Genomic DNA, 56445 nt, shown 5'->3' on the forward strand with positions numbered 1-56445 from the left:
GAGGCTGTCGGCGATGGCACGCATCGTCGGGTGCTTGCGGTCACCGCCCTTGTATGCGGTGAGCGCGGCCGAGATGTAGGTGGCGCTCTGGCCCGCGATCATCGGGACCTTGTGGATCTCGGGGAAGCTCGCCTGGTAGCCGATGATGCCGTGGCAACCCACGCACATCTGGACCTTCTTGGCTCCGTCCTGGGCCTTGCCAGTGACTTGTTGGGCTTGGGCCGAGACCGTCACGCAAGCGACAGCAAGGGCAAACATCGTGGTCAACAACTTGTTCATTTTGCGCGCACAATCTCGTGGAGATACAGTTTTTCGAATCAACATTCGATTATATGCAAGGGTCCCACGGGAACCTCGCGCGGGCTGCACATGAGACTGCGCAATGCAGATCGAGTGTGTTCTTTTCTCCACCCTGCCTCCGCTCCACTCATGAAATTCAAGGGCTCAGACAACTACGTCGCCACTCAGGACCTGATGCTGGCGGTCAATGCGGCCATCACACTCCAGCGCCCCCTGCTCGTCAAGGGCGAGCCCGGCACCGGCAAGACCATGCTGGCCGAGGAAGTGGCGCAAGCGCTCGACATGCCGCTGCTGCAGTGGCACATCAAGTCGACCACCAAGGCGCAACAGGGCCTGTATGAATACGACGCCGTGAGCCGCCTGCGCGACTCGCAACTCGCCGATGTGGACGGCGGCCAGCGCGTCAAGGACATCCAGAACTACATCGTCAAGGGCGTGCTGTGGCAGGCCTTCACGGCCGACAAGCCGGTCGCGCTGCTGATCGACGAGATCGACAAGGCCGACATCGAATTCCCGAACGACCTGCTGCGCGAAATCGACCGCATGGAGTTCTACTGCTACGAGACGCGCGAACTCATCCGCGCCAAGCACCGTCCGCTGGTGTTCATCACCTCGAACAACGAGAAGGAACTGCCCGACGCCTTCCTGCGCCGCTGCTTCTTCCACTACATCAAGTTCCCCGATGCCGAGACGATGAAGCACATCGTCGCCGTGCACTTCCCGGGCCTGAAGCAGGAGCTGCTCACGTCCGCGATGAAGACCTTCTACGACGTGCGCAACCTGCCCGGCCTGAAGAAGAAGCCCTCGACCTCCGAGCTGCTCGACTGGCTCAAGCTGCTGGTGGCCGAAGACATTCCTCTCGAAGCCCTGCAGAGCAAGGACGACAAGGTCGCCGTGCCGCCGCTGGTGGGCGCGCTGCTCAAGAACGAGCAGGACGTGACCCTGTTCGAGAAGCTCGTCTTCATGCAACGCAACAACCGCTAGGCCATGAGCCGGCAACCGCATTCCACCAGACAGCTGATGAAGCTGGGCATCGCCCAGGCGGTGCTGTTCGTGGTGGGCGCGCTGATCGGGCGCGGGATCGGGCTCTTGCTCGGGCTCGACGCCTTCGGCACCGACAGCAAGTACGGCACGCGCGAGATCGTCGGCATTGCGCTGATCGGCCTGGGCGGCGGCGCCGGTGCACAGGCCGCGCGTGCGTGGTACGTGCACAAGTACGGCGACCCGCGCGGCTGAGCCCCAGATCCACCGAGACCTGTACGGAGACACGGAGAGTTTGCACATGGCGTTCGTCGAACCCGTCACGCTGAAGGCCCGCGGCCTCGCGCTGGTGCCGCTGGCACTCACCCACGAAGACGGCCTGCGCGCCGCGGCCGCCGACGGCGCGCTGTGGAAGCTGCGCGTCACCTCCGTGCCCGAGCCGCAGGACACGCGCGCCTACATCGAGACCGCCCTCAAGACGGCCGACCGCTTCGCCTTCGCCGTCACCGACGAAGCCACCGGCACCGTGCTGGGCAGCACGAGCTTTCACGACATCCTTCCGGGCGTGAAGCGCGTCGAGATCGGCTACACCTGGTACGCCGAGCGCTGCCAGCGCACCCACGTCAACACCACCTGCAAGCTCTTGATGCTCACGCACGCGTTCGACACGCTGGGCTGCAACGTGGTGGGCTGGCGCACCGACAACTTCAACTTCGCCTCGCAGCGCGCCATCGAGCGCCTGGGTGCGAAGAAAGACGGCGTGATCCGCGGCCACGTGATGCGCCGCGACGGCACCATCCGCGACACCGTCATGTACAGCCTGCGCGCGGGCGAATGGCCCGAGGTGAAGGCCCAGCTGCAGTACCTGCTCGACAAGCCGCGCGGCTGAACGAAACACAAGGAGCGCTCCATGCTCATCGACTTCTTCTACACCCTGCGTTCGGCCAAGCTGCCGGTGTCGGTCAAGGAATACCTCACGCTGCTCGAGGCGCTCAAGTCCGACGTGGTGGGCCCGAACTCCGACGGTGCCTACGGCATCGACGACTTCTACTACCTCTCGCGCACCGCGCTCGTGAAGGACGAGAAGCACTACGACAAGTTCGACCGCGCCTTCGCCGCCTACTTCAAGGGCGTCGAGATGCTCACCGACTTCACCAAGGAAGTGCCGCTCGACTGGCTCAAGAAGACGCTCGAGCGCGAGTTCACCGCCGAAGAGAAAGCCAAGATCGAGAAGATGGGCTGGGACGAGCTCATGGAAACGCTCAAGAAGCGTTTCGAAGAGCAGAAAGAGCGCCACGAAGGCGGCAGCAAGTGGATCGGCACCGGCGGCACCTCGCCCTTCGGCAACGGCGGCTACAACCCGCAGGGCATCCGCATCGGCGGCGCCGGCAAGAACCGCAGCGCCGTGAAGGTGTGGGACCAGCGCGCCTACAAGGACTACGACGACACGCAGGAACTGGGCACGCGCAACATCAAGGTCGCGCTGCGCCGGCTGCGCAAGTTCGCGCGCGAAGGCCACGAGGAAGAGCTGGACCTGGACAACACCATCCACTCGACCGCCGCCAACGCCGGCTACCTCGACATCAAGATGCGGCCCGAGCGCCACAACAACGTCAAGGTGCTGCTGCTGATGGACGTGGGCGGCACGATGGACGAGCACATCCAGCGCGTCGAAGAACTGTTCTCGGCCGTGAAGACCGAGTTCAAGCACCTGGAGTTCTACTACTTCCACAACTGCGTCTACGACTTCATGTGGAAGAACAACAAGCGCCGCTTCTCCGAGAAGTTCGCGACCTGGGACATCCTGCGCAAGTACAACAAAGACTACAAGCTGATCTTCGTGGGCGACGCCACGATGAGTCCTTACGAAATCTTGCAACCTGGCGGCAGCGTCGAATACAACAACGAAGAAGCCGGCGCCGAGTGGATCCAGCGCCTCACGCACACCTTCCCCAAGTTCGCCTGGATCAACCCAGAGCCCCAGGGCGTGTGGCAGTACCGCCAGAGCATCGCGGTGATGCAGCAGCTCATGTCCAACCGCATGTACCCGCTCACGCTGCGCGGCCTCGAAGAGGCGATGCGCATGCTGTCCAAGTAACCCGCGGCCCCGCACAAGTGGGGGGCAGCCGCCACACGGGTGCTGTCAGAATGCCGCCATGGTCAGGGTGGCATCCGTTCTTTCGCCGGCGTTGTGGCCGGCTTTGCTTTTTTCCGGCGTCCTGCTTTTGCAAGGCTGCAGCCTGCTGCCTAAAAAAGAGGCGGCGGACACGGGCGCGTCCACCGCGGGCGTGGTGCGCAGCGGCGACAGCAACGGCGACACCGCCAAGGACGACGACAAGGCCAAGGCCGACGGCCGGCGCAACGCCTTCACGGTCGACGTGCGCGGCCCCGAAACCGAGCGCGACTACCTCGCGCGCCACCTCGAAATCCAGCGCTACCGCGAGCTCGACGACCTGGGCGTGACCGAGGTCTCGCGCCTCATGGTCGCGGCCGAGGCCAATGCGCGCGAGCTGCTGGGCACGCTGGGCTACTTCACGCCCACGCTCACGCTCGAACTCAACGAAACGCCCGACAGCACCGAGGCCCCGCGCGAGGTCGTCATCACCGTGGCGCCCGGCGAGCGAACGAAAGTGTCGACCGTGCAGATCCGCTACGCCGGCCAGATCGCCAACGACCCCAGCGCCGAAGCGCAGCGCGACGCCATCCGCACCGGCTGGGCGCTGCGCGCCGGCGAGCCCTTCACGCAAGGCGCCTGGGACGACGCCAAGACCACCGCGCTGCGCAGCCTCACGGCCAAGCGCTTTCCCACCGGCAGCGTGGAAATCAGCCGCGCCGAGATCGACGCCGACCGCCACGAGGCCCGCCTCGGCGTGACCTACCAGTCGGGCCCTGCCTACAAGTTCGGCCCGCTGGTGCTGCGCGGCGTGGAGCGCTACGACGCCGACGCCGCGCGCCGCATCGCGCGCCTGCCCACCGGCACCGACTACGACCAGCAGAAGCTGCTCGACGCCCAGCAGCGCCTGGCCAGCAGCGGCTACTACGACTCGGTGTTCCTCACGCTCGACACCGACAGCCACACGCCGCTGGCCGCGCCCGTGATCGCGCAGCTGCGCGAGGCGCCGCTGCAGAAGGTGGTGATGGGCGTGGGCTTCACCACCGACAACGGCCCGCGCCTGTCGATCGACCACACCCACAACCGCATGCCGCTGCTCGGCTGGCGCGCGGTGTCGCGGCTCTCGCTGGACAACGACATCCAGTCGCTGGGCACCGAGTGGAACGCCGTGCCCGACGACCGCGGTTGGCGCTGGTTCGCCGGCGGCGAACTCAAGAGCGAGCAGTCGGGCAGCTACGTGGTCGACAGCGGCCGGCTGCGCGGCGGGCGCAACAAGTCGAGCGACCACATCGACCGCAGCTACTTCCTGCAGTACGACTACGCCCACAACCGCGGCACCGACGCGCCGCCCTCGGCCTCGGCCGTCACCGCCAACTGGGGCTGGACCGGGCGCTACTTCGACGACAACTCGGCGCCCTCGCGCGGCTACGGCCTGGCGCTCGAAATGGCCGCGGGCTACACGCTCACCGGCCAGCAGGTGCCCTTCACGCGCACCTACGCGCGCTTTCTCGGCGTGCTGCCGCTGGGCGCGGCCGACGACAGGAACGCCCGCGCGCGCCGCAGCCGGCTGCAGATGCGCCTGGAGGTCGGTGCCGTCGCGGCCAAGGACAGCGCGCAGATCCCGTCCACGTTGATGTTCCTCACCGGCGGCGACACCACCGTGCGCGGCTACAGCTACAAGCAGATCGGCACCGTGCGCGCCGACGGCAAGACCGTGTCGGGCCGCTACCTCGGCGTGGCCAGCCTCGAATGGCAGCGCCCCTTCGTCTACAAGGACAAGCTCACCGAATGGGAGAGCGTGGTGTTCGTGGATGCCGGCGCCGTGGCCGACAAGCCCGGCGAGCTCAAGCCCAAGGTCGGCGTGGGCGTCGGCGCGCGCTGGCGCAGCCCGGTCGGCCCGGTGCAGGCCGACCTGGCCTACGGCGTCGACTCGAAGAAATTCCGCCTGCACTTCCGTCTCGGCTTCACCTTCTGACCCGCTTCATGCCGTCCACGCCCACCACAGCCACGCCCCGTCCCCGCTCGCGCACCCGCCGCGTGCTGCGCGCGCTGGGCTGGACGCTGACGGGCCTGTTGCTCGTCGTGCTGCTGCTCGCCGCAGGCACGTGGTGGTGGCTCGGCTCGAACAAATCATTGGCCTTCGCGCTCGCCCAGGCCGCACAGCGCCTGCCCGCGGGCCAGACGCTCGAGAGCCGCGACGTCACCGGCTCGCTGCGCACCGGCGGGCGCATCGGCTGGCTCAAGTGGCAAAGCGAGAGCCTCGCGGTCGAGGTGAACGACGCCACGCTCGACTGGCAGCTCGCCCCGCTGTTCCAGCGCAAGGTGCAGCTCGGCGAGATCCACGCGGCGAGCCTGTCGATCGAACGCCGCGGCCCGCCCAGCGACACGCCGACCGAGCCGCTCACGCAGGTCGCGCTGCCCGTCGAGGTGGCCGAGGTGCCCTTCCGCATCGACGAGGTGCGCTGGGCCGGACCGCCCGCGCTGGAAGCCAAAGGCCTCGCGGGCCGCTACAGCTACCTGGCCGCGCAGCACGCGCTGGACATCGAGGGCGTCGACATCGCCGACGGCCACTACAGCGCCCGCGTGCGACTGCAAGGCCCGGCACCGATGGCGCTCGACGCCACGCTCGACGGCCGCGTGAAAGCCCCGCTCGCCGAAGACCGCCACATCGAAGTGCAGGCCAAGGCCTCCGTGAAAGGCACGCTGGCCGGCCCCGAAGCGCGCCTGCAGGTCGCCGCCGACCTGCAGCCCACCGAGCCCGACGCCGAAGCGCCCATGGCCGCCCAGCTGCGCGCGCAGATCGCGCCCTGGCTGCCGCAGCCCGTGGTCGACGCCAAGGCCGACCTACGCAACGTCGACGCCGCCAGCCTCTGGCCCGGCGCGCCCCGAACCCGGCTCACCGGCACCGTCGAACTCGCGCCCGACGCGGCCACCGGCCCCGCCGCATGGAAGGCCTCGGCCGACATCCGCAACGCCGTCGCCGGCCCGTGGGACGAACAGAAACTGCCCCTCGAGCAGGTCCAGGCCCAGGTCGGCTTCGACGGCACGACCTGGACCGTGCCCGAAGCCACCGTGCGCGCGGGCGGCGGCCGCATCGACGCCGAAGGCAGCTGGAGCCCCGCGCCCTCGCCCTGGCAGGTGCGCGCCACCGTGCGCGGCGTGCGGCCCGGCGCGCTGTACAGCGAGCTGTCGGGCGCGCCCGTCGGCGGGCAGATCAGCGCGCGGCAGGCCGAAGATTCCGACACCCTCGTCTTCGACGTGGCCCTCCGCGCCGAAGGCAACGGCGGCGCCGGCAGCAAGGCGCTGCCCGGCTTCGGCCTGGACCGCGCACTGGCGCAGGGCCAGTGGAAAGACCAGGTGCTCGACCTGCGCACGCTGCGTGTCGAAGCGATGCGCGCCAGCATCGACGGCAAGCTGCAGGTGCGCGTGGCCGAGCAGGCCGCCAGCGGCAAGCTCGCCCTCTCGCTGCCGGGCGGCAGCGCGCAGCTCGACGGCCGCATCGCGCCCACCACCGGCGGCGGCGACCTCCAGGCACGCATCGACGATGCCGAAGCGATACAGCGCTGGGTGCAAGGCCTGCCGGGCCTGTCGAGCGTGTTCGCGAACGCCAGTGCCAAGGGCAGCGCCCGCCTCGACGCCAGCTGGCAAGGCGGCTGGCAGACCGTGCAACGCCGCATCGAGAACCCCGGCGCCCCCGCCGCGCGCGGCAACGCCGAGCCCAGCCTCAAGGCCGCGCTCGCCGTGCCGCGCCTCGACCTGAACCTGCCCGCCGCCCAGCCCGGCGGCACGGCCACCAATGTGCAATTGCGCGCACTGCAAGCCGACCTCGCCGGCAGCATCGCCCAGGCCACGCTGACGCTCAAGGGCGAAGCCACCACCGGCACGCAGAAGCTGGCGCTCGACACCCGCGCCAGCGGCGGCCTTGCCAGCACCAACCAGTGGCGCGCCACGCTCGCCAGCCTTCGCCTGCAAGCGCAGGACACCGTCACCGCGCGCCCCGGCCAAGGCCCCTGGGTGCTGGAGCTGGGCCGCGAAGTCACGGCCACCGTACGCGCCGCCGACAACCGCCTCGACGTCGAAGCCTCCGCCGCCGACGCCACCCTGCGCGGCCCGCTGCCGGGCACCGTGCGCATCGACTGGCAGCCACTGCGCTTCAACCAGAGCGGCGCCGCGCCCAACCGCGTGTTCCGCCTGCAGTCCAAGGGCCAGATGCAGGGCCTGCCGATGGCCTGGGCCGGCGCGTTCGGCGCCAACGCCACGCTGAGCGAACTCGGCATCAGCGGCGACCTGCTGTTCAACGGCGACTGGGACATCGACGCCGGCGACACCCTGCGCGCCAAGGCCCGCCTCGCGCGCCAGAGCGGCGACATCCGCGTGCAGGCCGGCGAGGCCGCGCTCGTCACCCGCATCACCAGCACCGGGACCGGCACCGCGAGCGAACGCACCATGAGCTCGGCCAGCGGCAAGAACGAGGTCAACGGCGTCGACGTCACCGCCACCCCGGCCGGCCTGCGCCGCGCCGAACTGCAGCTCGACGCGCAAGGCGACGCCGTGCGCGCCACCCTGGCCTGGGACAGCGAACGCGCCGGCCGCCTCGACGCCGAGCTCGGCACCCGCATGCAGCAGCGCAGCGGCGGCTGGCAGTGGGCGCCCGACGCGCCCCTGAACGGCACGCTGCGCGCCGCGCTGCCCAACCTGGGCGTGTGGTCCATGCTCGCGCCGCCCGGCTGGCGCATCGCCGGCACGCTCGACGCCAACGCCACCCTCTCGGGCAGCCGCACCGCGCCGCGCTGGAACGGCACGCTCGGCGCCGACCAGCTCGCGCTGCGCGCCCCGGTCGAAGGCCTCGACCTGCGCGACGGCCGCCTGCGCGCCTCGCTCACCGGCGACCGCCTGGAGATCACCGAGTTCACGCTCAAGGGCGGCGCCGGCAGCAACGCGCGCATCGGCGGCCAGAGCGGCAACCGCAGCACCGCCGCCAGCGAAGCGCGCACCGACGGCGGCTCGCTCACCGCGCGCGGCGACCTCAGCTGGGGCAGCAACAACAGCACGACCAGCACCGGCATCCGCATGGCCCTGCAGGCCGAGCTGCGCGCCCTGCGCGTGCTGGTGCGCACCGACCGCCAGGTGTCGCTGTCGGGCAACCTGCAGGCACGGCTGGACGACGGCCAGTTCAACGTGCGCGGCAAGCTCAAGACCGACCGCGCCGTCATCATCCTGCCCGACGAGACCGCGCCCAGCCTGGGCAGCGACGTCGTCGTGCGCTCGGCCGCCAAGGACAAGGCCGCCGCCGAGGCCGCGCAGCGCGAGTCCGCCAAGGCCGACGCCCAGGCGGCCAAGGCCGCCAAGCCCCAGACCGCCAAGCCGCCCGACATCGTCGTCACCTTCGACCTGGGCGACGACTTCGCCGTGCAGGGCCGTGGCATCACCACGCGGCTCGAGGGCGAACTGGAAATCCGCAGCACCCGCCTGGACGCCCCGCCGCGCATCACCGGCGAGGTGAAGACCGTCAAGGGCCAGTACCGCGCCTACGGCCAGCAGCTCGACGTCGAGACCGGCATCGCGCGCTTCAACGGCCCCTTCGACAACCCCGCGCTCGACATCCTGGCCATCCGCCCGAACATCGCGCAGCGCGCCGGCGTGCAGATCACCGGCTCCGCGCAGTCGCCGCGCGTGAAGCTCTACGCCGAGCCCGCGCTGTCCGACGCCGAGACGCTGTCATGGGTCATCCTGGGCCGCGCCTCGGCCACCAGCGGCGGCGAGTCGGCGCTCTTGCAGCAGGCCGCCCTGTCGCTGCTCGGCAAGATCGGCGGCACCACCACCGGCGGCAGCCTGGCCAGCCGTTTCGGCCTGGACGAACTCGGCTTCAAGGGCCCCGGCAACGGCGGCGACCTGCGCGAGTCGGCCGTCACGCTGGGCAAGCGGTTGTCCAAAGACTTCTACATCACCTACGAACGCAGCCTGGGCGGCACCTTCGGCACCCTCTTCATCTTCTACGACCTGACCAAGCGCCTCACGCTGCGGGGCCAGGCGGGGCAGACGAGCGGGGTGGACCTGATCTACACGGTGAAGTACGACTGAGGGCCGGGACGCCCCAAGCTGGTAAAGTGCGGGCCGCGCTGCAGCAGCGGCGCACACCGTCTTCGTAGTTCAATGGATAGAACGGGGTCCTCCTAAGACTCAGATACAGGTTCGATTCCTGTCGAAGGCACCATGAGGCCGCATCGCGCCGTCTCATGGACCGTCGAGGCGAGACGCCCGAAAGCCTCCCCCCACTCCTGCCCGCTCAAGAGGCCGCGAACTTCTTCAGGCACGCCGCCGAAGCGTCCACTTCCTTGCTGAAGGGGAGCATGTCGGAGTACTTGGAACGGCGCAGTTCGTACGTACCGTCGTCGTGAATGTCGGCCACGATGTACTGAAACGCCTGCGCGATCACGTCGACCCGGTACCCGAAAGCCCGCTTGGTCTGCCGGACATGCGTGGCGATCGCGGTGTTCTGCGCGCCCAGGAATCCATCGAAAACGCAATCCATGAACTCAGGCTGCTCGGCCTTGTTGTAGGTACCGTGATGCACGGTCCAGAACGTATCCGGCTTCGCCGCGGTCGTGGGGGCCGTCGTGCAAGCAGACAAAGCGCCAGCAGCCAGCGCAGCCAATACAACTCTCAACATTCCTCGTCCTCCAAGATTTTTGAGCCCCGATCGTAGTGGCTCGATCCGCATGGAGGAGACGTCACCCACCTATTTGAACGGCGGCGGCACCCGGATCTTCTGCCACTCCTCCGGCGTGATGAACTTCGCGCAGGTCGGCAGCGCGCTGATGACGCGGCGCTGCGGCTTCATCGGAACGAGTTGCGCGTTCTCCTCTTCCCGATAGAGGTTCACCCCGCAGGCTTCGTACGCGATGCCCTGCTTGCTCTCGATCTCGCGGCGCGCCTCGAAGCGTTCGCGCAGGTTCCGGAACGACTGCCCGACGATCCGGTAGCGCTTGCCTTCCTCGGGCAGGAACGAAAACGAAATCCGGCACGCGGCACGGCCGTGGTACTCGATGAGCGCCTCTTCCCCCGCGCGGATGAACATCGCTCCCTTGAGTTCGGTGCGCCCGCGGTAGCAGCCCTCTGCATTGAGGTTGTTGATGACCACGTCGTCCTTCGACTCGACGGTGACCTGTGCCCGGCTTTCCTGCTCGGTCGGCAAACGGTACGGTGTTTCACAGGCGCTCAGCCCTGCAGCGGCGGCGATGGCGAATGCGTACGAGCGAATCGCTCTGGGTGACATGGTGCGGCGCTCCCCTGGTCTTGCTGTGGTGCCGCGCGATGCTAAGGCAGCGACACCCCGCGTACGCCCCGCCCCGCGCAGCGACGAGATTTCAATCGACGACCCGACGGCGCGCCGGACTACTTTTGGATGCACCGCGTAACGGCATGCTGACCTTCGTAGCAAGAGACAAGCAACAGGGGGCAAGCGATGAACAAGACCGAGGCCTTGGCGGCCATGGTGGAAGTGGCACGGATCGGGCGCGGCATGACGCCCGCCGACGCACTCACGCAGCTGGGCGAGCTGATCGCACAGGAGTCGCCGGACGATCCGGCGCATGACGTGAAGGTCGAGAAGCTGCTGCGCCTCGGCGCCTGCATCTGGTCATTGCGGCGCGGGGTGTTCCTGCCCGAGCCGCCCGGGCGCAGCGACGAAGCGGAGGCTGCGCCGGTGCTGCGACCCCGCGAGATCGCGCCCATCGGCACGGTGCCCGCGCGCGCATCGCACCCTGTCTCGCACCACCCGGTGATCCCGGCCCTGAGCACGTCGGTGCACTACGGGCTCGCGTCGGCCTTCACACCACCCGAAACTCCTCCACCACAAAGGCCGTGATCTCCGCCAGGAAGGTCTTGGCGTGCGCCATGGTGCGCTGGCCTTCGGGCGAGGCGAACGCGGCGTTCAGCGTGTCGGGGTTCTCGAACCACAGCTCGACGATGCCGTCGATCGGCAGCTCGGCGTAGCCGCAGGGCGTGCCCTTCTCGAACTCGCGCGCGACGACCACGTTCTGGCGGTAGCCGGCCACGCCGGGCATGCGGCGCACGTGGTCGGCGTGCACCTTCCATTCGCGGCGGAAGTCTTCTTCCGACTGCGCGACCGGGCGGCGCAGGGTCGAGATGCGCTTGAGCATCGCCGACGATGCGGGCGACGGCGGCGCGATGACCTCGGTCTGCTCGACCGTCACGATGTGCAGCCCGCCCAGAAAGTGCCGCTCGTCGGCGCGAATCTCCGCCGCCAGCTCGCCGGTGTTGAATGCCGCATCGGCCTGCGCCGCCGCATCGAACTGCAGCTGCGAGAAACCATCGAAGTCCCACGGTCCGCGCGCGAAGTCGATGCCGCGCTGCAGCCGGTCGGTCACGCGGTTCTGGCGGTAGGCGCGCAGCGTGGGCAGTCGCGCGACGAGCGGGCCGTGGCGTTCGCGCCAGTGGCGGCTGAAGGCCTCGTCGGTCCAGCCGGGCTGCTTGCGGATCAGGCCCATGCGCAGGGTCGTGGTCGGTTCTGTCATCGGTCGGTCTCCTTGTGGGGTTGCGCGTTCTGCGCTTCGGCGCGCGCACGCGCCAGGCCGGGCGCACGCTTGGCGAGCCACACGCCGTGGCGCACAGGCCAGCGTTGGTACTGCGGATCGGCGCCGAGCGCGGCGGCCGCGTGGTGCGGCCAGTAGGGGTCGAACAGGGCTTCGCGGCCGAGCGCGACGAGGTCGGCCTGCCCCGCGGCGAGCACGGCCTCGGCCTGTTGCGCGTCGACGATCATTCCGACGGCCTGCGTGACCACGTCGGCCTCGCGCCGGATGCGTTCAGAGAACGGCACCTGGAAGCCCAGGCCACGCGGCACCGGCAGTGCGCGCGTCTCTTCGGTGAGGCCGCCGGACGAGCAGTCGATCACGTCGACGCCGCAGCGCTTCAGCTCGCGTGCGAGCACCACCGAGTCGTCGAGACTCCAGCCGTCGAGCGTGCCGTCCACGGCCGAGAGGCGGCAGAACAGCGGCTTGCCGGCGGGCCATGCGGCGCGCACGCGCTGCGCGATTTCCAGTGCGAGCGACATGCGGTTCTCGCGGCTACCGCCGAGCGCGTCGTCGCGGTGGTTGGCGTTGGGCGACAGGAAGCTCGCCACCAGGTAGCCGTGGCCGAAGTGCAGCTCGACCACGTCGAAGCCGGCCTGGTCGGCGCGCACGGTGGCATCGACAAAACGCTGCACGACCTCGGCCATGTCCTGCGCGTCGAGCGCGCGCGGCGCCGACCAGCCGGGGCCGGCCGCGAGCGCGCTGGGGCCCAGGCGCTCCCAGGGTTCTTCATCGGCCGCCATGCGCGCCGGGTCGATGGCCGCCCCACCCTCCCACAGCGGCTCGCTGCCGGCCTTGCGGCCCGCGTGCGCCAGCTGCACGCCGATGGCGCTGCCTTGCGCGTGGACGAAATCGACCACGGCCTTCAGCGGCGCGATCTGGCTGTCGTTCCACAGGCCGAGGTCGGCGGTGCCGATGCGCCCGCGCGGATCGACGGCGGTGCTCTCGGTGAGGATCAGGCCCGCGCCGCCGAGCGCGAACTTGCCCAAGTGCACCAGGTGCCACGGCGTGGCATGGCCACGCTCGGCGGCGTGCTGGCACATGGGCGAGATGACGATGCGGTTGGCCAGCGTGAGCTCGCGCAGCTGCAAGGGCTGGAACAGCAGGGGAAGAGAAGAATCAGGCATGTGAAGGAATCAAGGGGCCGGCGCAGCCACCGGCCGCGTGCCGAGCCAGGTGCCGCTCATCACCGCCGCAAAGCCGAACAGGTGCCACCACGTGAGCACTTCGCCCAGCAGCAGCGCCGCGAACAGCACGCCGAACACCGGCACCCAGTAGAGAAAGACGGCCGTGCGCGCCACGCCGATGACGGAGATCGCACGGTTCCAGATGAGGTTGCCCGCGGCGGTGGCCGCGATGCCCGAGAACAGCACCAGCGCCCACGGCCACGCGCCGGGAAAGAGCTGCGCCGTGCCCAGCCGCGACGGCCCGAGCACGGTGTGCACCACGAGCATGAGCGTGCCGATGAGGTAGATGACCCAGCTGATCGACAGCGGATCGATCTGCCGCGCCAGCCGCTGCACGCCCACGCCGCCGACCGCGAAGCTCACCACCGACAGCGCGAGCATCAGGTCGCCGATGCCGGCGCTCGACAGCCCCGCGCCCGGGTGGCTCAGCACCACCGCCGCCACGCCCGCGAAGCCCAGCGCCACGCCCACCATGCGGCGCGCCGTGAAGCGCTCGCCGAAGACCAGCGCGGCCATCAGCGCCGACACCAGCGGGCTCAGCGCCATGATGAGCGCGCCGTTGGTGGCGGTGGAACGCAGCAGCCCCTGCGCGAACAGGATCTGGTTGCCGTAGACCATGAGGAAGGCGCAGCCCGCCATCACCGCGAGCTGCCGCGCCGTGAGCCGGGGCACGCCGCCGCGCCGCCACAGCACGATGGCGCTGAGCGCGATGCACGCCACGCCCATGCGCAATGCCGCCAGCGGCAGCGTCTCGAAGGAGGCGGTGAGCGCCTTCACGGCCGAGACGTTCACGCCCCACACCAGCATCGCGAGCAGCATCCAGCCCTGCACGGACGCGGGCGTGGCGCCGTGCGAGGGCGCGGGTTGGTTCACCTCAGCTCTCGAGGGCGTTCCACATTTCGATGTCGCGCTCGGCCGTCCAGATGCGCGGGTGCACATGGCCGGTGGCCTCGTCGTAGGCACGGGTCACGTCGAAGGGCATGCAGTGGTCGAAGATCACCCAGTGGCCGTAGGTCGGGCGCAGCGCGGCCACGGTTTCCTTGTAGATCACGTTGAGCGACTTGCCTTCGGCCACGCCGTTGTTCACCAGCGTGTAGACGTCGGAGATGAAGGCGCGCGTGGAGGCAATCGCCTTGCGCACGTCGGCGGCGTTTTCCAGTGCGGCGCCACGGCCGGGCACCAGCTTCTCGAAGCCGAAGCCGGCCAGGCGGTCGAGCGTGGTGGGCCAGTCGCGGAAGTAGCAGTCGCCCGCGTAGGCCGTGCTCTGGTACTCGACGAGGTCGCCCGCGAAGCAGATCTTCTGGTCTTCGAGGTAGGCGATGGTGTCGCCCTTGGTGTGGCCGCGGCCGACCTGCGCGATCTTCACTTCGAGCTTCTTGCCCAGCCACACGCTCATGGTGCCGTCGAAGGTCATGGTGGGCCAGGTGAGGCCCGCGGGCACCGACTCGACGTTGCGGAACAGACGCGGGAAGCGACCGATCTCGCTGGCCTTGTCCTGCTCGCCGCGCTCGACGATCAGGTCGTAGGTGTCGCGGCTGGCCAGGATCTGCTCGGCGCCTTCCTTGAAGTACGCCGACGCGCCCAGCACGCGCACCGCGTGGTAGTGGCTCAGCAGCACGTACTTGATGGGCAGCGGCGTGACTTCGCGGATGCGGCGGATCACGTCCTGCGCCATCGCGGGCGTAGCCTGGGTGTCGACCACCATCACGGCCTCGTCGCCGATGAAGACGCCGGTGTTGGGGTCGCCCTCGGCGGTGTAGGCGTAGGCGTTCTCCGAGAGGCGGGTGAACGAGACCTTCTTTTCTTCGAGGTCGGCCTGGCTGGCGAATTTCTTGGTGGTCATGGGTGGTCCTTTGAAGTGAGAGGGAAAGTCAGTGCGTGCCGAGATAGGCGGACTTCACCTTGGGGTTGTCGAGCAGCTCGCGGCCGGAGCCTTCGAGCGTGATGCAGCCGGTTTCGAGCACGTAGGCGCGGTCGGCCACGCCCAGCGCCTGCTTGGCCATCTGTTCCACCAGCAGGATCGTGAGACCCGAGCTGCGCAGCTGGCGGATGGCATCGAAGATGTCCTTGATGATGAGCGGCGCCAGGCCCAGCGAGGGCTCGTCGAGCAGCAGCAGGCGCGGCTCGCTCATGAGCGCGCGGGCAATCGCGAGCATCTGCTGCTCGCCGCCCGACAGCGTGCCGGACAGTTGATGCGCGCGTTCTTTCAAGCGCGGGAAGCGTGTGAACTCGCGTTCGATGGCGCGCTCCACGAAGGCCTTGTCGTTGCGGCGCGAGTAGGCGCCCAGCATCAGGTTCTCGCGCACGGTCTGGTCGGGGAACACGCCGCGCCCCTCGGGCGACAGCGCCACGCCCAGGCCCACGCGCTGGTGCGCGGGCACGTGCGTGCAGTCCTTGCCGTCGATGAGCACGCGGCCTTCGGCCACGGGCTCCAGCCCGACGATGCTCTTGAGCAGCGTGCTCTTGCCGGCGCCGTTGGCGCCGATGATGGTGACGACCTCGCCCGCGCGCACTTCCAGGCTCACGCCCTTGACGGCCTCGATGGCGCCGTACGAGACCTTCACCGATTCGATTTTCAACATGATGGTTTCGGTCCTCTGGCTCAGGCGGGCACGGCGGCCATGTCTTCTTCGTCGTCCACGCCCAGGTAGGCCTCGACCACGCGCGGGTTCGATTGCACCTCGGCGGGCTTGCCTTCGGCGATCTTCACGCCGTAGTCGAGCACGATCACGTGGTCGGAGATCGACATCACCAGGTCCATGTGGTGCTCCACCATCAGGATGGACACGCCGCACTTGCCGATGCGCACCAGCAGTTCGCCGAGCTCGGCGGTTTCCTGCGGGTTGAGGCCGGCGGCGGGCTCGTCGAGCAGCAGCAGCTGCGGCTCGGTGGCCAGCGCGCGTGCCAGTTCCACACGGCGCTGCAGGCCGTAGGGCAGGCTGCCGGCGGGCCAGTGCGCCAGGTGGCCCAGGCCCACGAGGTCGAGCAGCTGCAGCGCGCGCTCGCGCGTGGCGCGCTCCTGCTTGCCGGCCGTGGGCCAGGCCACGAGCGACGACAGGAAGCCGTTGCTCATGCGACTGTGCCGCCCGAGCATCACGTTGTCGAGCACCGAGAGGTCGGCGAACAGGCGCAGGTTCTGGAAGGTGCGGCCCATGCCCAGGCAGCAGATGGTGTGCGCCGGCTGGCCCACGATGTTGCGGCCCAGGAAGCGGATCACGCCCGCGTCGGGTTCGACCACGCCGGTGAGCATGTTGATCATGGTGCTCTTGCCGGCGCCGTTCGGGCCGATGAGCGCATGGATGTGGCCGCGCTGCAGGCGGAACGACACGTCTTGCGCCGGCTTCACGCCGCCGTACGACTTGGTCACGCCCTGCACCACCAGCAGCTCGCCTTCGCCGCCCGGACCGATCTGGCCCGGCACGCCGTTGCCGGCCGCCCCTTCGCCGCGGTGGCGCGACTTCAGGAACCACTTGTTGAACAGGCCCACCACGCCGCCCGGCATGACGTACAGCGCGAACAGCAGCAGGAAGCCGTACAGGAAGTGCTGCGCCGAGGGCCAGCGCGCGAGCAGCGCGTCGGTCGCCGTGAGCAGCACCGCGCCCACGATGGGGCCGTACATCGAGCCCGCGCCGCCGAACAGCACCAGCAGCAGGATGAAGATCGACAGGTGGAAGGTGATGAAGTCGGAGTTGATGTACTGGTTCTGCTGCGCCACGAGCGCACCTGCGATGCCGCAGGTGACGGCCGCGACCACGAAGGCCATGACCTTGGCGCGGTACACGCGCACGCCCACCGAGGACGAGGCGATCTCGTCCGCCTGCAGCGACAGCAGCGCGCGGCCGAAGCGGCCCTGCAGCAGGTTGCGCAGCAGCAGGTGCAGCGCGGCGCTGAGCACGATACCCAAAATCACCCATTGCACGCTGCTCAGCGGCTGGCCGTTCCAGGTCAGCGGGCGGATGCCGTAGATGCCCTGCGCGCCGCCGAACACGTCGGTCCATTCGCCCACGAGCTTCTCGACCACGATGCCGAAGGCCAGCGTGACCATCGCGAGGTACGGGCCCTTCACGCGCAGCGAAGGCAGCGCGATGAGCACGCCGCACACGCCGGAGACGACGGCCGCGATCACCAGCGCGAGCCACGGGCTCAGCTCGGTGCGCGAGGTGATGAGCGCGACCGCATACGCGCCAGCCGCGAACAGGCCGGCCTGGCCCAGAGATTTCTGGCCCGCGTAGCCGACCAGCACGTTCATGCCGGCGGCGCACAGGTAGTAGACGCACATCATGAAGGCGATGCGCAGGTAGTAGTCGTTGCCGGACAGCGAGACGAGGCCGCACAGCACGGCCGCCACCAGCACCACGGCGGCGGGATGGGCGAGGCGCTTCATACCTTCTCCACCGTCGAGCGACCGAACAGACCCGTGGGCCGGAAGGCCAGCACCAGGATCACGAGCGCGAACACCGCCACCTCGCGCCACTGCGCCTGCCAGAGGTTCACCATCGACTCGAGCACGCCCAGCAGGAAGCCGCCGATGACGCAGCCGCGCGGGTTGCTCAGGCCGCCGATCATGGCGCCCGAGAAACCCTTGAGCCCCACGGTCAGCCCCATGAAGAGCGAGGCCTGCGCGATGGGCGCGAGCAGAAAGCCCGACAGCCCCGCCAGCGCCGAGCTGACGACGAAGGCGCCGATCATCATGGCGTTGGTGTTGATGCCCATGAGGCTGGCGACGTTGCCGTTCTGCGCCACGGCGCGCATGGCCTTGCCGATCATGGTGCGGTTCATCACGCGGTCGAAGCCGATCATCACGACCACGGCCACGCCCAGCGTGAGCAGTTCCTGCGGGCGCACGCCCACGCCGAACATGCGGATCACGGTGTCGCCCACGGGCGCGGGCACCACCACGGGCTTCGGGCCCCAGATGGCCAGGCCCACGCTCTGCAAAATCACGCCGAAGCCCAGCGTGCTCATGACCCAGGCCATGCCCGGGCGGCCCGCGAAGGGGCGCACGCCGAGCACGTAGAGCAGCCAGCCCAGGAGGCCCATCACGCCGAGCGCGGCGACCAGCGCGAACAGCTGCGCGCCCGCACCGGGCACGGCGTCGCCGAAGGTGGTGGAGCTGAGCGGTTTGCCCAGCACGAGGAACAGCGCGCTCATGCCGATGAACGCGCCGGCCGAGACGAACTCGCCGTGCGAGAAGTTCAGCGTCTTGGTCGTCGTGAACGTGATGCTGAATCCGAGGGCCACCAGCGCATAGGCACCGCCGACGGCGAGCCCGCTGATGAGCGCCTGCAGGAGCGCTTCAACCATGGTGTGTATCTCCGTTGCGGAACGGGGCCGCGCCCCGTTCCTTTTGTCTCAGACGTTTATTGCTTGAAGTCGGCCGGCTTGAGCGCACCGATCAGCGCGTCGCTGTAGGGCAGCAGCTTGCCGTCCTTCCAGCGGATCCAGACCAGGTCCTTGGCCGTCAGGGCTTCGTGGTTGGTCTTGCTGAAAGGCTTCTCGTAGGTCTTGAGCACGCCCTGCACCGGCGTCTTCAGGTCCTCGAGCGCCGCACGCACGGCCGCGCCGTCGGTGCTGTTGGCCTGCTTCATGGCCTGGGCCAGCAGCAGCACCGAGTCGTAGCCGTGCAGCGCGAACGAGAACGAGCCCGGCGCCTTCAGCTTGCTGCCGATGCGGTCGAACAGCTTCTGCTGCACGGGCGTGCGCGTCTCGCTCACGGTGCGCATGAAGATCGGCTTCTCGGCCAGCGCCTTGCCGGCCGCGTCGTAGAAGGTGATGTTGTCGGCCGCCCACGAGGTGAGCGTCAGCGGGAAGTAGTTGATCTTCTCCATGCTGCGCACCAGCTGCGCGATGGGCGTGCCCTGCGCCCACACCACGACGGTGTCGACGTTGGCGGCCTTCATCTTGGACAGCTGCGAGGTCATGTCGGTGTCGCCGACGCCGAAGCGCTCGGTGGCCGCGATCTTGATGTCCTGCAGCTTGGCGATTTCTTCCATGTCCTTCAGGCCGCCCTGGCCGTAGCCGGTGGTCTCGGCCATGAGGCCCACGACCTTGGAGCCGGCCGTGTTGCGCTTCACGTAGGCCATGAGCGCGGCGACCTGCTCGCGGTCGACCATCGAGACGCGGAACATGTAGTTGTCGGCGCCGGCACTCATCGGCTTGGTGATGTCGGTGCCCGAGCCCACGTTGCCCAGCACCGGAATCTTCTTCTGGTTGGCGATGTGCTTCCAGGCCATGGCGTTGCCCGAGTTGGTGGGGCCGAACACGGCGACGACCTTCTCATTGTCGACCAGGTCGCTCATGTTCTGGATCGACTTCGGCGGCGCCGAGACGTCGTCGCGCGTGACCAGCGTGAACTTCCGTCCGAGCGCGCCGCCGGCGGCGTTCAGGTCGGCAATGGCCGCTTCCATGCCCAGCACCGCGGCCTGGCCGCTCTGCGCCGAAGGCGACGCCGAGAGGTCGCCGTTGTAGCCGAGCTTGATGTCTTGCGCGTAAGCACCGGCACTGAACGCAGCGAAGGCGGCGGTCGCGAGCAGGGTCTTGTACAGACGGATCGTTTTCATTCTTTGTCTCCTGAAGGGTTGACGGACGGGGAACGGGAAATCGAAAAGGAAGAGGCGTGGCTCAGACGGCGAGGAAACCGCCGTCCACCGGCAGCGTGATGCCGGTGACGTAGCGCGACATGTCGCTGGCCAGGAAGATCACCGGGCCCACCAGGTCTTCGGTCTGGCCGACGCGGCCCAGCGGGATGCGCGTCATGAACGACTCGAGGCGCTGCGGGTTCTCGCGCGTGGCGGCGGTCATGGGCGTCTCGATCACGCCGGGGGCCAGTGCGTTGACGCGCACGCCGGCCGGCGCGAGCTCCTGCGCCAGTGACTGCGTGAGCATCTTGATGGCGCCCTTCGAGGGCGAGTAGCCCAGGCTCGCGGCCTGCCCCGCGTAGGCGGCGATGGAGGCGATGTTGATGATCGAGCCCTTCGTCTGCTTGAGCACGGGGATGAAAGCCAACGTGGTGTTGAAGGTGCCGTGCACGTTCACGTCGATGGTCTTCTTCCAGTTGGCCGCGGCGTTCGGGCTGCTGGTGGTCTCGCGGATGATGATGCCGGCGTTGTTCACCAGCAGGTCGACGTTGCCGACCTCTTGCGCCACGCGCGCCGCCAGTGCCTGGCAGGCCTCGGGCGCGGTGACGTCGAGCACGAACGACCAGGCCTCGCCGCCTTCGCTGCGCACCAGCTGCGCGGTCTCGGCCACGGTGGCTTCGTTCATGTCGGTGACGACGACGCGCGCGCCCGCCTGGGCCAGGCCGAGCGCGAGCGCACGGCCGTTGCCCTGGCCGGCACCGGTGATCAGCGCGAGGCGGCCTTCGAGCAGGTGCGGTGCGACGTGAGGAGGAAAGGGCATGGTCGGCTCCTTGGGTTGACTATCGGAACGGGGATCAGGCGCCGCGCGGCACGGCCACGGCTTCGCGCTGCTCGACGTGCAGGGGCGCGGCGGCTTCGGCCTGCGCGACCTGCAGGCCTGCGACGTAGCCGAAGGTGAGCGCCGGGCCGAGCGTGATGCCCGCGCCGGGGTAGTTGCCGCCCATCACGCTGGCCGCGTCGTTGCCGACGGCGTACAGGCCCTTGATCGGCTGGCGGTCGGCGTCGAGCACGCGCGTCTTCTCGTCGGTGACGAGGCCGGCGAAGGTGCCGATGTCGCCGATCACCAGCTTGATCGCGTAGTACGGCCCGTTGTCCAGCGGCGCGACGCAGGGGTTCGGCGTGACATTGGCGTCGCCCTGGTAGCGGTTGTAGGCCTTGCTGCCCTTGCCGAAGGCGGGGTCGTCGCCGGTGCGCGCGCCCTGGTTGAACTCCTGCACGGTGGCTTCGAGCGCGGCGGGGGCGATGCCGATTTCCTTGGCCAGCTCGCCGATGCTCGCGCCGCGCTTGAGGTAGCCGGTCTTCAGGTGGCGGCCGATGGGCAGCGGCGCGGGGGCGACGCAGCCCAGGCCGTAGTCGCGCAGCGCCTTGTGGTCGCACAGCAGCCAGGCCGTGACCTCGGGCTCGCCCTCGCAGGCCTTGACCATCGCCTGCACGAAGTCGTGGTACGAGTTGCCTTCGTTGGCAAAGCGCTTGCCCTTGGGCGTGACCGCGATCACGCCGGGCTTGGCGCGGTCGATGAAGTGCGGCATGACACCCTTGCTGCCGTCGGGCCGCGTGGTGACCGACGCCGGCACCCAGGCCGCGGCGTGCGGGATGGTGCCGTCGACGCGGCCGCCCACGGCTTCGGCCAGGCGCAGGCCGTCGCCGGTGTTCGTCGAAGGCGACGGCGAGTAGTGCTCCTTGCCGGTGGGTGCGTGCGGGAACAGCTGCTTGCGGCGCTCCACGTCGTAGGGGAAACCGCCGCAGGCCAGCACCACGCCGCGCTTCGCGGTGATGCGCACCGTCTTGCCTTCGTGCTGCACCACGGCGCCCGAGACGCCGTCGTACTCGACCACGAGCTTCTTCACGGGCGACGAGAGCCACACGGGAATGTCCAGGTCCATCGCGGCCTTGGCCAGGCGGCCGGCCAGCGCGTTGCCGTTGGTCAGCGTCATGCCGCGGCCGTGGCGCACCACGTCCAGGAAGTGCCGGGTCAGGCGCTTGGTGACGTACCAGAACGAGGTCGGCGACTTGAAGGCCCGCATGAAGTGTTTGATCTCGGGGCCCGAGCCCAACATCATCCCGAACACCGTGAGCTCGGGCAGCGGCGGCGCCAGATGCTTGATGCGCGCGCCGAGCTCGCGGCCGTCGAACGGGCGCGTGACCATCGAGCGGCCGCCGGGCTGGCCACCGGGCGCTTCGGCGTGGTAGTCGGGGAAGACGGCCGGCATGTCGAACTGCACGCAGGTCTGGCGCGTGAAGAAGTCGATGGCCTTGGGGCCCATGTCGAGGAAGGCACCGACGCGCGCGGCATCGAAGTGCGTCGTGGTCTCATGCTTCATGTAGTCGAGCGCCGCGCCGGGCGGCTCATGGATGCCCTGCTCCGTGGCCAGGCGCGTGCCCGGAATCCACAGCCAGCCGCCCGAGCGCGCGGTGGTGCCGCCGAAGCGCGGCTCTTTCTCGACCACCAGCACCTTCAAACCCTGCGACGCCGCCGTGACGGCGGTGGCCATGCCCGACGCGCCGCTGCCGACGACGAGGACATCGCATTCCCACGTGTTCTGTTCCATCTCTGCCTCTGTTCGCTCTCGTGTTGTGTGTACGACTTAAGTTGCGGCGGAGTTTAGGCAGCGATGTTGATATGGTCAAGTCGTTTAGTTACTATCAGATGATCAGTCATCGTCGATTGAACACGACAATATCAGTAGAAACCCTGATGGCTATACTCGCTCCCACTCTCAACCCCCACGCCGGGCGCCCCATGGAAAAGCCAAGACGTGGCATTCAATCCGTCGAAATCGGAACGCAATTGCTGGTCGCGCTCGGCCGGCACGTGGCGCCCATGGCGCTGCGCGATCTCGGCAAGGCCGCCGGCGTGCCGGTCGGCAAGGCGCATCCCTACCTGGTGAGTTTTCTGAAGGTCGGCTTCGTGGTGCAGGACGGCACCGGCCGCTACGAGCTGGGCCCGCTGGCCCTGCAGCTGGGCCTGGCCAAGCTGCAGCGGCTCGACCCGATCAAGGAAGCCTCGCCGCTCATCGAAGCGCTCGCGTCCGAGACCGAGCAGAGCATCGCGGTCGCCGTCTGGGGCAACTTTGGGCCGACCGTGGTGCGGCTGGAAGAACCGATCCATCCGCTGCACGTGAACCTGCGCACCGGCACCGTGATGTCGCTGGCCTACACGGCCACGGGCCGGCTGTTCGCGGCCTACCTGCCGCCGAAGGTGGTGGAAAAGATGATGCTCGAAGATCTGGCGCGCACGCGTCCGGCCGACGGGCGCGGCGCCAGCGAAGAGCTGTCGAAGTCGCAGATCGAGGCGCTCCTGGTCGAGACGCGGTTGCACGGCATCTCGCGCACGCTGGGCCAGCCGATTCCGGGCATCGACGCCTTCTGCGCGCCGGTGTTCGACTCGACCAACAACCTGGTGCTGGGCATCACGGCCATGGGCCCCGAGGCCACCTTCGACAGCGACTGGAACGGCCGCGTGGCCGCGCCGCTGAAGGCCTGCGCACTCGAAATCTCGCGCCGCCTGGGCTTCGTGCCCACCGACGAAGCGGGCTGAACCGCCGGCCCGTGCCGTGTAGGCAGGCGCTCACGCGCTTGGTTTGCCTTATCCCGCACGCGCGGGCCGCAGACGCGGCCACCGTAGAGGCTTACCTACCTCACGGAGACCGGTCATGAAAAGCATCATCCTTTGGCTCTGCGGCGTCCCGCTGATCGTGATCATCGGGCTGAAGGTGTTCGGCATTCTCTGACCGGCCACGAGTCACGACGAACGATCCCGCTTCCTCCTCACGGCGCTTCTTGCGTCGTTACAGCGCCCCTCCCGGGGCGCTTTTTTTGCGAATCGATCCGGTCAGTGCCGCTCAGTGGGTATCGCGGCGCAGCTGCTGCACGTCTTCATGCAGCGAATGCGCCCAGCTGCGGCGTTCGCGGCTGTACGAAGGCTGCGGCTCGCCGAAGCGCACGATGGCCAAGAGCGGCGGCGCGCGCAGCGTGTTCCACACCGAGGCCAGCAGGTTGTCGTCGTCGATGTAGCGCGGCGCCTGGCTTGTTTCGCCGGTGGCGGCGTCGGCAAAGCGCAGCGCGGCCGGGATCACCGGCGCGCCCGAGGAAATCGCGGCCTGCAGCAGGTTGGCGTGGAACGGCAGCAGCCCGCGCCCATCGCTCGTGGTGCCTTCGGGGAACACGCCGATCAGGTCGCCGCCGCGCAGCGCCTCGGTCATGTGGTGCACCACGCGCATGGCGTCGCGCCGGCGTTCGCGCTCGATGTAGAGCGTGCCCGAGCCGGTGGAGAGCGTGCCGATCACCGGCCACTGCTTGACGTCCGACTTCGACACGAAGCGCACATGGCGCGCCGCATGGATGGCGGTGATGTCGAGCCACGACAGGTGGTTGCAGATGAGCAGCGCCGGCCCGTGCGCGGGCGGCTCGCCCTGCACGCGCAGCGTGACGCCCATGATCTGCAGCATGCGCTGCGACCAGGCCTGCACGCGCGCGTTGCGCTCGTCCTGCGGCAGGCGGGGGAAGGTGAAGCGGATCGTCCACCAGCCCGACAGCGCATGCGAGGCCGCATGCAGCAGGCGCCAGCCGGCCTTCAACGAGTGCAGCATCTGGACGCGGGCCCTCTTCTTCTTTTTGACGGCGTGCCGTGTGGCGGGCGGCTGTCGCTCAGCCGTGCACGACGCGACCGGCCACCAGCGTGTGGCGCGCGCGCCCCTGCATCGGGTAGCTGGAGAATGGCGTGTGCTTGCCCTGGCTGCGCAGCGCCTCGGGCACCACCTGCCATTCGAGCGACGGATCGGCGATGCACAGGTCGGCCACGCCGCCCTCGGCGATGCGGCCGATGCCGCTGGCCGCGTCGGCCGCGTTCAGCAGGCGCGCCGGCGCCGAGGTGACCACCTCGATGGCGCGCGACAGGCCCGCGCCGCTGCGCTCGCCCCACTGCAGCGCGAGCGGCAGCAGCAGTTCGAGGCCGGTGGCGCCGGGTTCGGCTTCGGCAAAGGGCAGCGTCTTGGCGTCGGCCTCGACCGGCGTGTGGTCGGACACCAACGCGTCGATGGTGCCGTCGGCCAGCGCGGCCGAGAGCGCGTCGCGGTCGCCCTGCTGGCGCAGCGGCGGGTTCAGGCGCGCGCGGCTGTCGAAGAAGCCGATATCGGTGTCGGCCAGGTGCAGCGAGTTGATGCTGACGTCGCAGGTGATCGGCAGGCCCTGCGCCTTGGCCTCGCGCACCAGTGCCACGCCGCGGGCGCTGGAGATACGGCACAGGTGCACGCGCGCGCCGGTGCTCTTCATGAGCTCGATGATGGTGAAGATGGCGATCGTCTCGGCCGCCACCGGCACGCCGCCCAGGCCCAGCCGCGTGGCGAGCGCGCCGCTGGCGGCGACGCCCTTGCCCAGGTCGCGGTCCTGCGGACGCAGCCACACGGTGTAGCCGAAGGTGCTGGCGTACGACAGCGCGCGCTGCAGCACCTGCGTGTCGGCCAGCGGCACGTCGGCCTGGCCGAAGCCGATGCAGCCGGCCTCGGTGAGCTCGGCCATCTCGGTGAGCACGCCGCCGGCCAGGTTGCGCGTGAGCGCGCCGAGCGGGAACAGGCGCGCGCACTGCAGCTTTTCGGCGCGGAACTTGAGCATCTCGACCAGACCGGGCTCGTCGAGCACGGGGTCGGTGTCGGGTGGGCACACGAGGCTGGTCACGCCGCCCGCGATGGCCGCGGCCATTTCGCTTTCGAGCATGCCTTCGTGCTCGTAGCCCGGCTCGCGCAGGCGCGCGGCAAGGTCGACGAGGCCGGGCGTGACGATGCAGCCCGTGACGTCGAGGGTGCGCTCGGGCTTGAAGCCCGCCGGTGCGCGTCCGATGCCGGCGATCTTGCCGTCGGCGATGGCGATGTCGGTGGGCTTGTCGGTGCCCGAGGCGGGGTCGACCACACGGCCGTTGGTGATGAGGATGTTCATGCTTCGTTACCTGCCACGATGCTCATCACGGCCATGCGGACCGCGATGCCGAAGGTGACCTGCGGGAGGATCACGCTCTGCTTGCCGTCGACCACGGCGGAGTCGATCTCCACGCCGCGGTTGATCGGGCCCGGGTGCATCACGATGGCGTCGGGCTTGGCCAGCTGCAGCTTTTCCTGCGTGAGGCCGAAGGTCTTGAAGAACTCCTGCGACGAGGGCAGCAGCGCGCCGCTCATGCGCTCGTTCTGCAGGCGCAGCATGATGACGACGTCGCAGTCCTTGATGCCTTCTTCGAGCGTGTGGCACACGCGCACGCCCATGCCGGCCATGTCGGCGGGCACCAGCGTCTTGGGGCCGACCACGCGCACTTCGGCGCAGCCGAGCGTGGTGAGTGCATGAATGTCCGAACGCGCCACGCGCGAATGCAGCACGTCGCCGACGATCGCGACCGTGAGGTTCGAGAAGTCTTTCTTGTAGTGGCGGATCGTGTACATGTCGAGCAGCCCCTGCGTCGGGTGCGCGTGGCGGCCGTCACCGGCGTTCACCACGTGCACGTGCGGCGCGACGTGCTGCGCGATCAGGTAGGGCGCGCCCGACTCGCTGTGGCGCACCACGAACAGGTCGGCGGCCATGGCGCTCAGGTTGGCGATGGTGTCCAGCAGCGACTCGCCCTTGGTGGCCGAGGAGCGCGCGATGTCCAGGTTGATGACGTCGGCCGACAGGCGCTTGGCCGCGATCTCGAAGGTGGTGCGCGTGCGCGTGCTGTTCTCGAAGAACAGGTTGAACACGCTCTTGCCGCGCAACAGCGGCACCTTCTTCACCTCGCGGTCGCTCACGCTCGTGAAGTTGGCGGCCGTGTCGAGGATGTGCGTGACGATGTCCTTGGGTAGGCCCTCGATCGACAGCAGGTGGATCAGCTCGCCGTTCTTGTTGAGCTGCGGATTTCGCTTGTAGAGCATTACTTGTTGTCCTCCACCTTGAGGCTGAAGGCGCCGTCGTCGGCACGCGCGAGGGCTAGCAATTGGGTGTCGGGCAGCTTGAGCGTCGTTGCTGCGAAGTCGGCGGCGACGGGCAGTTCGCGGCCACCACGGTCGACCAGCACGGCGAGCCGCACACAGGCGGGACGGCCGAAGTCGAACAGCTCGTTAAGCACGGCGCGGATGGTGCGGCCCGTGTAGAGCACGTCGTCGAGCAGCAGCACGTCGGCGCCGTTCACGTCGAAGGGCAGCGCGGTCTGCGCGCTGGCCGAGAGGCCGCGGCGCGCGAAGTCGTCGCGGTGCATGGCCGACGAGATGACGCCGGGGGCACCGGCCAGGCCCAGGTCTTTTTGCAGGCGCTCGACCAGCCAGGCGCCGCCTGAGGTGATGCCCACCAGTTTCGTCTCGGGGCGCATCAGCGCCTTCACGCCGGACAGCAGCGTCGTGTAGAGCGCTTCGGCATCGGGGATTGAACTCACGGGAGACTCCTCAAAAACTGTTCCAGGATGATGCAGGCCGACGCCGCGTCGGCATCGCGGGCGCCGGAGGCCAGCGCCTCGGTGGTGCTGTAGCGCTCGTCCACCTCGAACACCTGGAGATTGAAACGGCCGCGCAGCTGGCGCGCGAACTTCTGCGCGCGGCGGGTGTTCTCATGCGGGGCGCCGTCGGGGTGGTAGGGCACGCCGACCACCAGCGCGTCGGGCTGCCATTCCTTGATACGGGCCTCGACTTGCGCAAAGCGGGCGTCGGCGCCCTCGGCCTTGATGGTGGCCTGCGGGGTCGCCGTGCGCAGCAGCCGGTTGCCGCTGGCCACGCCGGTGCGCTTGGCGCCGAAGTCGAAGGCCAGGAAGCTCTGGAAATGCGCGGGAACGGGAACGGAAGCAGGGGCGGATGCAGGCGCGTCGGACATGACGTCGCTCATGCGTGGCCCGCGTCGGGAGACAAGGTCCAGGCCTCGAGCCCCAGCAGCATCAACGCCTTGTCGTAGCGCTTTTCCACCGGCGTATCGAAGATCACGGCCGGGTCGGCCAGCACGGTGAGCCAGCTGTTCTCGGCCAGTTCGGACTCCAACTGACCCTCGCCCCAGGCCGAATAGCCCAGCGAGACCAGCACCTTGCGCGGGCCGGCGCCGGTGGCCAGGGCCTCCAGCACGTCCTTGGAGGTGGTCATTTCGAGCCCGCCGGGGATGGTCATGGTCGAGGCGTAGACCGATTCCTCGGGTTTCTCGGCCTGGGTGAACACCGGTTCGTGCAGCACGAAGCCGCGCTCGGTCTGCACCGGGCCGCCCTGGAAAACGGGGGCTTCGCCCAGCTCGGGGCGGGCCAGGTGCAGCTCGATCTTCTCGAACAGCACCTTGAGGTTGATGTCGCTGGGTTTGTTAATCACCAGCCCGAGCGCACCGCGCTCGCTGTGTTCGCAGAGGTAAACGACGCTGCGGTTGAAAGTTTTGTCTTCCATCCCCGGCATCGCGATCAGAAAGTGATGCGTCAGGTTCATCGGGGCAGAATCGGCAGCCATATGCCCCCGATTTTACTGGCCGTCGACAAGACCTATCCCAAAGGGCTCATGTGGTTTCGCCGGGACCTGCGGGTGGACGACAACGCGGCGCTGTACCGGGCGCTGCGGGCCTGCCGGCAGGTGGTGTGCGTTTTCGTGTTCGACCGGGCGATCCTGGACGCCCTGCCCCACGCGGACCGGCGGGTTGAATTCATCCGCGAATCGCTGGTGGAGCTCGAAGCCGAGTTGCGCGGCCTGGGCAGCGGGCTCATCGTGCGGCACGCGGTGGCCGCCGAGGAGATCCCGGCGCTGGCCCACACGCTCGACGTGCAGGCGGTGTTCGCCAACCGCGACGACGAACCCGACGCCCTGGCGCGCGACGCCCGCGTGCTCGGCGCGCTGGCCAACACGGGCATCAGCTTCCACACCTTCAAGGACAGCACCGTCTTCGACCGCGACGAGGTCATGACCAAGGCCGGCCTGCCCTACACGGTGTTCACGCCCTACAAGCGGGCCTGGCTGGCGAAGGTGGATTCGTTCTTCCTGAAGTCGTACCCCGTGCGCAGCCACGCCGACGCGCTCGCCCCGCCACCGCCGGCCCTGAACGGGCCGGTGCCCACGCTGGGCGAGATCGGCTTTGAAAGCACCAACCTCCAGACGCTGGAAATTCCCACCGGCACGCGCGGCGCGGGTGCACTGTTCGAAGATTTCTTCGAGCGCATCGACCGCTACGACGAGGCGCGCAACTTCCCTGCCGTGCGCGGCCCCAGCTACATGGGCGTGCACCTGCGCTTCGGCACGGTGTCGATCCGCCAGCTGGCCAGCGTGGCGCACCAGCTGGCGCTGCAGGGCAACACCGGCGCCGCGACCTGGCTCAGCGAGCTGGTCTGGCGCGACTTCTACTTCCAGATCCTGGCGCACTTTCCGCATGTGCACGCCAACGGCGAATCGAAGAGCTTCCGCCCCGAATACGACAAGATCCAGTGGCACCACGGCAAGCACGCCGACCAGCTGTTCGACGCCTGGTGCGAGGGCCGCACCGGCTACCCGTTGGTCGATGCGGCGATGCTGCAGATCCGGCAGAGCGGCTACATGCACAACCGGCTGCGCATGGTGGTGGCGAGCTTCCTGTGCAAGGACCTGGGGCTGGACTGGCGGCGCGGCGAGCGCTACTTCGCGCTGCACCTGAACGACTTCGAGCTGGCCTCGAACAACGGCGGCTGGCAATGGGCCAGCTCGACCGGCTGCGACGCCCAGCCCTACTTCCGCATCTTCAACCCGGTGACGCAGAGCGAACGCTTCGACCCCGAGGGCAAGTTCATCCGCCGCTACCTGCCGCAGCTCGCGGGCCTGTCGAACGTGGCGATCCACGCGCCATGGATGGCCTCGCCGGTCGAGCTGGAGGCGGCGGGCGTCAGGCTGGGCGAGAACTACCCGAAGCCGGTGGTGGACCACGCCGAGGCGCGGGAGAAGACGATGCAGCGCTATGCGGCGGCTCGGGCCAAGGCCCTGCAAAAGCCGTAACCAAGAAAAAAGGGCCCCGAGGGGCCCTTTTCTTTTGCGCGCCGATTGCCGGCGCTGCCGAGGCCGGTCAGGCCACCGCCAGCGCGGCCGGCTCGCTCGTGTAGGCACGCACCAGGCGCAGCAGTTCCTCTTCCGAGTACGGCTTGCCCAGGTAGTGGTTCACGCCCAGGTCGCGGGCGTATTCGCGGTGCTTCTCGGCGATGCGCGAGGTGATCATGATGATCGGCAGCTCGGCCAGGGCCACGTCGGCGCGGATGTTGCGGGCCAGGTCGAAGCCGTCCATGCGCGGCATCTCGATGTCCGACAGCACCACGGCCGGGCGCTCCTGCTGCAGGCGCTCGAGCGCCTGCAGGCCGTCGGCCGCGAGCGACACGCGATAGCCTTCGCGCTGCAGCAGGCGCTGCGTGACGCGGCGCACGGTGATGGAGTCGTCCACCACCAGCACGAGCGGGATCTGCGGCACCACCGGGGCAAAGCCGGCCGGCGTCTGCGGCGCGCCGGTGTCCACCGAAGCGGCATGCGTCGGCGCGGCCAGCGCGGCGGTCTGGCGCGCACGCGCCTGGTCGCCGTGCACCGCGGCCAGCGCCACCGGGTTGTAGATGAGCGCCACCGCGCCCGAGGCCAGCACCGAGATGCCGGCCAGACCGGGCAGCCGCGCGAGCTGCGGGCCGAGGTTCTTCACCACGACTTCCTGGTTGCCCAACACTTCGTCCACGTGCAGGGCCACGCGCTGCGCCGCGCTTCGCACGATCACCAGCGTGTTGTTCTTGGTGGCGGCATGCTCGCTGCGGATGGAATGCTGCAGCAGCGCGCCGGCCCAGTAGAACGGCACCTGCTCGCTGCCGAAGGCAAAGCTGTGGTTCAGGTAGGCGGCCTCGAGGTCGGCGCCGCTCACGCGCTGCACGAGTTCCACGAGGTTCGACGGCACGCCGATCGACACCTCGCCCGCACGCAGCATCACGACGTGCGTCACGGCGGTGGTCAGCGGCAGCACCAGCTTGAAGGTGGTGCCCTGGCCCGGCGTGCTGTGCGTTTCGATGCGGCCGCCGAGCGCGGCGATCTGCGCGCGCACCACGTCCATGCCGATGCCGCGGCCGGCCAGTTCGGACACCTGCCCTGCCGTCGAGAAGCCGGGCTTGAAGATCAGCTCGGTGGCCTCTTCAGGCGACAGGTCCTGGTCGGGGCCGAGCAGGCCGAGGGCGCGGGCGCGTTCGGCGATGCGCTTCTGGTCGAGGCCGGCGCCGTCGTCGCGGAAGCTCACCGACACGTCGTTGCCTTCGTGGTGCAGGTCGATGACGATGAGGCCGCTGGCGTCCTTGCCGGCCTTCTCGCGCGCCGCCACATCCTCGATGCCGTGCGCCACGCAGTTGCGCAGCAGGTGTTCGAAGGCGGGCGTCATGCGGTCGAGCACGCCGCGGTCCATTTCGATGGAGCCGCCGACGATGTCCAGGCGCACCTGCTTGCCGGTGTCCTTCGAGGCCTGACGCACCACGCGGTAGAGGCGGTCGGAGATGCCTTCGAACTCCACCATGCGCGTGCGCAGCAGGCCGCGCTGCAGTTCGCGGGTCTGGCGTGCCTGCACGCTCAGGTCGTCTTCCGTGGCCTGCACGGTCTTTTGCAAGGTGCGCTGCACGGTGGCCACGTCGTTCACCGACTCGGCCATCATGCGCGTGAGTTCCTGCACGCGGGTGAAGCGGTCGAACTCGAGCGGGTCGAAGCTCTGCTGCGAATCCTTGGCTTGCGCCAGGCGCGACTGCATCTGGCTTTCGGCCTGCACCTCGATGTCGCGCAGCTGCTGGCGCAGGCGGTCGAGGTTGCCCGTGAGGTCGGCCAGCGAGCCGCGCAGCTGGCCCAGTTCGGCCTCCAGGCGCGAGCGCGTGATGATGACCTCGCCGGTCTGCGCGACCAGGCGGTCGAGCAGCTGGGTGCGGATGCGCACCGCCTGGCCCGAGGCCGCGCGCAGCGGCGCGAGCAGGGCCGGCGCGGGGCGCGGCAGCAAGGACGACGGAGCTTCCACGGCGGACTCGGCGGAAGCGGCTTCGGCCTGGTCGTCGTTCGCCGACTCGCGCACCTCGGGCGCCGCCTGCACGCGCTGGATGGCGGGTGCGGTCGGGCTGGCGGTGGCGATCAGCTGGGCCACCTCGACCTGGGCGGCGTCGTCGGCCGCGCGCAAGGCGTCGAAGGTGTGTTGCAGCGTGTCCAGGCGCGTGAGCAGCTTCTCGATGTCGGCCCGCTCCGCCCCCTGGGAGCCCAGCAGTTCGATCTCGGACTCCATGCGGTGCGCGCGCTCGCCCAGGCGCATGGCGCCGGCCAGCCGGGCACTGCCTTTGAGCGTGTGCAGCGTGCGCAGCACCGAGGCGCGCGGCGCGGCGTCGTCGGGGTGGTGCGACCACTGGCGCAGCGCCTCGCCCAGCTGGGGCATCAGTTCGGCAGCCTCTTCCTCGAAGATCGGGAACAGGTCGACGTCGACCGCATCGGCCAGGTCGATGGCGTCTTCGTTGTCGTCCAGTACCACGTCGGCAAAGGCGTCGTTGGCGACGACCTGCTTGGGCAGCAGCGTCTCGAAGCGGGCCGCGGCGATCTCCGGCGGCATCGGCGCGGCGGCAATCTCGCGCAGCGCCTGCAGCGTGGCTTCGGACGGGTCACGCAGGAAGCCGACGGCGAACTGGTGCAGCAGGCGACGCAGCTCGTCGGCCGCGGCGACCAGCACGACGCCCTGTTCGCGCGTGCCGCTGCCCTGCATCTGCAGGTGCTGCAGCGCCGATTCGAGCAGGCGGGCCATGCCCGAGAGGCTGTGGAAGCCGACGGTGGCCGAGCTGCCGGCCAGCGAATGCGCCAGCGCGATGGTCGAGTCGGGCAGGCGCTCGTGGGTTTCGAGCGCCCATTCGCCGACATCGGTCGCCAGCTGGCGGGACCATTCATCGGCTTCGTTGAGGTAGACGTTGTACAGCGCGATGCCGATGCGCAGCGGACCGATCACCTTGACCTGGTCTTCGGCGCTCGGCGCGATGGAAGACTCGGGTTCAGGAACCGCCTCGGCCAGCACGGGCTCAGGCTCCGACACGGGTTCCGGTTCGGTCACGACGGCGGCTGGCAGCTCTTCGACGACAACGGGGGCCTCGGGGGCGACTTCGACAGTCGCCGACACAGGCTCCGGTTCCGGCTGCAGTTCAGCCGGCACTTCCAATGCGGGCAGTTCTTCGGCGGCCTCGATGACCTCGACAGGTGCCACCGTCTCGGCGACAGGCTCTGCGGCAGCCAGCGGCAGCGGCTCGGGCGCCCATTCGAGATCGGGCAGGCCCGACGCGGTCGGCATCGTCGCTTCGATTTCCGGGGCGGGCTCGAGCTCGGCGTGCGACACGGCGGGCTCGGCCGGTGCATGCGTTTTCGGGGGCGCGAGGAAATCGAAATCCTCGCCGCTGGGCAGCACGTCGAGTGGCGCGGGCGCTGTGCTCTGCTTGCCCTCGAAGTCGAGGAAGTCGGTGGAGGCGAAATCGTCGTCGGGCTCGGGTGTGACAGGCTTGGTCGGTGCGTCTGGCGCTTCTTGCGCCTGCTGCCAATCGGAGAAGTCCAACGTGGCGTCAGGGGCTGCGACATCTTGCGGCGTCAGCGACAGGTCGGGGAGCTCAGGCAGCTCCGGCAGTGCGAGCGGCGCCGGCTCCGCGGCGATGTGGCGCGCGGCCACCGCGAGCGCTTCGGCGTCGGCCACGCGCACCGGTGCGGGCACGGGCTCGCCGGCCAGCAGCGCGTTGGCCACACGGCTGAACGGTGCCGAGTGCCAGGTGCCCGCATCGCCGGCGGCGATGGCTTCGACCCACTGGCTGAAATCGCGCAGCATGCGCTCGGTGCTCGACAGCAGCTCGGGCGTGGCGTCGCGCTGGTCGGCCAGCCAGGTGTTGAGCACCTGTTCGAGCGACCAGGCGGCGTCGCCGAAGTCGGTGAGGCCGACCATGCGCGAGCTGCCCTTGAGCGTGTGGAACGCGCGGCGCAGGATGGTGAGTTCTTCGGAGTCGCCGGGACGGTTGCCGAGCGCGGCGATGGCGGCCAGGCCGTTGCCCACCACTTCGCGGGCTTCGTCCAGGAAAATGTTCTGAAGGTCGTCTTCTTCGAGCTCGGTGACCTCGGTGTCGGGCAGCGCCGACGGGCCCGTGATCTTGGTGGTCCAGCTCTCGGCCTTGCGGCTGAATTCCTCCAGCGGCGACGGCTTGGTCTTGCGGTTGGGCGTGGCCAACGCGGCGAGCTTGGAAGCGATCTGCGCGTCGACTTCTTCGATGCTGAGCACGGGCTCGGCGGCCGGTGCGGCAGCGCCTTCGGCCGGGGCCGCGGCGTCGATGGCCTGTCGGCCCATCAGCGGCTTGAGTTCGCCGGCTTCGGCATCGAACACGAACAGGCGCTTGGCCAGTGCGGGCTGGTAGCCCAGCATGTCGATGAGGAAACCGAGCGCGCCCAGGTTGTTGCCGAGCGCGTCGAAGGTGGCCATTTCCTCGACGGGCGAGCGGTTGACCTGCAGCATCTGCTCGACATCGTCGCGCATGCGCTGCACGGTGTGCGCGGCCTGCTCGAGCCCCAGCACCGAGAACACGCCGCGCATCTGCATGAGCTGGGTGGGCACGGTGCGCAGCAGCGGCTTTTCGGCCGGGCGGCGGAAATACTGGTCGAGCGACTTCTCGAGTTCGCTCAGGTGGCTGCGCAGCTCGTCGACCACGGTGCCCATGGTCTGGCGGTCGCTGACGCGGCGGTACAGGTCCTCCATCCACGGCTCGAGCGGCTCGGAGCGGCCGCCGTCGCGCACGCGCTCGATGCGGCCGGCCAGCTGCAGCGTGCGGGCCGTGAGCTGCGGGTCGCTGGGGTCGAGGTCTTCGAGCGCGGCTTCGAGGTACAGCACCGAGGTGGCGACTTCCATCGCCAGTTCGGTGTCGGGCGGCTGGCCGGAACGCACCGAGGCGTCCACGGCGTGCGTCAGCGCCTGCACCATCGGCTGGCTCGGCGGGTGCAGCTTCAGCAGCGATTCGCCGAGCTGCGCGAAGGTGTCGGCCACCTGCCGCGTGCGCGTGATGTCGCCGCCCGAGAGCGCCGACCACATTTCCTTGGCGGTCTCGATGCGCTTGCGCGCCTGCGAGAGCACCAGCGGGTCGAAGCGGCCGAACTGCACCACGGTGTAGTCGACGCGCGGTTCCTGCGTCACGCCCCAGGCGCTGCGCACGGTGCGCAGCGTGGCGGCGTCGTCCTGCGCGCCGGGCACGGCCTGGGCGCAGAAGAACAGCAGGTCCTGGCCGAGGCGGTCGGACACGACGCTGTCGCCGCGCGCCAGCGTGGCGTACTGCAGCAGCACGCGCGAGGCGGCGCGCTTGACGTAGGTGTCGGCGGGAATCAGGCCCAGCGCGAGGGCTTCGAAGAAGCCCGCGGCCAGCGTCCAGAAGCTCGCGACGCGCGGCAGCAGCGCACCGCGCCCGAGCCCCAGGCACAGCGCATGCAGCCGTCGCGCGGCCTGCGCGTCGCCGCTCTTGACCAGTTGCAGCACTTCGCGGTCGAGCCGCGAACGCACGGCCGGGTCATAGGCGAGCGCCGCTTGCGTGAGGGCCGGCTTGACCTCGACCCAGCGCCAGGCGGTGCTCCACAGGTCCGCCGGATGGACGCGCTCATTGCCGCCCAGCTCCAGCACGTCGCGGTACTGCGGGAACAGCGCCACCGACGACACGGCCTTGCCGGCCAGCAGTGCGCTGAGGAAATCGGTGACGGCAAAGCCGGCACGCTCGATCTTGTGCACGGAACTCTCGGTGCAGCGCTGCGGTTCAGCGATGAAGCCCTGCACCGCGAACTCGATGGTGCCGAGCACCAGGGCGGGCGAGCTGTGGCCGACCATCTGCAGCGCGCCGACGGCCTGGTGCAGTTGCTGGCGGGCCATCTGCAGCGGACCGCTCTCGGGCTCCGTGGCACTGCCCACGTCGCGCACGAAACGCCGCAGCGACTTGCCGACACCGTCGAGGGACTTCTGGATTTCTCCCAGCACCCAGGCCAGCGGCCCGAGGTCTTCGGTGGCCGGCATGTTGCCGGCAAGGGGGGCCGTGGCAGGGGTTTGAATCGACACGTTGATTGCTCGCCGTTCTTTATCTGTCAGTTTTTCACTGGGCGCCACGCGCCCTCAATGCATCCAACCATCGCGGTCACTTCAAGGGACACCGCGGAACCGGCTTTGCCGGGCCGCTGGTGTCGCCCCCGGAAGGGGGTTGCCGAAGCGACACGAAGTGCGCGAAGGCTGGGGGAGAGCTTCATCACGCGATCTTGAAACGAGCCACCGAGCGACGCAGTTCTTCGGCCATCTGCGAGAGCTCGCGCACCTGCTGGGCCGTGGTCCGCGTGCCTTCTCCGGTCTGTTCCGTCACCGCAAAAATGTGCTGGATGTTGGCGGCCACCACGTTGGCCGAATCGGCCTCGCGGGAGGCGGACTGCGAAATCTGCTCGATGAGGTCAGCGAGTCGGCGCGACACGCGGTCGATCTCGGACAGCGCGGTACCCGCGTTGTCGGACAACTTCGCCCCTTCGACCACACCCTGCGTGGAACGCTCCATGGCGCCCACCGCATCCTGCGTGTCGGTCTGAATCGCCTTCACCAGCGCCGAGATCTGGCGCGTGGCGTCTGCGGAGCGTTCGGCCAGTCGCTGAACTTCTTCCGCCACCACCGAGAAGCCTCGGCCGGCTTCACCGGCGGATGCCGCTTGAATGGCGGCGTTCAGGGCCAGCACGTTGGTCTGTTCGGTAATGTCCGAGATCAGCTCGGTGATTTCGCCAATCTCCTGCGACGATTCGCCCAGGCGCTTGATCCGCTTGGAGGTTTCCTGGATCTGGTCGCGGATGGAGTTCATACCGCCGATGGCGTTCTGCACGGCCTGCAGGCCCGACGATGCGGCTTGCAGCGACTGGCGCGCCACCGTGGCGGACTCTTGCGCTTGCGAGGACACGCCGTTGATTCGCTCGGCCATGGTCAGCACCGACTGGCCGGTTTCGCGAATTTCGCGCAGCTGCTCGGTCGAGGCGGCGAGCAGTTCGGTCGAGGTGTTTTCCACCTGCGACGTCGTCTGCGCCACGCGGGTCGCCGTGTTCTGCACGTTGCCCACCAGCAAACGCAGTTCTTCCACCGTGTAGTTCACCGAGTCGGCGATGGCGCCGGTGATGTCCTCGGTCACGGTCGCTTCCTGCGTCAGGTCGCCTTCGGCCACTGTCTGCAGTTCGTTCATCAGGCGAAGAATGGCGGCCTGGTTGGCGTTGTTCACGCGGCCGGCTTCTTCGGACGCCTGCTCGGCAGCCAGACGCTCGCGTTCGGCGACGGCGGCACGTTCGCGGCCTTCGCGCACCTGCACGAAACCGATGGCGCCGGCGAGCGCCAGGGCGGCCAGCGACAGCACGAACAGCAGCACGATGGTGCCGGCGCCCAGGCCGGTGCGGGCCGAGAGCTTTTCTTGCAGTTCGCCCAGCGACTTACGCAGCGGCTCGCTGTCGGTCAGGATGGACGCCTGCGCTTCGCGCGCGGCCACCAGGCCCTGCAGGTTGCCCAGAATGGCGGAAGCCTGCGTGCGCATCTGCTCGTAGGTCTTCAGGATGGCTTCGAGCTGCTGGCGCGTCTGCGGGTCTTTCGAGCCGGGGAAGCGCTGCTGCGCGTTGCCGTCGAGCAGGCCGCGGGTGGTTTCCTGGAAGGTGTTCAGGTCCTTGCCCAGCAGGAACACGGCGTCGGGGTTCACACCCTCGACCGTGAAGAACTCGTTGGTCGACTTGCCGATGCGCTGCGTCAGCATCACGAGCTGGCCGGCGGCCGAGATTTCGGGCAGCGTGGCGTTCTGCTGCATCTTGAGCGACGCGACGGTTTCCGTCATTTCGAGCAGCGTGGACGACTGCTGGTTGATGTCGCGCAAGGCGGCGCCCACCTGCGTCAGGATCTGGCGCTGGGCCAGCACGGCCTTGGCGCTGGTGTCGGCGCGGGCGACCAGCGGGTTGATCTTGTTCATCTCCTCGTCGTACTGGTTGCCGACGGCTTCCAGGCGCAAGGCGTCGTCGCCGTTGGTCAGGCCCTGCACGCGGCGCGAGAGGTCGTCGGCGCTGTCCTTCACTTCGACGAACGCCGAGGCGCTGCCGACGAGGGCCTGCGAGATCGACTTGGCCAGGCGCTGCGACTGCATCAGCGACTGGCCGGTGGCCGCCACCTGCTGCGCCAGGCGTTCCGCGCGAAGGATGGCGGAGCCGGCCACCAGCAACAGCGCCAGCACCACGATGGCCAGCATGATGGCCAGCACGCGCTGCTGCTTGGCGGGGTTGGCGCCCATGCCGCCCGCGGCGGGGGCCAGCGGCACCGCTTCGAGCGTGGCCGCGTTGGCGGCTTCGACGGACGCCGGGTCGCCCAGCGCGTCGATGCCGCCGAAGCCGGTGTCGGCCGTGGCGGCGGATGCGCCCTCGCCCTTTTTGGCGAGGCGGATCGTTTTTTCGTCCGGAACCTGAACCGTGTCGACATCGTCGAGCGATATCGAACCGGAGCCGTCGACGCGGGCCTTGTCGTTCCCGTTGGTCGCGGGGAGTAATTTCTTGAACTTGTCGGCGATCGAGCTCACGGTCGGTCCTTCAGGTGGTTGCCAGTGCCATGTGCCGAAGCACTACGCACCAATACTCAAAAACTGGGGTTGCTGCGAAAGCGCCTGCAGGTTGACTTCCTGCCAGCGCTCTCCTGCTGCGTCGGTGTACAGATGCCCGTGCCAGGCCGGGGCCTCTGCGCCCGGAGCGTCGGCGGCCGTGAAGGCCTCCGCACCCCGCAACCCCGCCAGTCGATCGACCAGCAAAGCGCAGTTGACTTCGAGCAGCTCGTTGAATGCCACGAGCCGCGATTGGATGCGTGCCGCCTCGGTGGCGGCGGGGGCGCCCGGCGCACCGGACGCAAACGCCGACAGCTGCACGACGCCGTACAGGCCGCCGCGCAGGTTGGCGACGCCGAGGAACCAGGGCTCCGTGTAGGGCACGGGCTGGGGCGGCGTCCAGGGAAAGATTTCGCCGGCGTGCGCCAGCGGAAAGAGGTACTTGCCCTCACCCGCCTCGACCGCCAGCCAGCTCGCGGCCACGCCCGTGGTGCGCGCGGCCTGGAGGCGGCTCGCAAGCCGGGACTGGAAGGCGCGCAGCGCGTCGCGATTCGCCATGGAGTGCGCAGGTTCCCGCTCAGGCGAGCGCGCTGATCTTGGACATCAGATCGGCCGCGTTGACCGGCTTCACGATGTAGTCGCGTGCGCCCTGGCGCATGCCCCAGACACGATCGGTTTCCTGGTTCTTGCTGGTGCACAGGATGATCGGGATGGCGGCGTACTTCGGGTCGCGGGCGATGGCGCGCGTGAGCTGGAAGCCGTTCTGGCCGGGCATGACCACGTCCATGAGGATCAGGTCGGGGTGGTCTTCCTCGAGGCGGCGCATCGCGTCGTCGGCGTTTTCGGCCGTCTTCACGGAGAAACCGTTCTTCTGGAGGAGGTCGGTCAGGAACACCAGTTCCGTCTTGGAGTCGTCGACGACGAGGATTTTTCGAATGGGCATTACTGCACTTCCTGTTGAACAATGCCAAACTGCTGCACGGCCTGCAGCAGCTGGTCTTTGGTGAATGGCTTGGTGAGATAGTCCTGGGACCCGACCATGCGGCCGCGGGCCTTGTCGAATACGCCATCTTTCGAAGACAGCATGACGACCGGGACATTGGAGAAATGCGCGTTGCGCTTGATGATGGCGCAGGTCTGATAGCCGTCGAGGCGAGGCATCAGGATGTCGCAGAAAATCAGGTGAGGCTTGTGGTCGTTAACCTTGGAGAGCGCGTCGAAGCCGTCTTCCGCGAGAAGAACCTCGTGCCCACCCTGCTTCAGAAAAATCTCGGCACTGCGCCGGATGGTGTTGCTGTCATCGATGACCAGCACCTTGTAACCAGATCCATTCGGGCCCATTGCAAACGCTCCTGCTCATGAGACTTGGATGCCCGCCGCGCCGAACATCGACGCAGATCGCGTAGCCCTATGCCATGCTTGTCAGATCTCAACCATTTCGAAGTCTTCCTTGCGCGCACCGCACTCAGGACAGGTCCAGTTCATCGGCACATCGGCCCAGGCCGTGCCTGCCGCGATGCCGTCTTCCGGTACACCAACCGCTTCGTCATAGATCCACCCACAAATCAGGCACATCCAAGTTTTCGTGTTCATCGGAGCTTAAAGTCCTTGTTCATTAAATGCAACGAGTGTATCTATGCGTATCTCACTGGCAGACCGTAAACGTCGCGCCTATGCCACCATCCAGGGGATTTCGCTAGGCGTATGACCATCTACTTACATCCAGACGAGAACGCCCGCAAACCGGGCAATCTTAACGACCCCTCGCAGGACGATGAGGCGCTGAGCGAACGCGACCTGAATCCCCCCTGCGTGCTGGTGTTCAATGCCAGCGATCCGAGCGGCGCGGGCGGCCTGGGCGCCGACGCACTGGCCATGGGATCGGTGGGCGCTCACATCCTGCCGGTGGTGACGGGCGCCTACGCCCGCGACACGGCCGAGATCTTCGACCACTTCGCCTTCGAGGAAGAGGCCGTGGCCGAGCAGGCGCGCGCCATCCTCGAAGACGTCGAGGTCCAGCTGATCAAGGTGGGCTTTGCCGGCACGCCCGAGGCGCTGAGCACCATCGCCGAGACCGCCGCCGACTATCCCGACGTGCCCGTGGTGGCCTACATGCCCAACCTGTCGTGGTGGGACGAGAACCTCATCGAGGCCTATCTCGACGCTTTCCGCGACCTCGTGCTGCCCCAGACCACGGTGTTGGTTGGAAACCACAGCACCCTGTGGCGCTGGCTGCTGCCCGACTGGAGCGGCGAGCGCCCGCCCGGCGCGCGCGACATCGCCAAGGCCGCCGGCGAGTTCGGCGTGCCCTACACCCTGGTCACCGGCATGGTCTTGCCCGACCAGTTCATCGACAACGTGCTGGCCTCGCCGCAGTCGGTGCTGGCCAGCGAAAAGTACGAACGGCTCGAAGCCGTCTTCGCCGGCGCCGGCGACACGCTCTCGGCCGCGCTCGCCGCCCTGCTCGCCAGCGGCACCGACCTCGTGGCCGCCACGACCGAAGCGCTCGCTTACATGGACCGCTGCCTCGACGCGGGCTTTCGCCCCGGCATGGGCCACGTGCTGCCCGACCGCCTGTTCTGGGCCGAGCCCGAGGACGACGAAGACGATGACGACGCGCCCGACACCCCTCCCGATTTCGCTTTACCCCCGCACGACACGCGACACTGATGACTGACCAGAACGACATTCTTTTCGAGCGCGCCCGCGCCGTGATCCCCGGCGGCGTGAACTCGCCCGTGCGCGCCTTCAAGGCCGTCGGCGGCACGCCCCGTTTCATCCAGCGCGCGCAAGGCGCCTATTTCTGGGACGCCAACGACAAGCGCTACATCGACTACATCGGCTCCTGGGGCCCGATGATCCTGGGCCACGGCCACCCCGCCGTGGTCGAGGCGGTGCAGAAGGCCGTGCTCGAAGGCTTCTCGTACGGCGCGCCGACCGAGCGCGAGATCGAGCTGGCCGAAGCCATCCTGGCCCTGGTGCCGTCGATGGAGATGGTGCGCCTCGTGAGCTCGGGCACCGAAGCCGCCATGAGCGCGCTGCGCCTGGCGCGCGGCGCCACCGGCCGCAAGACCATCGTCAAGTTCGAAGGCTGCTACCACGGCCACGCCGACGCGCTGCTGGTGAAGGCCGGCTCGGGCCTGGCCACCTTCGGCAACCCGACCTCGGCCGGCGTGCCGCCCGAGGTGGTGCAGCACACGCTGGTGCTCGAGTACAACAACCTGCAGCAGCTCGAGGAAGCCTTCGCGCTGCACGGCCAGGACATCGCCTGCCTGATGATCGAGGCGATCGCCGGCAACATGAACTTCGTGCGCGCCACGCCCGCCTTCGCCAAGCGCTGCCGCGAGCTGTGCACGCAGCACGGCGCGCTGCTGATCTTCGACGAGGTGATGACCGGCTTCCGTGTCGGCCTGCACGGTGCGCAAGGCGTGCTGGGCATCACGCCCGACCTCACGGTGCTCGGCAAGGTGATCGGCGGCGGCATGCCGCTGGCGGCCTTCGGCGGCCCGCGCGCCATCATGGAACAGCTCGCGCCGCTGGGCCCGGTCTACCAGGCCGGCACGCTGTCGGGCAACCCGGTGGCCACCGCCTGCGGCCTGGCCACGCTGAAGGAAATCTCGAAGCCCGGCTTCTACGAAGCGCTGGCGAAGAAGACCCGCACGCTGGTCGACGGCCTGAAGGCCGCCGCGGCCGTCGAGGGCCAGCCCTTCAACGCCGACAGCGAAGGCGGCATGTTCGGCTTCTTCCTGATGAACGAGCTGCCGCAGAACTACGCAACGGTGATGACCACCGACAACGCGCAGTTCAATGCGCTGTTCCACGGCCTGCTCGACCGTGGCGTGTACATCGCGCCGGCACTCTATGAAGCAGGCTTCGTGAGCGCCGCGCACAGCGAGGACGACATCGCGGCCACCATCGCGGCGGCGCGCGACATCTTCCGCAAGCGCTGACGCTCACCCTCCCCGCTCAGGCGGGGTCGACCGCCGCCACCGGCCCGGCCTCGGCTTCGAGCACCTCGGCCGCGGCCAGGCAGAGGTCTTCACGGAAGCGGTCGCTCACGAGCTGCACGCCCGTGGGCAGCCCGTGACGCAGCCCCATCGGCACCGACAACCCCGGCAAGCCCAGGATCGCGGTGGACAGCAGCGGGCTCTGCGCATCCAGAATCTCCCGCATCGCAGAGCTGCCGCGCTGGTCGGCGTCGACCAGGAACGGATGGCGCCACGACACCGGCATCAGCAGCAGCGGATGGCGCTGCAGGAACAGCGCCCATTCGCGCATCAAGCCCGTGCGCGCGGCCACGGCACGCATGTAGCCCACCGTGTCGAACTGCGGCGCGTGCGCATCCATGGCGCGGTAGGCCTGGCGGATGGTGTCGTCGCCGTCGCGCATCAGTGCCTCTTCCACCAGCAGCCGGCTGTCGGCCATCGTCAGCGACAGCCAGAGGTCGGCCGTCTCGCGCAGGCGCGGCGGCTGCGCGGGCTCGACGCGGTAGCCGGCGCGCTCCAGGCGGCGCGCGGCGCGCTGCAAGGCGTCGGCCACCTCAGGGTCGCAGGCGTAGCCGGGCAGCTCGGTGCACAGCGCCACGCTGACGGGGCTGCCCGACGTGGCCGATTCCAGCGGCGCGGGCGCCCACCACGGGTCGCGCACATCGCGCTGCGCCATCGCGGCAAAGGCCAGCCGCAGGTCGCGCACGCTGCGCGCCAGCGGCCCCTGTACCGACGTGAGCTGGACCACCATCGGCCGCTCGCCCGCACCCGAAGGATTGAAGGCCGGCACGCGGCCGAAGCTCGGACGCAGGCCGTACACGCCGCAGGCATAGGCCGGGTAGCGGATCGATCCGCCCTGGTCGTTGCCGTGCGCGATGGCGCCGATGCCGACCGCCACCGCCGCTGCAGCACCGCCGCTCGAACCGCCCGGCGTGACGTCGGCGTTGTACGGATTCAGCGTGCGGCCGTGGGCCGCGTTGTCGGTGAACCAGCGCATCGAGAACGCGGGCGTGTTGGTGCGGCCGACCACGATCGCACCGGCGCGCTGCAGGTTCGCGACCACGGGGCTGTCGTCCTTCGCCACGACGCTGCGGTAGGCCTCCACGCCGTTGGTGGTGGCATGCCCGCGCTGGTCGACGTTGACCTTGATGGTGACCGGCACGCCGTGCAGCGGCCCGGTCGCCTCGCCCTTCGCGAGCACGGCATCGGCCTGCGCCGCCGCGCCGAGGGCCTCGTCGGCGCAGCCGTCGACCACGGCGTTCACCCGTGGGTTGACGGCCTCCAGCCGCGCCAGGCTGCTGCGCACCGCCTCGACGCACGAGACCTCGCGCGCCTTGATGCGCAGCGCCAGGTCGGCGGCTTCCAGTTGCCAGAGTTGCATGCGTTGTCTCCTTGAGAAAAATGAAATCGATCGATCGGACCTGCGTCAGTCGCCCTTGACGCCCGCGCGCCGCACGGCGTCGGCCCAGCGCGGCTTCTCGCGCTTCATCAGCGCGCTGAGTTCCTCGGGACTCGAAGGCAATGCCTCGATCGACAGCGCGGCGTTGGCGCGCACCACGGCCGGGTCGGCCAGCGCGGTGCGCAATGCGGTGTTGAGCCGGTCGACCGTCTTGCGCGGCGTGCCCGCCGGCGCCATCAGCGCGCCCCAGGCCACCACCTCGAAACCGGGCACGCCGCTCTCGGCCACCGTCGCCACCTCGGGCAGCACGCCGGCGCGCTTGGCGCTGGTCACGGCGATCGCCTTGACCCGGCCCTGCTGGATGAACGGCAGCACCGCCGAGATGTTCTCGATGGTCACGTCGAGCTGCCCGTTGACCATGTCGCCGACCGCCTGCGTGCCGGTCTTGTAGGGCACCTGCACCATCGTCAGGCCCGTCTCGGCCTTCAGCAGTTCGCCGGTCAGGTGGCCCGCACTGCCGATGCCGGGCGAGCCGACCGACAACTTGCCGGGATGCTCGCGCCCGTAGGCGATGAGCTCCTGCAGGTTGCGTACCGGCAGGTCCTTGCGCACGATCAGCACGTAGGCGTTGCTCGAGATCAGGCCGACCGGCACCAGGTCTTTCTCGGGCGCGTAGGGCAGCTTCGAGAAGAAGGCCGGGTTGATGCTCAGCGTGACGAGGTTGCCGTAGCCGACCGTGTAGCCGTCCGGCGCGGAGGTGGCCAGCGCCTGCGTGCCGACGATGCCGCCGGCGCTGGGGCGGTTGTCCACCGCCAGGGCCTGGCCCAACTCGCGCCCCATGGCGTCGGCCACCGGCCGCACCGCGACGTCCACGCCCGACCCGGCGGCGTAGGGCACGATGAATTTCAACGGGCGCTCGGGAAACTGGGCCGAGGCGCCCATCGAAGCGCTCAGAGCGACGGCGGCCAGCCCGGCCAGGACGGTGCGGCGGGTCCACGCGAATGACAGTGCAGGCACGAAGGTATCTCCTGTGAGAGTCCCGCCGCTCACCATGAGACGACCGGTGCGCAAAGTCTAGAAATCGGCCGCGCGCCGGAAAAGACAATCGCTTGTCGCGATGACAACCTGCGTTTGTCTGGGGATCACCCGGTGGCGCCGGGCGGCAGAATGCGCCGCATGAAGGACCACCAGCTCAAGGCCTGGCTGCGGCTGGCCGACACCGGCAGCATCCGCGCCGCCGCGCGCAGCCTGCACCTGAGCCAGGCGGCCGTGACCAAGGCGATCCGCGAACTCGAGGCCGAGGTCGACGCCCAGCTGGTGCTGCGCAGCTCGCGCGGCATCGAGTTCACCGAGTGCGGCCGCCAGCTCACCGTGCGCGCGCGGCTGGCGCACCAGCAGCTCGAACTCGCGCGCCAGGACATCCGCATCCTCCAGGGCAGCCAGCACGGGCGCGTGGCCGTCGCGGTGACGCCGATGGTGTTCCTGGGCGTGCTGCCCGAGGTGGTGCGCGCCTTCCGCAAGGCGATGCCGCATGCGCAGCTCAAGCTCTTCGACGGCCTGATTCCCCAGGTGCTGCCGCTGCTGCGCGAAGGCACGATCGACTTCGCGGTGGCGGGCCCGGTGGCCGCGGCGCTCGACGCCGACTTCGCGTTCGAACGGCTCGACATGATCGAGATGGCGGTGCTCTGCCGGCGCGGCCATCCGCTGAACCGCGCCACCCGATGGGAAGAAGTGGCGGGCGCCGAATGGCTGATGCACCTGGCGCCGGGCAGCCAGCACACCTTCCTGCTCGAACAGTACGCCGCGCAGGGCCTGCCGCTGCCCGAGCACCGCATCGAGGTGGCGTCGTTCGGCGTGAGCTGGGGCCTGCTGACCCGCAGCGACGCGCTGATGGTCGGGCCGGCCGGCATGCTCACGATGCCGCCGTATGCCGATCTGGTGGAGCGCGTGCCGCTCGCCATGCCGGTGCCGCCGCTGGAGCTGGGCATCGTCTCGCCGCGCGGCAAGCCGCTGTCGCTGGCGGCGCTGCGGCTGGCCGAGCTGTTTCGCAAGTACCTGGCGCGGCCCACCTGAGCGATGTCATCGTTTTCGCGATCGCCGCGTGTATATTGCGCCGGCGTTCGCGGGGCCGTTCCCGCGCGCGCAGACCCAAGGGAAGCCGTCATCGCAGCCACCATCGAAGCCGCGAGACAGACCAAATTTCAGGATGCCCCGCCCATGACTCCCTTGCGCATGCTGCCGCTGCTGAGTGCCCTTCTTTTGCCGGGCCTCGCGCTGGCGCAGTCTTTCGAGCCGAAGAACATCTGGGTCAACCCCGGCTTCTACTCGGCCCACTTCGACAGCGGCAAGGGCCTGGAAAACGCCAACCCGGGCCTGGGCTTCGAGTACCCGCTGAACGACACCTACCGCGTCACGGCCGGCACCTTCCACAACAGCAACCGGCGCCAGTCGCACTACGTCGGCCTGTACATCCTGCCCTTCGAGTTCTACGGCGTGAAGTTCGGCGCGGTGGTGGGCGGCTTCGACGGCTACCCCGACTACCGCAACGGCAACTGGTTTCCCGCCATCATTCCGACGGCCGCCATCGAGGGCAAGAACTGGGGCCTGAACATCGCCTACGTGCCGACGATCAAGAACCGGTTGTACGGCGCGATCAGCTTCCAGCTCAAGTACCGCTTCGGCACGCACGAGTAACAACGACGGCAACCACAAAAAAGGCCAGGGCCGCGTGAGCGACCCTGGCCTTGTTCTGTTCGGGCAGGCCCCGCAGGGCCGCAGACTCAGTGCCGGAAGTGGCGCACGCCCGAGAACACCATCACCACGCCGCGCTCGTCGGCCGCGTCGATCACTTCCTGGTCGCGCATCGAGCCGCCCGGCTGGATCACGCAGCCCGCGCCCGCGTCCACCACCACATCGAGGCCGTCGCGGAACGGGAAGAAGGCGTCGCTCGCCACCGCCGTGTCCTTGAGCGACAGGCCCGCGTGCTCGGCCTTGATGCTGGCGATGCGCGCCGAATCGAGGCGGCTCATCTGACCTGCGCCCACGCCCATGGTCATGCCGTCGGCGCAGAACACGATCGCGTTGCTCTTGACGTACTTCGCGACCTTCCAGGCGAACAGCAGATCTTGCAGCTGCTGCGGCGTGGGCTGCTTCTTGCTGACCACCTTGAGGTCGGCCAGCGCCAGCTCATGGTTGTCGGCGGTCTGGATCAGGAGGCCCGAGCCGACGCGCTTGACGTCCATCGCGTTGCGGCCGTTGTCCCAGTCGGTGGTGCCACCCTTCGGCAGCGCGATCTCGAGCACGCGCACGTTGAGCTTGGCCTTGGTGGCCTGAAACACTTCCAGCGCCTCGGGCGTGTAGCCCGGTGCCATCAGCACTTCGACGAACTGCTTGTTGACGGCCTGCGCGGTGGCCAGGTCGACCGGGCGGTTGAAGGCGATGATGCCGCCGAAGGCCGAGGTCGGGTCGGTCTTGAAGGCCTTGCTGTAGGCCTCGAGCGCATCGGCGCCCACGGCCACGCCGCAGGGGTTGGCGTGCTTCACGATCACGCAGGCCGGCACGTCGAAGCTCTTGACGCATTCCCACGCCGCATCGGCGTCGGCGATGTTGTTGTAGCTGAGTTCCTTGCCCTGCAATTGCTTGGCCGACACGAGCGAACCGGGCGCCGGGTACAGGTCGCGATAGAACGCGGCCTGCTGATGCGGGTTCTCGCCGTAGCGCAGGTCCTGCACCTTCACGAAACGGCCGTTGCTCTGCGCCGGGAACAGCGAACGCGTGGGGGCGGGCTGGCCGATGCTGGCGTCGAAGTCGATGGCCGAGAGGTAGTCGCTGATCGCGCCGTCGTAGTCGGCGATGCGGTTGAACGCGGCCACCGAGAACGCGAACTTGGTCTTGTCGCTGAGCTTGCCGTCGGCCTGGAGCTCGGCCAGCGCCACGGCGTACTGCGAGGCGTCGGTGAGCACGCCCACGTCCTTCCAGTTCTTGGCCGCGCTGCGCACCATGGCCGGGCCGCCGATGTCGATGTTCTCGATGGCGTCCTCGAGCGTGCAGCCGGGCTTGGCCACGGTGGCTTCGAACGGGTACAGGTTGACCACCAGCAGGTCGATGGTGTCGATGCCGTGTTCCTTGATGGCGGCGACGTGCGCGGGCAGGTCGCGGCGCGCCAGCAGGCCGCCGTGGATCTTCGGGTGCAGCGTCTTCACGCGGCCGTCGAGCATTTCGGGAAAGCCGGTGTGGTCGGCGACTTCGGTCACCGGCAGGCCGGCGTCGGCCAGCAGCTTGGCGGTGCCGCCGGTGGACAGCAGCTTGACGCCCAGGCCATGCAGGGCCTGCGCGAATTCAAGGATGCCGGTCTTGTCGGAAACGGAAAGGAGTGCGGTCTGAGCCATGGGATATGCCGTGGAGTTATTTCAAAAGTTTGTGCTCGACCAATTTCTTGCGGAGCGTGTTGCGGTTCAGGCCCAGCCATTGGGCGGCCCGGGACTGGTTGCCTTCGGCGCGCGTCATGACGACGTCGAGCAGGGGTTTCTCGACCACGCGCACGAGCATCTCGTACATGCCGTCGGGTTCGGTGCCCCGCAGATCGCGAAAGTAGCTGTCCAGACTGCTGCGAACGCAGTCCTCGATGTGTTTCTTGCTCATTGCTTCTTCTCTTTTTGTCTTCGCTCAATCGACGGCGCAGGCCGTCTCCTCTTCTCCCGCCGGCTCCTCGTCTGCCGTCGGGGCGGGCATGCGGTCCATGCGGTCCGCAAGCCCCTGGAAATAGTCGTCGACCGCGCGCAACTGGCCGGCGCAGTCTTCGATGGCGTTCATGCGTGCGCGGAACGCCTCGCCATCGGGCAGCGCGCGCACATACCAGCCGATGTGCTTGCGCGCCGTGCGCACGCCGCTGAACTCGCCGTACAGCGCGTAGTGCTCCACCAGGTGATCGAGCAGCAGCCGGCGCACCTCCGCCACCAGCGGCGGCGCCAGGTGGGTGCCGGTGTCCAGGAAATGCGCGATCTCCCGGAAGATCCACGGCCGGCCCTGCGCGGCGCGGCCGATCATCACGGCGTCGGCGCCCGTGGCCGCGAGCACATCGCGTGCCTTCTCGGGCGAACGGATGTCGCCGTTGGCCACCACCGGCACGCGCACCGCGGCCTTCACGGCGGCGATGGTGTCGTACTCGGCGTGGCCCTTGTAGCCCTGCTCGCGCGTGCGCCCGTGCACGGTGAGCATCTGCACGCCGGCCGATTCGAAGTCGCGCGCGAGCTTCACCGCGTTGCGGTGGTCTTCGCTCCAGCCGGTGCGCATCTTGAGCGTGACCGGCACGTTGAAGGGTTGCGCCGCATCGACCACGGCCTGCACGATTTCCAGCGCCAGCGGCTCGTCGCGCATGAGCGCCGAGCCGGCCCACTTGTTGCAGACCTTCTTGGCCGGGCAGCCCATGTTGATGTCGATGATCTGCGCGCCGCGCTCGATGTTGTAGACCGCGGCCTCGGCCATCATGGCTGCGTCGGTGCCGGCGATCTGCACCGCAATGGGGCCCGGCTCGCCGTCATGGTTGGCGCGCCGCGAGGTCTTCAGCGTGTTCCAGAGTTCCTTGCGCGAGGTGACCATCTCGCTGACCGCATAGCCCGCGCCGAGTTCGCGGCACAGCATGCGGAAGGGCCGGTCCGTCACGCCGGCCATGGGCGCGACGAACAGCCGGTTTTCCAGCGTGTGGGTGCCGATCTGCAAGGTCATGGGAAGGAGTGCTGTGCGGGTCGGCTGCTGAAAAATGAGGCACGATTGTAGCCACGTGGCATTTCAGCGACTGAAACGATTTACGCCTTTTTGCGCCTGAGACACAGGCGTAAACACCAGTATTTCGCGGGGCCTTCTCCCACGCGCTTGCGACGTGAGCGCTGCCTATACTTCGCCGACCCTATGCAAGCCTGGCTCGACGCACTCCTGGCGCTCCTCGCGCTCCCCCAGTACGGACTTTCGACGCTGTTCATCGCGGCCTTCGTATCGGCCACGCTGCTGCCGGTGGGCTCCGAACCGATCCTGTTCGGCCTGCTGAAACTCAACCCCGAGATGTTCTGGCAGGCCATCGCCGTGGCCACCGTGGGCAACACGCTGGGCGGTGCGGTCGACTGGTGGATGGGCTACGGCGCGCACAAGGTGGCCGACAAGTACTCGCACTCGAAACACCACCTGCGCGTGCTCGGCTGGCTCGAGCGGCTGGGCCCGAAGGCCTGCCTGCTGAGCTGGCTGCCGATCGTGGGCGACCCGCTGTGCGCGGTCGCCGGCTGGCTCAAGCTGCCGTTCTGGCCCTGCGTGGGCTACATGGCGATCGGCAAATTCCTGCGCTACGTCACCATGACTTACGCGCTTCTATACGTCTTCCCGTCATGAAGCGCGCGGTCGAAAAAACTCAGCTCAGCAGTTCGTAGGGGCCACCGCGCTCCAGCGCGCGCTGGTAGGCCGGGCGCGCATGGATGCGCTCCAGGTAGGCCATGAGCTTGGGCCGCCGCGCATCGAGCCCGCCGCGCGCCTGCGAGGCTTCGACCACGAAACTCATCTGGATGTCGGCGCCCGTGAATTCATTGCCCGCGAACCACTCGCTGCGGCCGAGTTCGGCCTCCATGAAATTCAGATGGCCCGTGATGTTCGGATGAATGAAGGCCGACTTCGCCTTCGCCGCGATGGCCTTGGCGATCGGCTTGGCGAAGAAGGGCATCTTGCTCGTCTCGATGCGGTCGAACACCAGCTTGAGCAGCAGCGGCGACATCGCCGTGCCTTCGGCGAAGTGCAGCCAGTAGCGGTAGCGCAAGGCTTCGGGCGAACCCGGCGCGGGCGCGAGCCGGCCCTGGCCGTAGCGCTCGATGAGCGACTCGATGATCGCGCCCGATTCCGCCAGCGTGGCGCCGTCGTCGGTCGTCACCACCGGCGACTTGCCCAGCGGATGCACGGCCTTCAGCGAAGCGGGCGCCAACATGGTCTTGGGGTCGCGCTGGTAATGGACGATCTCGTAGGGCAGCTCGAGTTCTTCGAGCAGCCAGAGCACACGTTGCGAGCGCGAGTTGTTCAGGTGATGGACAGTGAGCATGGCGAATGAAGGCCTTCCGGCAGAGGATGCAGCGGGCGCGCAGTCTAACCACAACACGCGCGGGTTCCGGGCGCCCGCTGCGACAGCGTGATCGCCTACGGCAAACCGTGGACCGGCTTCCTACACTGACCCGGATGGCTCCTCACTCCACGCGGCGCCGCCGCACCTCGCTCTTCATCACCGGACTCTGGCTCGGCCTTGCGGCCTGCCAGGCCTGGGCGCTCACACCCGAGGAGGTGTTCCGCAAGGTCGCGCCCGCCGTCTGGACCGTGAAGGGCGAGCGCGGCAACAACCAGACCGCCATCGGCAGCGCGGTGGCCGTGACCTCGGGCGCGCTGGCCACGGCCTGCCACGTGGTCGACGGCGCCGTCGCCGTCACCGCGGAGCAGGGCCCGACCACATTGCGCATCGCCCGCATCGTGCGCGACCCTGATCCGTCGCGCGACCTGTGCGTGCTCACGAGCGAAACGCCGCTGCAGCTGCCCGCCGTGCAGATCGTGCCCGCCGCCGAGTTGCGCGTCGGCCAGCGCGTGTTCGCCGTCGGCAGCCCGCACGGCCTCGAACGCACGCTGAGCGAAGGCCTGATCTCGGCGCTGCGTCCGCGCGCGCCCGGGCAACTGCCGATCGTGCAGACCTCGGCGCCCGTATCTTCAGGCTCCAGCGGCGGCGGGTTGTTCGACACCGAGGGCCGGCTGGTCGGCGTGACCGACAGCGTGGCGCCTGGTGGTGCGAACCTCGGCTTTGCCTATCCGGCGCAATGGGTGATGGAGCTGCCGCAGCGCGTGACCACGGAGCTGGCGACATGGCGCGATCTGCTGAAAAGCACCGGCGTGGTGTTCGGCCCCAACGGGGAACCCGCGCCTTCCGGCCACGCCGAGCTGTCGGACCTGCAGGCCCTGCCACCCATCGGCGCCGACCCGACCCCGGTGCGCAACGCCTACCGCCAGTTCCTGCTGCAGGCCCGGCCCCGGATCTTCCTGATCACCGGCGATCAGAAGTTCGGCACCGCCACCAGCTCGGCCGCGCTGACCGAGCATCTGAAAGGCTGCACCGAACGCAAGGCGACGTGTGCCGCCTATGCGGTGGACGACACGGTGGTGTGGGGCAAGCAGAAGACCAACTGATCGACGAGGCAAGCGACAGCGAAGCCCCTTCGTGAAACACCGAGGAACCGGCTTCGCCGGGCCTCAGGTGTTGCCCCCGGTAGGGGGTTGGCGTAGCGGACACGCAGTGCCGCGCAGCCTGGGGGCGAGCGAAATCAGGAGCTGAACAGGAAGTTCATCACGTCGCCATCCTTGACAACGTATTCCTTGCCTTCCGACCGCATCTTCCCCGCGTCCTTCGCACCTTGCTCGCCCTTGAAGGCGATGTAGTCGTCGAACGCGATGGTCTGGGCGCGGATGTAGCCCTTCTCGAAGTCGCCGTGGATCACGCCGGCAGCTTGGGGGCCGGTGTCGCCGATGTGGATGGTCCAGGCGCGCACTTCCTTCACGCCGGCGGTGAAGTAGGTCTGCAGGCCCAGCAGCTTGAAGGCGGCGCGGATCAGGCGGTTCAGGCCCGGCTCTTCCTGGCCGATCTCGGCGAGGAACATCTTCTTGTCTTCGTCGTCCATCTCGGCCAGGTCGGCTTCGATCTTGGCGCAGATGGCGACCACGGGCGCGCCCTGCTTGGCGGCGTACTCGCGCAGGCGGTCCAGGTAGGGGTTGTTCTCGAAGCCGTCTTCGGCCACATTGCCCACGAACATGGCGGGCTTGGCGGTGATGAGCGTGAAGCTCTTCACCAGCGGCAGCTCTTCCTTCGTGAACTCGAGCGCGCGCACGGGCGTGTTCTCGTTCAGCGCGGCCTGGCACCGTTCGAGCAGGCCGACGAGCTTCTGCGCGTCCTTGTCGCCCGAGCGGGCCACCTTGGTGTGGCGGTGCAGCGCCTTCTCGACCGTGGCCAGGTCGGCCAGGCACAGCTCGGTCTGGATCACCTCGATGTCGGAGATCGGGTCGACCTTGCCGGCCACGTGGATCACGTTCTCGTCGTCGAAGCAGCGCACCACGTTCACGGTGGCGTCGGTCTCGCGGATGTGCGCCAGGAACTTGTTGCCCAGGCCTTCGCCGGTGCTGGCGCCGGCCACCAGGCCGGCGATGTCGACGAACTCGACGATGGCGGGCACCACGCGCTCGGGCTTGACGATCTCGCTCAGCTGGTCGAGCCGCGGATCGGGCACTTCCACCACGCCCACGTTGGGCTCGATGGTGCAGAACGGATAGTTTTCCGCTGCGATGCCGGCCTTGGTCAACGCATTGAAAAGGGTGGATTTACCGACGTTGGGCAGGCCGACGATGCCGCATTGCAAACTCATGGGAGGTCCTCTTGGGTAACCCCCGATTTTAGGCTGACCGGGTTCTCCCCCGGGTCGGGCGCCCTTCCCGCCACGCCGGCGCGTCCTTTTCCAAGGCGCTCGACTCCGCACGAAAGCCCTCTGGCAGAGGCTTCGAGGGCTGAAAGGCTCAGGGTTTGACCCGACTGGCAAACGTTTGCGCAAACGTTTCCCTCGATTAACATCGGGGCCCCCGGCACAGACCGGCGTTCCGCTCTGACCCCTCATTTCAGGAGACATCCACCATGAAGTTCACCCGCCGTACCCTGCAAAGCGCTGCCGCATTGACCTTGCTGGGCGCCATCGCCGGAACGCCCGCCTTCGCGCAGGACAAGCCGAAGGTCGCGCTGGTCATGAAGTCGCTGGCCAACGAGTTCTTCCGCACCATGGAAGACGGCGCCAAGGCGCACCAGAAGGCCAACGCCGCGCAGTACACGCTGGTGGCCAACGGCATCAAGGACGAGACCGACACCGCCGCCCAGATCAAGATGGTCGAGCAGATGGTGGCGCAGAAGATCAACGCGCTGGTCATCGCACCCGCCGATTCGAAGGCGCTCGTGCCGGTGATCAAGGCGGCCATCGACAAGGGCATCCTGGTCGTGAACATCGACAACCGGCTGGACGCCGACGCCCTGAAGGAAAAGGGCATCCAGGTGCCCTTCGTCGGCCCCGACAACCGCGCCGGCGCCAAGCTGGTGGGCGATGCGCTGGCCAAGGAGCTGAAGTCGGGCGACAAGGTCGGCATCATCGAAGGCGTGTCGACCACCTTCAATGCGCAGCAGCGCACGCTGGGCTACCAGGACGCCATGAAGGCCGGCGGCATGACCGTGGTCGGCGTGCAGTCGGGCCAGTGGGAAATCGACAAGGGCAACACCGTGGCCGCCGGCATGATGCGCGAGCACCCCGACCTGAAGGCCCTGCTGGCCGGCAACGACAGCATGGCGCTGGGCGCCGTGGCGGCCGTCAAGGCCGCGGGCAAGACCGGCAAGGTGCTGGTGGTGGGCTACGACAACATCGGCGCCATCAAGCCGATGCTGAAGGACGGCCGCGTGCTCGCCACCGCCGACCAGTTCGCCGCCAAGCAGGCCGTGTTCGGCATCGAGACCGCGCTGAAGGCCATCGCCGACAAGAAGAAGCAATCGGAAATGCCGGCCGAAGTGAAGACCGACGTGGTGCTGGTCACCAAGTCGTCCAAGTAAGCCATTCCGCTCCCCCTAAAAAGAAGAAGACCTCGTTTTGACTGCCGCACCCGACGCCGCCATGAATCCGCCCTTACCCACCGCCGTGCTCGCCCTGAGCACGGTCGGCAAGGACTACGCGGCGCCGGTGCTCGACGGCGTTTCTCTCGAGCTGCGCGCCGGCGAGGTGCTGGCGCTCACGGGCGAGAACGGCGCGGGCAAGAGCACGCTGTCGAAGATCGTCTGCGGGCTGGTGCAGCCCACGCGCGGCGGCATGCTGCTCGATGGCCAGCCCTTCGCGCCGGCCTCGCGCCGCGATGCCGAGCGCCTGGGCGTGCGCATGGTCATGCAGGAACTCGGCCTCGTCACCACGCTGTCGGTGGCCGAGAACCTGCTGCTCGACCGCCTGCCGCACAAGAGCGGCTGGATCCGCCGCGCCACCCTGCACGAGCTGGCCGAGCGCCAGCTCGCCAAGATCGGCCTGGACGGCATCGACCCGGCCACGCCGGTGGCGCGGCTGGGCATCGGCCAGCAGCAGATGGTGGAGATTGCACGCAACCTGCAGGACGACACGCGCGTGCTGGTGCTCGACGAGCCCACCGCCATGCTCACGCCGCGCGAAACCGCGCACCTGTTCGAGCAGATCGAGCTGCTGAAGCTGCGCGGCGTCGCGATCGTCTACGTGTCGCACCGCCTCGAAGAGCTGCAGCGCATCGCCGACCGCGTGGCGGTGCTGCGCGACGGCAAGCTGGTCGACGTGCGCGCCATGGCCGGCGTGCGCGAATCCGAACTGGTGCAGCGCATGGTCGGGCGCGCGGTGCACGAGCACGAAGGCCGCGCGCGTCGCGTGGCGGGCCCGGTGCTGCTGAGCGCGCGCGGCATCGGCCGGGCGCAGGTGGTGCGCGACGTCGATCTCGAACTGCGCGCGGGCGAAGTCATGGGCCTGGCCGGGCTGGTCGGCTCGGGCCGCACCGAACTCGTGCGGCTGCTGTTCGGCGCCGACCGCGCCGACCGCGGCGAGGTCGTACTGCACGACGGCACGCCGGCCGCACAGCCCGTGCAGCATGCGCGCAAGGGCTGGCGCTCGCCAATGCAGGCCATTCGCGCGGGCATCGGCCTCGTGACCGAAGACCGCAAGTCGCAGGGCCTGCTGCTCACGCAGCCGATCCGCGTCAATGCCACGCTGAGCGACCTCGGCGCGATCTCGCATGCCGGCTGGCTGCGCCGCGCCAAGGAGCGCCAGATTGCGCGCCGGCTGGTGGAGCTGCTGCGCATCCGCTCGCGCAGCATCGAACAACCCGTGTCCACGCTCAGCGGCGGCAACCAGCAGAAGGTGGTCTTCGCGCGCTGGCTACACCGCGAATGCAAGGTGCTGCTGCTGGACGAACCCACGCGCGGCGTGGACGTGGGCGCGCGCGCCGACCTGTACGCCGAGCTCGACCGCATGACCGACGCCGGCAAGGCGCTCTTGATGGTGTCCAGCGACCTGCGCGAGCTGATGGCCATGTGCGACCGCATCGGCGTGATGAGCGCCGGCCGGCTGGTCGCGGTGTTCGAGCGCGGCGAGTGGAGCGAACAGTCGCTGCTCGCCGCCGCCTTCAGCGACGCCACGGGCCGCGTGCCCGGTTCCCCGGCGGATTCCGCCTCCTCCGCATCCGCCCCGACTTCCGCCGACGCCTGACGACCATGAACGCAGCCTCTCCCTCTTCTCCTGCTTCCGCCGCCGCCGGCAAGCCGCCGTCCGCGCTCAAGGGCCAGCTCGGCACCTACCTGGGCCTCACGGTCGTGCTGCTGGGCATGATTGCGCTCTTCGGCTCGATGAGCGAATACTTCCTCACGCGCGAGACCTTCATCTCCATCGCCAACGAGATCCCGGCGCTGGCCGTGATGGCGGTGGGCATGACCTTCGTGCTGATCATCGCGGGCATCGACCTGTCGGTGGGCTCGGTGCTCGCGCTGAGCGCGGCCGTCACGGCCGCCGCCATCCTCGAATGGAAGCTCTCGGTGCCGCTGGCCGCCCTGCTGGGCCTGGCCACCGGCCTCATCTGCGGCACGGTGACGGGCGCGGTGTCGGTCGCCTGGCGGCTG

General features: G+C 68.6%; 50 protein-coding genes and 1 tRNA gene (2 of these 51 running past the window's edge). 19 read left to right on the forward strand and 32 right to left on the reverse strand.

Features of this window, described 5'->3' with window-relative positions:
* Positions 1 to 279, reverse strand: the start of a protein-coding gene (locus VHAB30_RS27590; protein ID WP_070062690.1) for a c-type cytochrome. The gene continues 414 nt to the left of window position 1, outside the view; only the first 279 of its 693 coding nucleotides appear in the window; it begins with the start codon at positions 277 to 279; its stop codon lies off the left edge, out of view.
* A gap of 150 nt (positions 280 to 429) precedes the next feature.
* Here VHAB30_RS27590 and VHAB30_RS27595 point away from each other — a divergent pair, with 150 nt between their 5' ends.
* The 7 genes from VHAB30_RS27595 (at position 430) to VHAB30_RS27625 (ending at position 9608) form a co-directional block, all read left to right on the forward strand.
* Positions 430 to 1284 (forward strand): AAA family ATPase, encoded by an 855-nt coding sequence (locus VHAB30_RS27595; RefSeq protein WP_095746764.1) that lies wholly within the window; start codon positions 430 to 432, stop codon positions 1282 to 1284.
* 36 nt (positions 1285 to 1320) lie between these two features.
* Positions 1321 to 1536 carry a hypothetical protein gene (locus VHAB30_RS27600; protein WP_235926943.1) on the forward strand — a complete coding sequence of 72 codons (216 nt, stop codon included), beginning with the start codon at positions 1321 to 1323 and terminating at the stop codon, positions 1534 to 1536.
* 46 nt (positions 1537 to 1582) lie between these two features.
* Positions 1583 to 2170, forward strand: a complete 588-nt coding sequence (locus VHAB30_RS27605) for a GNAT family N-acetyltransferase (RefSeq protein WP_159279305.1) — start codon at positions 1583 to 1585, stop codon at positions 2168 to 2170.
* A gap of 21 nt (positions 2171 to 2191) precedes the next feature.
* Positions 2192 to 3379 carry a vWA domain-containing protein gene (locus tag VHAB30_RS27610; protein WP_062482585.1) on the forward strand — a complete coding sequence of 396 codons (1188 nt, stop codon included), beginning with the start codon at positions 2192 to 2194 and terminating at the stop codon, positions 3377 to 3379.
* 58 nt (positions 3380 to 3437) lie between these two features.
* On the forward strand, positions 3438 to 5369 hold the full coding sequence (locus tag VHAB30_RS27615) for an autotransporter assembly complex protein TamA (RefSeq protein ID WP_159279306.1): 1932 nt from the start codon (positions 3438 to 3440) through the stop codon (positions 5367 to 5369).
* A gap of 8 nt (positions 5370 to 5377) precedes the next feature.
* Complete coding sequence (locus tag VHAB30_RS27620; protein WP_159279307.1) at positions 5378 to 9475, forward strand: translocation/assembly module TamB domain-containing protein; 4098 nt, start codon at positions 5378 to 5380, stop codon at positions 9473 to 9475.
* A 58-nt stretch (positions 9476 to 9533) separates the two neighbouring features.
* Positions 9534 to 9608, forward strand: a tRNA-Arg gene (locus VHAB30_RS27625).
* Positions 9609 to 9680: 72 nt separating this feature from the next.
* On the opposite strand, the gene VHAB30_RS27630 is transcribed toward VHAB30_RS27625, so the two are convergent.
* Entirely contained in the window at positions 9681 to 10064 is a 384-nt protein-coding gene (locus tag VHAB30_RS27630; protein ID WP_159279308.1) for a hypothetical protein, read from the reverse strand.
* Positions 10065 to 10133: 69 nt separating this feature from the next.
* Positions 10134 to 10670, reverse strand: a complete 537-nt coding sequence (locus VHAB30_RS27635) for a hypothetical protein (RefSeq protein WP_159279309.1) — start codon at positions 10668 to 10670, stop codon at positions 10134 to 10136.
* A 189-nt stretch (positions 10671 to 10859) separates the two neighbouring features.
* On the opposite strand from VHAB30_RS27635, the gene VHAB30_RS31070 reads away from it, so the two are divergent.
* A complete protein-coding gene (locus VHAB30_RS31070) occupies positions 10860 to 11261 on the forward strand; it encodes a hypothetical protein (protein WP_216850754.1) in 402 nt (133 codons plus the stop codon).
* Here VHAB30_RS31070 and VHAB30_RS27645 read toward each other — a convergent pair.
* The 10 genes from VHAB30_RS27645 to VHAB30_RS27690 form a co-directional block, all read right to left on the reverse strand.
* Positions 11224 to 11931 carry an EthD domain-containing protein gene (locus VHAB30_RS27645; protein ID WP_159279310.1) on the reverse strand — a complete coding sequence of 236 codons (708 nt, stop codon included), beginning with the start codon at positions 11929 to 11931 and terminating at the stop codon, positions 11224 to 11226. The two genes, VHAB30_RS31070 and VHAB30_RS27645, sit on opposite strands and share 38 nt — an antisense overlap.
* Entirely contained in the window at positions 11928 to 13112 is a 1185-nt protein-coding gene (locus VHAB30_RS27650; RefSeq protein WP_159279311.1) for an NADH:flavin oxidoreductase/NADH oxidase, read from the reverse strand. Before VHAB30_RS27650 ends, VHAB30_RS27645 begins: the two co-directional genes overlap by 4 nt.
* A 9-nt stretch (positions 13113 to 13121) precedes the next feature.
* Positions 13122 to 14045, reverse strand: coding sequence for a DMT family transporter (locus VHAB30_RS27655; RefSeq protein WP_235926944.1), 924 nt, complete (start codon positions 14043 to 14045; stop codon positions 13122 to 13124).
* 1 nt (position 14046) lies between these two features.
* The gene (locus VHAB30_RS27660) at positions 14047 to 15015 is read right to left on the reverse strand and encodes an MBL fold metallo-hydrolase (protein ID WP_095746773.1); all 969 of its coding nucleotides are present in this window, start codon (positions 15013 to 15015) and stop codon (positions 14047 to 14049) included.
* Between the two features lie 28 nt (positions 15016 to 15043).
* Positions 15044 to 15754, reverse strand: coding sequence for an ABC transporter ATP-binding protein (locus tag VHAB30_RS27665; RefSeq protein ID WP_159279312.1), 711 nt, complete (start codon positions 15752 to 15754; stop codon positions 15044 to 15046).
* Positions 15755 to 15774: 20 nt separating this feature from the next.
* Positions 15775 to 17556, reverse strand: coding sequence for a branched-chain amino acid ABC transporter ATP-binding protein/permease (locus VHAB30_RS27670; protein WP_062469722.1), 1782 nt, complete (start codon positions 17554 to 17556; stop codon positions 15775 to 15777).
* Positions 17553 to 18476, reverse strand: coding sequence for a branched-chain amino acid ABC transporter permease (locus VHAB30_RS27675; RefSeq protein ID WP_062469725.1), 924 nt, complete (start codon positions 18474 to 18476; stop codon positions 17553 to 17555). Before VHAB30_RS27675 ends, VHAB30_RS27670 begins: the two co-directional genes overlap by 4 nt.
* Positions 18477 to 18532: 56 nt before the next feature.
* Positions 18533 to 19732 (reverse strand): ABC transporter substrate-binding protein, encoded by a 1200-nt coding sequence (locus VHAB30_RS27680; protein WP_062469728.1) that lies wholly within the window; start codon positions 19730 to 19732, stop codon positions 18533 to 18535.
* Positions 19733 to 19793: 61 nt separating this feature from the next.
* Positions 19794 to 20570 (reverse strand): SDR family NAD(P)-dependent oxidoreductase, encoded by a 777-nt coding sequence (locus tag VHAB30_RS27685; protein WP_159279313.1) that lies wholly within the window; start codon positions 20568 to 20570, stop codon positions 19794 to 19796.
* A gap of 34 nt (positions 20571 to 20604) precedes the next feature.
* Positions 20605 to 22359, reverse strand: a complete 1755-nt coding sequence (locus VHAB30_RS27690; RefSeq protein WP_159279314.1) for an FAD-dependent oxidoreductase — start codon at positions 22357 to 22359, stop codon at positions 20605 to 20607.
* A 191-nt stretch (positions 22360 to 22550) separates the two neighbouring features.
* On the opposite strand from VHAB30_RS27690, the gene VHAB30_RS27695 reads away from it, so the two are divergent.
* On the forward strand, positions 22551 to 23348 hold the full coding sequence (locus VHAB30_RS27695) for an IclR family transcriptional regulator (RefSeq protein ID WP_062469738.1): 798 nt from the start codon (positions 22551 to 22553) through the stop codon (positions 23346 to 23348).
* 304 nt (positions 23349 to 23652) lie between these two features.
* Here VHAB30_RS27695 and VHAB30_RS27700 read toward each other — a convergent pair whose 3' ends face one another.
* The 6 genes from VHAB30_RS27700 to VHAB30_RS27725 are packed head-to-tail and all read right to left on the reverse strand — an operon-like array spanning position 23653 to position 28236.
* Positions 23653 to 24399: a lysophospholipid acyltransferase family protein gene (locus tag VHAB30_RS27700; protein ID WP_062469741.1), complete on the reverse strand. Its 747-nt coding sequence runs from the start codon at positions 24397 to 24399 to the stop codon at positions 23653 to 23655.
* 58 nt (positions 24400 to 24457) lie between these two features.
* Positions 24458 to 25741 carry a dihydroorotase gene (locus VHAB30_RS27705; protein ID WP_159279315.1) on the reverse strand — a complete coding sequence of 428 codons (1284 nt, stop codon included), beginning with the start codon at positions 25739 to 25741 and terminating at the stop codon, positions 24458 to 24460.
* Positions 25738 to 26700 (reverse strand): aspartate carbamoyltransferase catalytic subunit, encoded by a 963-nt coding sequence (locus VHAB30_RS27710; protein WP_056577783.1) that lies wholly within the window; start codon positions 26698 to 26700, stop codon positions 25738 to 25740. The genes VHAB30_RS27705 and VHAB30_RS27710 overlap by 4 nt, the downstream gene beginning before the upstream one ends.
* Positions 26700 to 27197, reverse strand: a complete 498-nt coding sequence (pyrR, locus tag VHAB30_RS27715; RefSeq protein WP_056577781.1) for a bifunctional pyr operon transcriptional regulator/uracil phosphoribosyltransferase PyrR — start codon at positions 27195 to 27197, stop codon at positions 26700 to 26702. The genes VHAB30_RS27710 and pyrR overlap by 1 nt, the downstream gene beginning before the upstream one ends.
* A complete protein-coding gene (gene ruvX / locus VHAB30_RS27720; RefSeq protein ID WP_390904065.1) occupies positions 27194 to 27640 on the reverse strand; it encodes a Holliday junction resolvase RuvX in 447 nt (148 codons plus the stop codon). The genes pyrR and ruvX overlap by 4 nt, the downstream gene beginning before the upstream one ends.
* A complete protein-coding gene (locus VHAB30_RS27725; RefSeq protein WP_062479100.1) occupies positions 27637 to 28236 on the reverse strand; it encodes a YqgE/AlgH family protein in 600 nt (199 codons plus the stop codon). Before VHAB30_RS27725 ends, ruvX begins: the two co-directional genes overlap by 4 nt.
* On the opposite strand from VHAB30_RS27725, the gene VHAB30_RS27730 reads away from it, so the two are divergent.
* Positions 28237 to 29739, forward strand: coding sequence for a cryptochrome/photolyase family protein (locus VHAB30_RS27730; RefSeq protein ID WP_159279316.1), 1503 nt, complete (start codon positions 28237 to 28239; stop codon positions 29737 to 29739).
* A gap of 67 nt (positions 29740 to 29806) precedes the next feature.
* Here the strand turns inward: VHAB30_RS27730 and VHAB30_RS27735 are convergent, their stop codons facing one another.
* The 6 genes from VHAB30_RS27735 to VHAB30_RS27760 form a co-directional block, all read right to left on the reverse strand.
* Positions 29807 to 35827 carry a hybrid sensor histidine kinase/response regulator gene (locus VHAB30_RS27735; RefSeq protein WP_159279317.1) on the reverse strand — a complete coding sequence of 2007 codons (6021 nt, stop codon included), beginning with the start codon at positions 35825 to 35827 and terminating at the stop codon, positions 29807 to 29809.
* A 184-nt stretch (positions 35828 to 36011) separates the two neighbouring features.
* Positions 36012 to 38336 carry a methyl-accepting chemotaxis protein gene (locus tag VHAB30_RS27740; RefSeq protein WP_159279318.1) on the reverse strand — a complete coding sequence of 775 codons (2325 nt, stop codon included), beginning with the start codon at positions 38334 to 38336 and terminating at the stop codon, positions 36012 to 36014.
* A gap of 42 nt (positions 38337 to 38378) precedes the next feature.
* Positions 38379 to 38912 carry a chemotaxis protein CheW gene (locus tag VHAB30_RS27745; protein ID WP_062479111.1) on the reverse strand — a complete coding sequence of 178 codons (534 nt, stop codon included), beginning with the start codon at positions 38910 to 38912 and terminating at the stop codon, positions 38379 to 38381.
* A 19-nt stretch (positions 38913 to 38931) separates the two neighbouring features.
* Positions 38932 to 39297, reverse strand: coding sequence for a response regulator (locus VHAB30_RS27750; RefSeq protein ID WP_062479114.1), 366 nt, complete (start codon positions 39295 to 39297; stop codon positions 38932 to 38934).
* Entirely contained in the window at positions 39297 to 39695 is a 399-nt protein-coding gene (locus tag VHAB30_RS27755; RefSeq protein WP_021012487.1) for a response regulator, read from the reverse strand. The genes VHAB30_RS27750 and VHAB30_RS27755 overlap by 1 nt, the downstream gene beginning before the upstream one ends.
* Positions 39696 to 39776: 81 nt before the next feature.
* Entirely contained in the window at positions 39777 to 39947 is a 171-nt protein-coding gene (locus VHAB30_RS27760) for a rubredoxin (protein WP_007838397.1), read from the reverse strand.
* A gap of 111 nt (positions 39948 to 40058) precedes the next feature.
* On the opposite strand from VHAB30_RS27760, the gene thiD reads away from it, so the two are divergent.
* A complete protein-coding gene (thiD, locus tag VHAB30_RS27765; RefSeq protein WP_062479115.1) occupies positions 40059 to 41024 on the forward strand; it encodes a bifunctional hydroxymethylpyrimidine kinase/phosphomethylpyrimidine kinase in 966 nt (321 codons plus the stop codon).
* A complete protein-coding gene (hemL, locus tag VHAB30_RS27770; RefSeq protein ID WP_159279319.1) occupies positions 41024 to 42304 on the forward strand; it encodes a glutamate-1-semialdehyde 2,1-aminomutase in 1281 nt (426 codons plus the stop codon). The genes thiD and hemL overlap by 1 nt, the downstream gene beginning before the upstream one ends.
* A 16-nt stretch (positions 42305 to 42320) precedes the next feature.
* On the opposite strand, the gene VHAB30_RS27775 is transcribed toward hemL, so the two are convergent.
* Together VHAB30_RS27775 and VHAB30_RS27780 are read right to left on the reverse strand one after the other, a co-directional pair.
* On the reverse strand, positions 42321 to 43721 hold the full coding sequence (locus VHAB30_RS27775) for an amidase family protein (RefSeq protein ID WP_159279320.1): 1401 nt from the start codon (positions 43719 to 43721) through the stop codon (positions 42321 to 42323).
* A gap of 45 nt (positions 43722 to 43766) precedes the next feature.
* Positions 43767 to 44756 carry a Bug family tripartite tricarboxylate transporter substrate binding protein gene (locus VHAB30_RS27780; protein WP_235926945.1) on the reverse strand — a complete coding sequence of 330 codons (990 nt, stop codon included), beginning with the start codon at positions 44754 to 44756 and terminating at the stop codon, positions 43767 to 43769.
* Between the two features lie 159 nt (positions 44757 to 44915).
* Here VHAB30_RS27780 and VHAB30_RS27785 point away from each other — a divergent pair, with 159 nt between their 5' ends.
* The gene (locus VHAB30_RS27785; RefSeq protein WP_159279321.1) at positions 44916 to 45812 is read left to right on the forward strand and encodes a LysR substrate-binding domain-containing protein; all 897 of its coding nucleotides are present in this window, start codon (positions 44916 to 44918) and stop codon (positions 45810 to 45812) included.
* A gap of 144 nt (positions 45813 to 45956) precedes the next feature.
* The gene (locus VHAB30_RS27790; RefSeq protein WP_056577761.1) at positions 45957 to 46433 is read left to right on the forward strand and encodes a hypothetical protein; all 477 of its coding nucleotides are present in this window, start codon (positions 45957 to 45959) and stop codon (positions 46431 to 46433) included.
* An 86-nt stretch (positions 46434 to 46519) separates the two neighbouring features.
* Here VHAB30_RS27790 and purH read toward each other — a convergent pair whose 3' ends face one another.
* From purH to dusB, 3 genes are read right to left on the reverse strand one after another with little or no spacing between them, the layout of a single operon-like run.
* Positions 46520 to 48127 carry a bifunctional phosphoribosylaminoimidazolecarboxamide formyltransferase/IMP cyclohydrolase gene (gene purH / locus VHAB30_RS27795; RefSeq protein WP_159279322.1) on the reverse strand — a complete coding sequence of 536 codons (1608 nt, stop codon included), beginning with the start codon at positions 48125 to 48127 and terminating at the stop codon, positions 46520 to 46522.
* Positions 48128 to 48143: 16 nt separating this feature from the next.
* Complete coding sequence (locus VHAB30_RS27800) at positions 48144 to 48380, reverse strand: Fis family transcriptional regulator (protein WP_056577757.1); 237 nt, start codon at positions 48378 to 48380, stop codon at positions 48144 to 48146.
* Positions 48381 to 48404: 24 nt separating this feature from the next.
* Complete coding sequence (gene dusB / locus VHAB30_RS27805) at positions 48405 to 49463, reverse strand: tRNA dihydrouridine synthase DusB (RefSeq protein ID WP_070062764.1); 1059 nt, start codon at positions 49461 to 49463, stop codon at positions 48405 to 48407.
* A gap of 183 nt (positions 49464 to 49646) precedes the next feature.
* Between dusB and VHAB30_RS27810 the strand changes: the two genes are divergently transcribed.
* Complete coding sequence (locus VHAB30_RS27810) at positions 49647 to 50117, forward strand: YqaA family protein (RefSeq protein WP_062479132.1); 471 nt, start codon at positions 49647 to 49649, stop codon at positions 50115 to 50117.
* 19 nt (positions 50118 to 50136) lie between these two features.
* Here VHAB30_RS27810 and VHAB30_RS27815 read toward each other — a convergent pair whose 3' ends face one another.
* Entirely contained in the window at positions 50137 to 50811 is a 675-nt protein-coding gene (locus VHAB30_RS27815) for a glutathione S-transferase (RefSeq protein WP_159279323.1), read from the reverse strand.
* 134 nt (positions 50812 to 50945) lie between these two features.
* On the opposite strand from VHAB30_RS27815, the gene VHAB30_RS27820 reads away from it, so the two are divergent.
* Positions 50946 to 51935 carry a S1C family serine protease gene (locus VHAB30_RS27820; protein ID WP_159279324.1) on the forward strand — a complete coding sequence of 330 codons (990 nt, stop codon included), beginning with the start codon at positions 50946 to 50948 and terminating at the stop codon, positions 51933 to 51935.
* A 134-nt stretch (positions 51936 to 52069) separates the two neighbouring features.
* Here the strand turns inward: VHAB30_RS27820 and ychF are convergent, their stop codons facing one another.
* Entirely contained in the window at positions 52070 to 53161 is a 1092-nt protein-coding gene (gene ychF / locus VHAB30_RS27825) for a redox-regulated ATPase YchF (protein WP_056577749.1), read from the reverse strand.
* A gap of 263 nt (positions 53162 to 53424) precedes the next feature.
* Here ychF and VHAB30_RS27830 point away from each other — a divergent pair, with 263 nt between their 5' ends.
* The 3 genes from VHAB30_RS27830 to VHAB30_RS27840 form a co-directional block, all read left to right on the forward strand.
* Entirely contained in the window at positions 53425 to 54378 is a 954-nt protein-coding gene (locus tag VHAB30_RS27830; protein ID WP_062479141.1) for a sugar ABC transporter substrate-binding protein, read from the forward strand.
* A gap of 61 nt (positions 54379 to 54439) precedes the next feature.
* Positions 54440 to 56038 (forward strand): sugar ABC transporter ATP-binding protein, encoded by a 1599-nt coding sequence (locus VHAB30_RS27835; RefSeq protein WP_235926946.1) that lies wholly within the window; start codon positions 54440 to 54442, stop codon positions 56036 to 56038.
* 5 nt (positions 56039 to 56043) lie between these two features.
* Positions 56044 to 56445, forward strand: the beginning of a protein-coding gene (locus VHAB30_RS27840; protein WP_062482008.1) for an ABC transporter permease. The gene runs 603 nt beyond the window's last position; 402 of the gene's 1005 nt are visible here — the first part of the coding sequence; the start codon lies at positions 56044 to 56046; its stop codon lies off the right edge, out of view.

It is taken from the genome of Variovorax boronicumulans (assembly GCF_009811375.1).
Taxonomy (GTDB): Bacteria; Pseudomonadota; Gammaproteobacteria; order Burkholderiales; family Burkholderiaceae_C; genus Variovorax; species Variovorax boronicumulans.

Excerpts from the sequence above, each read along its gene's own strand:
- VHAB30_RS27750 (WP_062479114.1), bottom strand. The coding sequence starts at position 39,297 with ATGCCCATTCGAAAAATCCTCGTCGTCGACGACTCCAAGACGGAACTG.
- VHAB30_RS27600 (WP_235926943.1), top strand. The coding sequence starts at position 1,321 with ATGAAGCTGGGCATCGCCCAGGCGGTGCTGTTCGTGGTGGGCGCGCTG.
- VHAB30_RS27685 (WP_159279313.1), bottom strand. The coding sequence starts at position 20,570 with ATGCCCTTTCCTCCTCACGTCGCACCGCACCTGCTCGAAGGCCGCCTC.
- VHAB30_RS27620 (WP_159279307.1), top strand. The coding sequence starts at position 5,378 with ATGCCGTCCACGCCCACCACAGCCACGCCCCGTCCCCGCTCGCGCACC.
- VHAB30_RS27835 (WP_235926946.1), top strand. The coding sequence starts at position 54,440 with ATGAATCCGCCCTTACCCACCGCCGTGCTCGCCCTGAGCACGGTCGGC.
- VHAB30_RS27635 (WP_159279309.1), bottom strand. The coding sequence starts at position 10,670 with ATGTCACCCAGAGCGATTCGCTCGTACGCATTCGCCATCGCCGCCGCT.
- VHAB30_RS27815 (WP_159279323.1), bottom strand. The coding sequence starts at position 50,811 with ATGCTCACTGTCCATCACCTGAACAACTCGCGCTCGCAACGTGTGCTC.
- VHAB30_RS27820 (WP_159279324.1), top strand. The coding sequence starts at position 50,946 with ATGGCTCCTCACTCCACGCGGCGCCGCCGCACCTCGCTCTTCATCACC.
- VHAB30_RS27665 (WP_159279312.1), bottom strand. The coding sequence starts at position 15,754 with ATGTTGAAAATCGAATCGGTGAAGGTCTCGTACGGCGCCATCGAGGCC.
- VHAB30_RS27690 (WP_159279314.1), bottom strand. The coding sequence starts at position 22,359 with ATGGAACAGAACACGTGGGAATGCGATGTCCTCGTCGTCGGCAGCGGC.
- VHAB30_RS27725 (WP_062479100.1), bottom strand. The coding sequence starts at position 28,236 with ATGGCTGCCGATTCTGCCCCGATGAACCTGACGCATCACTTTCTGATC.
- VHAB30_RS27775 (WP_159279320.1), bottom strand. The coding sequence starts at position 43,721 with ATGCAACTCTGGCAACTGGAAGCCGCCGACCTGGCGCTGCGCATCAAG.
- VHAB30_RS27830 (WP_062479141.1), top strand. The coding sequence starts at position 53,425 with ATGAAGTTCACCCGCCGTACCCTGCAAAGCGCTGCCGCATTGACCTTG.
- VHAB30_RS27700 (WP_062469741.1), bottom strand. The coding sequence starts at position 24,399 with ATGCTGCACTCGTTGAAGGCCGGCTGGCGCCTGCTGCATGCGGCCTCG.
- dusB (WP_070062764.1), bottom strand. The coding sequence starts at position 49,463 with ATGACCTTGCAGATCGGCACCCACACGCTGGAAAACCGGCTGTTCGTC.
- VHAB30_RS27645 (WP_159279310.1), bottom strand. The coding sequence starts at position 11,931 with ATGACAGAACCGACCACGACCCTGCGCATGGGCCTGATCCGCAAGCAG.
- thiD (WP_062479115.1), top strand. The coding sequence starts at position 40,059 with ATGACCATCTACTTACATCCAGACGAGAACGCCCGCAAACCGGGCAAT.
- VHAB30_RS27760 (WP_007838397.1), bottom strand. The coding sequence starts at position 39,947 with ATGAACACGAAAACTTGGATGTGCCTGATTTGTGGGTGGATCTATGAC.
- ruvX (WP_390904065.1), bottom strand. The coding sequence starts at position 27,640 with ATGAGCGACGTCATGTCCGACGCGCCTGCATCCGCCCCTGCTTCCGTT.
- VHAB30_RS27785 (WP_159279321.1), top strand. The coding sequence starts at position 44,916 with ATGAAGGACCACCAGCTCAAGGCCTGGCTGCGGCTGGCCGACACCGGC.
- VHAB30_RS27745 (WP_062479111.1), bottom strand. The coding sequence starts at position 38,912 with ATGGCGAATCGCGACGCGCTGCGCGCCTTCCAGTCCCGGCTTGCGAGC.
- VHAB30_RS27680 (WP_062469728.1), bottom strand. The coding sequence starts at position 19,732 with ATGAAAACGATCCGTCTGTACAAGACCCTGCTCGCGACCGCCGCCTTC.
- VHAB30_RS27705 (WP_159279315.1), bottom strand. The coding sequence starts at position 25,741 with ATGAACATCCTCATCACCAACGGCCGTGTGGTCGACCCCGCCTCGGGC.
- VHAB30_RS27730 (WP_159279316.1), top strand. The coding sequence starts at position 28,237 with ATGCCCCCGATTTTACTGGCCGTCGACAAGACCTATCCCAAAGGGCTC.
- VHAB30_RS27695 (WP_062469738.1), top strand. The coding sequence starts at position 22,551 with ATGGAAAAGCCAAGACGTGGCATTCAATCCGTCGAAATCGGAACGCAA.
- purH (WP_159279322.1), bottom strand. The coding sequence starts at position 48,127 with ATGGCTCAGACCGCACTCCTTTCCGTTTCCGACAAGACCGGCATCCTT.
- VHAB30_RS27610 (WP_062482585.1), top strand. The coding sequence starts at position 2,192 with ATGCTCATCGACTTCTTCTACACCCTGCGTTCGGCCAAGCTGCCGGTG.
- VHAB30_RS27595 (WP_095746764.1), top strand. The coding sequence starts at position 430 with ATGAAATTCAAGGGCTCAGACAACTACGTCGCCACTCAGGACCTGATG.
- VHAB30_RS27650 (WP_159279311.1), bottom strand. The coding sequence starts at position 13,112 with ATGCCTGATTCTTCTCTTCCCCTGCTGTTCCAGCCCTTGCAGCTGCGC.
- VHAB30_RS27810 (WP_062479132.1), top strand. The coding sequence starts at position 49,647 with ATGCAAGCCTGGCTCGACGCACTCCTGGCGCTCCTCGCGCTCCCCCAG.
- VHAB30_RS27790 (WP_056577761.1), top strand. The coding sequence starts at position 45,957 with ATGACTCCCTTGCGCATGCTGCCGCTGCTGAGTGCCCTTCTTTTGCCG.
- VHAB30_RS27675 (WP_062469725.1), bottom strand. The coding sequence starts at position 18,476 with ATGGTTGAAGCGCTCCTGCAGGCGCTCATCAGCGGGCTCGCCGTCGGC.
- hemL (WP_159279319.1), top strand. The coding sequence starts at position 41,024 with ATGACTGACCAGAACGACATTCTTTTCGAGCGCGCCCGCGCCGTGATC.
- ychF (WP_056577749.1), bottom strand. The coding sequence starts at position 53,161 with ATGAGTTTGCAATGCGGCATCGTCGGCCTGCCCAACGTCGGTAAATCC.
- VHAB30_RS27615 (WP_159279306.1), top strand. The coding sequence starts at position 3,438 with ATGGTCAGGGTGGCATCCGTTCTTTCGCCGGCGTTGTGGCCGGCTTTG.
- VHAB30_RS27800 (WP_056577757.1), bottom strand. The coding sequence starts at position 48,380 with ATGAGCAAGAAACACATCGAGGACTGCGTTCGCAGCAGTCTGGACAGC.
- VHAB30_RS27605 (WP_159279305.1), top strand. The coding sequence starts at position 1,583 with ATGGCGTTCGTCGAACCCGTCACGCTGAAGGCCCGCGGCCTCGCGCTG.
- VHAB30_RS27630 (WP_159279308.1), bottom strand. The coding sequence starts at position 10,064 with ATGTTGAGAGTTGTATTGGCTGCGCTGGCTGCTGGCGCTTTGTCTGCT.
- VHAB30_RS27660 (WP_095746773.1), bottom strand. The coding sequence starts at position 15,015 with ATGACCACCAAGAAATTCGCCAGCCAGGCCGACCTCGAAGAAAAGAAG.
- VHAB30_RS27670 (WP_062469722.1), bottom strand. The coding sequence starts at position 17,556 with ATGAAGCGCCTCGCCCATCCCGCCGCCGTGGTGCTGGTGGCGGCCGTG.
- VHAB30_RS27710 (WP_056577783.1), bottom strand. The coding sequence starts at position 26,700 with ATGCTCTACAAGCGAAATCCGCAGCTCAACAAGAACGGCGAGCTGATC.
- VHAB30_RS31070 (WP_216850754.1), top strand. The coding sequence starts at position 10,860 with ATGAACAAGACCGAGGCCTTGGCGGCCATGGTGGAAGTGGCACGGATC.
- VHAB30_RS27755 (WP_021012487.1), bottom strand. The coding sequence starts at position 39,695 with ATGGGCCCGAATGGATCTGGTTACAAGGTGCTGGTCATCGATGACAGC.